This window comes from Blautia sp. Sow4_E7 (genome assembly GCF_052116245.1).
GTDB lineage: Bacteria > Bacillota > Clostridia > Lachnospirales > Lachnospiraceae > Blautia_A.
In genome coordinates this window covers 1-42,893 of sequence record NZ_JBQKLL010000029.1, presented here as the reverse complement: position 1 = coordinate 42,893, position 42,893 = coordinate 1, and the positions used below count along the sequence as shown (strand labels likewise).

Sequence of the window (42,893 nt, the reverse complement as noted above, 5' to 3'; positions counted from 1 at the left end):
AGTGAAAAACTCCAATCTATCAAAAATCGCATGTGAATTATAGTGAATTACTCCAACTCGCAAAGGGCTGGGGTAATTTTATATCTGACCGCATTATTATTTGGCGGTTACGATGAATGGATATGAGGCCACCCAGCGCATCCGTACTGGCAGGAACAAGCTGGGAGAAAGTATTCCGATCATTGCAATGACGGCAAACGCTTTTGTGGATGACGTGAAGAACAGCTTTGCCGCTGGCATGAATGCACATATTTCCAAACCCATTGATATGGCTGTTTTGGAGAAGACCATGAGGCGGCTGAGAAGTGAATTGGAATAGAAATTTAATAAAAAATCCGGGCAGCAGCTGTGAGAAATAAGTTTATGGCTGCTGTCCGGAATTTTTAATTTACGCGGGCAACAAGCCAAAGTCCGTGCCTGCACGAGACCTGGGCGACTGCCGCAATAACGGGCAAAATAATACCTTTATTCCGGCATTTCATCTGCCGGGATCAAAACACATGCACAGAAATTTTCCAAAGGCTGGAAGCATCGGATGGCAAGCTCCCGGTGAAGCTTGGCACTGTAGGTTTTAAGCCGACGGCTGCCGCCGTTTACTGCCACGTCTGTATAAGCGGCCAGCAGTTTTTTCTCCCCTTTGGGGAACACCTGATAAAAAGACTGATCCAGGATCTCTTCTGATTTCAGCTCTTCCAGGGCAAGCATTTCTTTATTACAACACCGGAAAACAAAGTCAATACCGGTTCCATCTTCATTAAAAATCAGCTCGATCACGCAAAAAGCAAGGGGCATATCGTTCAGGACAGAAAAACGTGTCCGGATATTGGTAGAGGTTACCTTGGAAAAATCCTGATGTAAAGACCTGTTCAGAAGCTTATGGCTGGCAGCACCACGTTTACGTCCCTCCAGACAGACACCGTCCAGCATGTGATAGGTACAGTTCTCGATATAGTCAATCTGCTGTCTTGCGACTACAGTTCCCTTATTTATGCAAAGATAATCGTAAGGCATAAGGATTTCATACAAATCCTTAACTGTGATAAAGGTCCTGATCACCCGGTCGTCTGTCATGTGAATACAAGTCTTATTATCCTGTCTGAGCAGATATTTAATATCATTTATATGGATTTTATGTTTCTTAAAAAATTTCAGGATTTTCTCATCCATATAAATATTCCTCCCGATCCGCTGTCACCTGAAAAAGAAAAGTAACTGCAATTTTTCTCTATAAAAGGACATGTCGCCTGTGGGCGACATCATGATATATGAAAGTCAGCTGCTCCGCGCCTATGGCGCTCCCACAGCTGCCGCCCGGGACTTTCATAGTAAATATACCATAACCGTATAGTTTTGTCAGTACACATGAAGAAAAAGACGGGAAATATAACGAAAATCACTTCTAAATGATCCTGATGGATGTTTTACACGGAAAATCTTTTTACCAGGTTGGCGGAAACCTCAATCTTACAGGTATGCTGTCTTGGTTCCTCAATCTGGGAAAGCAGCTCCCGGGCTGCCACCTGGCCCATATAATGTCTGGGAACGCTGATGGTGGTAAGGGCAGGATCAATGATCCGTCCCTCTGAAACATTGTCAAATCCCACCACGGCTACCTGCTCCGGTACCTTATATCCCCGCAGCCGCAGCGCCTTGATGGTTCCAATGGCGATCAGATCATTGTCTGCAAAATAGCAGTCTGCCAGTGCATCTCCACTGTCGATCACAGCCAGCATATCGGCCATAGCTCCGTCAATGGTGGGGGAAAGCTGGTGGATGATGCAGCGGGAACGGGACATTCCGTTGGCGTGGACTGCATGATAAAAGCCCTCCAGACGTTCGGAAAAGTTCCGGAGAGGGTACGCGGACTGGAGATAACCAGGCTGTTTCATTCTCCGGCTGATCAGATAATCAGTGGCAAGGTAAGCCCCCTGGCGGTTGTTGGGAACCACATAATTGCAGTCCAGGTTTTCAAAATAGGCGTCCAGAATCTCTACCGGGAAAGGCAGCTTCAGGAAAGGACGCACCATCTCTTCCCGCATTTCGGTACCAAACAGAATAATTCCCACACAGTCGGTTGTTCTTAAATCTTCCAGATAATGCTCCAGGTTATCTCTTTTTTCGTAGAATGTGATCACTTTCAGTTTGTAATTGTCTTTCTGTACCACAGATTCCATACCCTCTACCATGGCATCAAAAATAGGAGAGTAGGACATGATGGCATTGTGGGAACGGTAGCTTACCGCATAGATGCTTCCTGCTTTATTTTTCTTTAGGGAAAGCTTGGTAAAATCGTAGCCGTATTTTTCTGCTGCTTCGACTACCATGCGGCGCGTTTCTGTGCTGACGCCTGGCTTATTGTTCAGAGCCATGGAGACGGCAGTCTGGGAAAGATTCAGTTTTCCGGCCAGTTCTTTAGCTGTAATGGACATTTGCGGCACCTCCCGGAGTGATATTTGTAAAGTATAGTGATAAAGTTTTGCCTGTTTTTAGAAGTAAAATTATTTTCTGTGGAAACTGTTTATATTTTAGGGGCCAAAGTTTTTCCTGTTGTATATATTGTACTTCTTAATTGAAAAATAAACAATATATTTGCAAAAAATAAAGTGGAAATAAAGTTGAAAACACTTTATTTTTTATTGGAATAAAGCTGAAAGAGACATATACTAGAGCCATAAAGAAAAGCAAATACGATATCGAAAAAGACATTGAATTGTATGACAATTATAAACGCAATGCGGTTTCAGATGTTACAGTGGAGTCGCGCTGGGCTTCGGTTCATGGGATGAACAGAGACAGCACAGATTGCGGGAATGATTTTCAAACAGGTCCTGGGATATCGCAGAAAGCAAGAAATAAAAAGAAATTTACAGCTAAGAAAAACGCAAAAGTAAATAAATAAAATCAAGGAGGAATGCAAGCAATGGCAAACATCAAAATCGGCTACGCGCCAACCAGACGAAGCATTTTCAGTGCACCAGACGCAGTTAAGTATCGTGGACTTACTGCAGACAGATTAAGAGAGTTAGGAATTGATTTTGTAGACATCACAGATGTAAATGATGAGGGACTTCTTTATGATGAGGCAGGCCGCATCAAGATCGCAGAGAAATTCAAAAAAGAGAAAATTGACGGACTTTTCCTTCCACACTGCAACTTCGGAACTGAGTTCGAGTGCGCAAGACTTGCAAAAGAATTAAACGTACCAGTTCTTCTGTGGGGACCTCTTGATGAGAGACCAGACGAGAACGGCGTTCGTCTTCGTGATACACAGTGCGGACTTTTTGCAACAGGTAAAGTTCTCAGAAGATTCCGTGTACCATTTACATACATGACAAACTGCAGACTGAATGACCCGGTATTTGAGCGTGGCCTTCGTGATTTCATGGCTGTCTGTAATGTAGTAAAAACCTTCCGTAACATGAGAATCCTTCAGATTTCCACAAGACCATACGAATTCTGGTCAACTATGTGCAACGAAGGTGAGCTTCTTGAGAAATTCAACATCCAGCTGACACCAATCCCAATGCCAGAGCTGACAGATGAGATGAAGAAAGCAAAAGCAGAAGGAACAGAGGTTGCAAAGGTTGTAGAATACTGCCGCCAGAACATGGAAATCTGCATTAAAGATAATGAACTTGAGAATGTAGCAGCCCTGAAAGTTGCCATGAAGAACCTGATTGAGAAATACGGATGCCAGGCAGCTGCAATCCAGTGCTGGAACCAGCTGCAGAGCGAGATTGGAATTATGCCATGTGCAGCAAACGCACTTCTCAATGAAGAGGGAATTCCGGTTGTATGTGAGACCGATATTCACGGTGCAATTACCGCTCTTCTTGTTGAGGCAGCAGCACTTGATGACACAAGAAGCTTCTTCGCAGACTGGACTATCCGCCATCCTGACATTGAGAACGGCGAGCTTCTTCAGCACTGTGGACCATGGCCGATCTCTGTTGCAAGAGAGACTCCGAAGCTTACTTATCCGCTGGCATTCAGCCATCCGGGAAGCATTACAGCTGAGGCAAAACACGGCGAAGTAACTCTGGCACGTTTCGACGGCGACAACGGAGAATACTCCATGCTTCTTGGAAAGGCAAAAGGTGTTGATGGCCCGAAGGGTATGGGAACCTACCTCTGGGTTGAGGTGGAGAACATCAAACGTCTGGAAGCCAAGATCGTAGAGGGACCATACATCCATCACTGCGTAGGTATCCACAAAGACGTAGTTCCGGTACTTTACGAGGCATGCAAATACATGGGAATCACTCCTGATTTATATGATCCTATTGAAGAAGATGTGAAAGCATATTTAAGAGGTGAATGAGAATGGAAAATTTAAAGGCAAAATCCTTTGACTTAAGAAAAGATACTGTAGACATTATCGTTGCCGGAAAGGGCGGACATATCGGCGGTGATATGAGCGTGATCGATACTCTGATCAGCCTGTACTTCTGCCAGATGAACATTTCTCCGGAGAATCTGGACGACCCGGACCGTGACCGTTTCGTACTCAGCAAAGGTCATTCTGTAGAGGCTTATTACGCTGTACTTGCAGCAAAAGGCTTCCTGGATCTGGATGATATTAAGGCTCATTTTTCCAAATTCGGTTCCAAATATATCGGACATCCGAACAACAAGCTTCCTGGAATCGAGATGAACTCCGGTTCCCTTGGACATGGGCTTCCGGTTTGCGTAGGTATGGCTCTTGCTGGTAAAAAGGACAACAGAGACTACCGCGTTTACACTGTAATGGGTGACGGCGAGCTGGCAGAGGGCTCCGTATGGGAAGGCTTTATGGCTGGACATCAGTACAAGCTGGACAACCTTTGCGCAGTTGTTGACCGTAACCGCCTTCAGATTTCCGGAAACACAGAGGACGTTATGGGACATGACGACCTGAGTGAGCGTATCCGTTCCTTCGGATGGCATGTAATTGATGTAAAAGATGGAAACGACATTGACCAGTTAAATGCTGCTTTTGAAGAAGCAAAAACTGTAAAAGGCAAACCAACCGCTGTAATCGCCAACACTGTAAAAGGCTGCGGATCTTCCGTAATGGAGAATAAGGCAAACTGGCATCACAAAGTTCCGACACAGGAAGAATATGATCAGATCATCGCGGATTTTGCAGCAAGAAAGGAGGCCGCTCTTCATGAATAAGATTCCAAACAGACAGGCCATCTGTGAAGTATTGATGGATAAGGCAAAAGAAGATAAAGATATTATGGTGCTTTGCAGTGACTCCAGAGGATCTGCTTCCATGACACCATTTGCAGATAATTTCCCAGAGCAGTTCGTTGAGACCGGTATCGCAGAGCAGAACCTGGTAAGTATTTCCGCAGGTCTTGCAAAATGCGGCAAGAAGCCGTTCGCATGCTCACCGGCCTGCTTCTTATCCACAAGAAGCTACGAGCAGGCTAAGATCGACGTTGCATACTCCAATACAAATGTTACCCTGATCGGTATCAGCGGTGGTGTAAGCTACGGCGCACTTGGAATGAGCCATCATTCTGCACAGGATATCGCAGCTATGTCTGCTATCCCGAACATGAGAGTTTACCTTCCAAGCGACCGTCACCAGACAAAGCATCTGATCGAGGCACTGTTAAAAGATGAGAAACCGGCTTACATCCGTGTAGGAAGAAACCCGGTTGAGGATATTTATACAGAAGATAACTGCCCATTTGAAATGGACAAAGCAACTGTTCTGAAAGAGGGAACAGATGTAGCAATCATCGCCTGCGGCGAGATGGTACGCCCGGCTTACGAGGCTGCCAAATTACTGGAGACACAGGGCATTTCCGCAACTGTACTGGATATGTACTGCGTGAAACCTCTTGATGCTGAGGGCGTTGTAAAGGCTGCCCAGAATGCAAAGGCTGTTATCACGGTTGAAGAGCACGCTCCATTTGGAGGACTTGGCTCTATGGTAGCGCAGGTTGTTGGCGCCCAGTGCCCGAGAAAAGTGCTGAACATGGCTCTTCCGGATGCTCCGGTTATCACAGGTACCTCCCAGGAAGTATTTGATTACTATGGATTAAATGCTGAGGGTATTGCAAAGAAGGCTGTTGAAGCTCTGAAATAAAAATTAAATAAGAAACAAATTTAAGCGTGACTGACAGACTGCAAAAATGCAGAACCAGGATGCTGCTTAGAAGTGCTGTCCGATCGGGCGTGCTTCTGGGCAGTATCTGGTCAGGCTCGCTTATTTTTTTTAGAAAGTGAATTTAAGAGGATAGTAAAAATGGCAAAATATATTATTAGTATTGATCAGAGTACCCAAGGTACTAAGGCGCTTCTTTTTGATGAGACAGGAAGCATTATGCGCCGTACAGACCGCCCTCACAAGCAGATCATTAACGAAAAGGGCTGGGTTTCCCATGATCCGGAGGAAATTTACAGCAATGTTCTGGAGGTTGTGAAAGAGCTTCTGGAGGGGGTTGAGAAAGAGTGTGTAGTTGGTCTTGGTATCAGCAATCAGCGGGAAACTTCCCTTGCATGGAACAGGGTGACTGGCAAGCCTTATGGAAATGCAGTTGTATGGCAGTGTGCGCGTGCAGTTGATATCTGTGCCCGTGTGGAAAAGGCTGGCGCAGCAGAGATGATCCGCAAGAAAACCGGAATGAATCTATCCCCATATTTCCCGGCTTCCAAGATCGCATGGCTTCTGGAAAATGAAGAGGGTGCAAAAGCGGCAGCTGACCGTCATGAAATCTGCCATGGCACTATTGACAGCTGGCTGGTTTACAGGCTGACAGGGGGCAAGGAGTACAGAACCGATTATTCCAATGCTTCCAGAACACAGCTTTTCAATATTTTTGACCTGAAATGGGATGAGGAGATCTGCGGCTTATTTGGCATTGACCCGGCGAATATGGCTGAGGTTACAGATTCTGATGCCTGCTTTGGAGAAACGGATTTCGAGGGACTTCTTCCTCATAAGATCCCCATTCATGGTGTGCTGGGCGATTCCCATGGTTCTCTTTTCGGACAGGGATGTCTGCAGCCTGGTATGATCAAATCTACCTATGGAACTGGTTCTTCCATTATGATGAATATTGGGGAGAAGCCGATTCTCAGTACTCATGGAGTCGTAACTTCCCTGGCATGGAAAATTGATGGCAAGGTAAATTATGTGCTTGAGGGTAACCTGAACTATACAGGTGCGGTTATTACCTGGCTGAAGGACGATCTGCAGATTATTGCATCTCCTGGAGAGACTGGTGATCTTGCAAAGGCAGCAATCCAGAATGATGGTCTGTATCTGGTTCCGGCGTTCAGTGGACTGGGTGCTCCATACTGGGACAGCGAGGCGAGAGCTTCCGTAGTTGGCATGAGCCGTACTACCCGCAAGGCTGAGTTTGTTCGTGCTGCACTTGAGTGTATCGCTTATCAGATTACAGATGTTGTGCAGGCCATGTCTGAGGACGCTGGTGTTCCGGTGAAGGAGCTTCGCGTAGATGGCGGTCCGACCCGAAACGACTATCTGATGCAGTTCCAGAGCAATATTGCAGATGCAGGAGTTCTGGTTCCGGATTCTGAGGAGCTTTCCGCTATTGGACCGGCTTATGCAGCTGGACTGAGACTAGGCGTTTGGGACAAACACATTTTTGGAAAATTAAATCGTGTGTCCTATAAACCGGACATGGATAGAGAAGTACGGGAGAAGAAGTATACAGGATGGAAGAAGGCGGTAGCTTCCGTGATCACAAATAAATAAAAGAAAATGATCAAGGCGGACGACCGGGAGGTACGGTGTGTTTCGAACAACGTCAAAAAACGGGATTTTGTGAGCAAAATCCCGTTTTTTGACTAACTGTCCGAAACACAACGCTGCTCCCAGTCTGTGTGCTGGATGAAACTATGTGAATGTTGAAATATTTATTTAGAGGGAGAAAAAAGTGAAAGGATGGTAGCGCTAAATAAATGTGACACTAAATAAAGAAATTGGACTTGACGGTGGATGCTTTGTAATCGTAAAATTTTTGTATAGATTATAGAAAGACGGAGTGGGTTTTGGCATTTTAGTAGGGCAGAATTCACAAGTGAAAATGCAGAGCTGGAGGCTGACTGCCAGGTTTTTGTTTGAGGGCAGTAAAGGCTGTGGGCTGGCAGAAGCCAGGGACTTTGCAATAGTTTAGATTAGTTAAGAGAAGGAGAACAGGGAAATGAAATTAGGAATTGTTTACACAAGTACCACACCGGAGCTGATCGAGTGCGTGAATGAGGAGATCAGAAAGAATTTAGGAGATGCACCAGAGATCCTGAATTATCAGGATCCGTCCATTCTGGCAGAAGTAAGAGAACATGGATATGTAACGGCAGGCGCAGCAGCCCGTCTTGTAGGAATGTATATGCAGGCTGTTTCTGACGGCGCAGATGCGGTTTTGAACTGCTGCTCTTCTGTTGGCGAGGTTGCAGATGCTGCTCAGGATATTGGCCGTTATACCGGTATTCCGATTGTCCGTATTGATGAGGAGATGTGCCGTGAGGCTGCCCGTCTTGGAAAGAGAGTGGGTGTTTTGGCCACATTGCCGACTACACTGGAGCCTACTAAGAATACCGTTTCCCGTGTGGCAAGAGAGATGAACAGCCATGTAGAGCTGGTGGATGGTCTGGTAGATGCCTTTGGCGCAGACCAGGATAAATTTAAGGCACTTCTTTGCGGAAAAGCGGCTGAGATTGCAGATCAGGTAGATGTGATTCTTCTGGCACAGGGCTCAATGGCTTATGCAGAGGACGCAATCCACGAGAAAACCGGCAAACCAGTTCTTTCCAGCCCACGTTTTGGAGCACAGGCACTGGCAGCTGCATTGAAGGCTAAGGGATTATAATAATAAAGGAGAATAACAATGCTTACAGATACAACCAGATCCCCATACGCGAAGGTTCATGCCCTGGACGGAATGAACGTAAAATGGACCGGCGGTCTTTGGAAGGAACGTTTTGATACCTGTGCGAACAGCACCGTGCCTCAGCTGAAGCACATGTTTGACAGCAAAGACATCAGCCATGTGGTAGAGAATTTTAAGATTTGTGCTGGCGATGCAGATGGAGATTTTGATGGAACCGTTTTTGGGGACGGAGATTTTTATAAATGGATGGAGTCTGCCATTTATACGGCTTATCAGACCGGTAACCAGCAGTTGAAAGATGAAATCGAGGATTACATAGCCCTGATCGGAAGAGCACAGCAGCCGGATGGTTACCTTTCCACCAAACAGATCATTGGAGAGAGAAGCCAGAACGGCGTTTTCAGAATGGGCGATATCAACGATTTTGAGGTTTATAACTTTGGTCACATGTTTACCGCAGCATGTGTGCACAAGAGAATTACCGGAAAGGACAATTTCCTGGCAATTGCAGCCAGAACAGCAGATTATCTGGAGCATCTTTACGAAGAGGCAGAGCGCACCGGAGAAGTCCAGACTGCTGTTTGCCCCTCTCATTACATGGGATTGGTGGAAATGTACCGTACCACTGGGGAAGAGCGCTATCTGAGGCTGGCGAAGCAGGCCGTTGCCCTTCGTGACAGTGTAAAAGACGGCATGGACGATAACCAGGACAAGATCCCGCTGAAAAAGCATGAGAAGATCCTGGGACATGCAGTGCGGGCAAATTATCTCTATGCAGGTGTTGCGGATCTTTGCCTGGAAGAGCAGGATCCGGATTATATGGAGGTTCTCCACAAAGTATGGAGAAGCCTTGTGGATAAAAAGCTTTATATTACCGGCGGATGTGGAGCATTGTATAATGGTGCGTCCCCTTATGGATATTTCTTTGACCATCAGCTTGTACATCAGGCTTATGGTTATGAATATCAGCTCCCGAATATCACAGCTTACAATGAGACCTGCGCGTCTTTGGGCGGTGTTTTCTGGGCATACCGTATGTTCCAGCTTGAGCCGAAGGCAGAGTATTTTGATATTCTTGAGCGTATGATGCTGAATACCAATCTGGCAGCGCTTAGCCTGGATGGTAAAAGGTTTTTCTATGAAAATATGTTAAGACGTGCCAAAAAGCTTGATTATAAGCTGATCTGGCCGCTTACCAGAAGCGAATATATTCTCAGCTACTGCTGTCCGCCAAACCTGGCAAGAACCATTGCACAGTCCAGCGAGTACGCATATCTTACCTCTGATAACAGTGTATGGACTGGTATGTATGGTGCAAGTGAAGCGCAGGTGAAGCTGGAAAATGGCGGAGAGTTTACATTGGTTCAGTCCACGGATTATCCTTTTGACGGAACAATCCGTTTCACAACAAAGGATGTGAAAGTAAATGCTCCGGTTCATTTAAGACTTCGTATTCCGGGATGGGCAGCTGGCGGTTCCATTAAGGGCGCTGGTGCAGACCGTGAACTGACGAAAGAGGATGCAGGAACTTATCTGGATATTCTGGTTGAGGATCCGCAGAACATGGATGTACAGCTGGTTCTGGATATGGAGATCCGGTATACAGTTGCCAACAACATGGTAGAAGAGACGGTAGGCCAGGCTGCGATTGAGCGCGGACCGCTGGTATACTGCTGCGAGAGCGTGGATACACAGGCCGCTGATCTGGATGATATTTATCTGGATCTGAATGCGGAATTTACTCCTGTAGATTTCGAGATCCAGGGAAGAAAGATGACTGCCCTGGAGACGGAAGAGTACACCATCGACCGCTCTGAATTTGACAGAAGTGTCCTGTATCAGCCGCTGAAATATCACGGTATGAGCAGAAAGCATGTACGTCTGATCCCGTATTATGCATGGGATAACCGTGACTACGGCGAAATGAGGATCTGGTTCCCAATCGCATATACTGTATAATAAATTGAGTTATCATAACCTGCGCTATGAACGAAAAAAGGCAGTGCCGAGCAGAATCCGGAAGCGGCGGAATGGTAAATGCCGCTCAATTTCTAATTATACTTTGAACGAATAGAATGGAGAGTTATAGAAATTATGGAATGTAAAGTAATTCCTTTTCATACCGTCGAGGAGAGAAGCAAAACAGACGCCGCCAAAGCAGAAGCCCTTCTTTCCCAGGCAATGGAAGGTTTTCATAAAAAACTGGTAGTGTTGGATGACGATCCCACAGGTGTACAGACCGTTCATGATGTGTCTGTTTACACAGACTGGGAAGAAGAATCCATCCGCAAGGGCTTTGAGGAGAAAGAATCCATGTTTTTTATCCTCACCAATTCCCGCAGTTTTTCTGTGGAGGAGACTACAAAGGTACACCAGGATATTGCCGCACGTGTGGCAAAGGTGGCAGGGGAGCTGGGGCAGGATTTCATGATCATTTCCCGTGGAGATTCCACTTTAAGAGGTCATTATCCGCTGGAAACACAGCTCCTGGCGGATGGACTGGCGGACGGGAATGCAGGAGAATCAGAGAAAATGGCAGCTGACAATGGAGCTTCTGCAGGGAGCACAGCTGTTGACGGCGAGATCATCTGCCCGTTTTTTCCAGAAGGCGGCCGCTACACAATGGACAACATCCACTATGTAAAAGAGCAGGATAATCTGGTTCCAGCCGGTATGACAGAATTTGCCAAGGACAAAACCTTCGGCTACAAAACCTCAGATCTTACTGAATACGTCGAGGAAAAAACAGAAGGAAAGTACCATAAAGAGGACTCTATTACCATTTCCCTGGAAGAACTCAATGCACTGGATGTGCAGGGAATCAAGGCGAAGCTGATGTCCGCACAGAATATGGCGAAAATTATCGTCAATGCAGTATCTTATGCTGATCTGAAGGTTTTCTGTGCAGCCCTGGTGCTTGCAATGAAAGAAGGCAGGCATTACATGGCAAGAACAGCAGCAGCTTTTACCAAGGTTATGGGAAGGATTTCTGACAAGCCCCTTCTTGGAAGAGAGCAGCTGGAGGGTGACACGAAGAACGGAGGAATCGTCCTGATCGGCTCCCATGTGAAGAAGACTACAGACCAGCTAAACTGTCTGAAAGAACTGGATGGCCAGGCCGATTTTATGGAATTTCAGGTAAATGCTGTATTTGAAGAAAATGGTCTGGAGAAAGAGGTTGAAAGAACGGTGAAAGCAGCAGAGGAGAAAATCCTGTCTGGAAGAACCGTTGTAATTTATACAAGCAGACAGCTTCTTGCACCGGAGAATATGACTCCGGAGGAGAAACTGCATATTTCTGTAAAAATTTCCAATGCAGTGACCAGTATTATCGGAAAGCTTTCTGTGAAGCCGAAATTCATCATTGCAAAAGGCGGAATCACTTCATCTGACGTAGGAACCAAAGCTCTTCGCGTAAAGAAAGCCCGTGTTATGGGACAGGTGAAGAAAGGGATCCCGGTATGGATGACAGGAGAAGAAAGCAAATTCCCTGGAATGCCATACATTATTTTTCCGGGAAATGTGGGTGAAGTAAGTACGTTGAAGGAAATTGTAGAGGAATTGATCTGATTGGAGGTTTACATAATGAAAAAAGTAATTATATCTCTGGCACCTGTACAGGCAGGAACCAGTGTGGATGCAGTAAAGCTTGCAGAGGATGTAGAGAAAAGCGTAAAACTTGGTGCTGCTATGTGTCACCTTCACTGCCGTAAACCAGACGGAAGCCTTACACCTGACATTTCTTATATGTCTGAGTGTTTTGACGAGATTCTGAAACGGACAGATGTGGTAGTTCAGGCGTCTACAGGCGGTGTTTCGGATATGAATATCCAGGACCGCTGCAATCCGCTTGACTATCCCAAGGTAGAGAGCGCATCTCTCAATGGCGGAAGTACAAACCTTGGCGAAGCAGTTTATATTAATTCTTTTGATGATATCCGCTACTGCGCAGACGCTGTTTATAAGAGAGGAATCCTTCCGGAAACAGAAGTTTTTGATATTGGAATGTTACATAACATGGCAGTGGTAAAATCTGAGCAGCCATTTGCGGACCCAATGCTGTTTAATCTGGTATTTGGTCACAAAGGCGGCATGCAGCCTACTCCGGAGATGCTGGCAGCTTTCCGTTCCTTTGTTCCATCTGATGCACTTTGGGGCGTTACACACTTTGGACGTGATAACTGGACATTTCTGGCTGCTGCAATTGCTATGGGAGCAACGGTAGTACGTGTTGGTTTTGAAGACAGCCACTATCTGGCAGAAGGTGTAGAGGCCGAGTACAACTGGCAGGTGGTTGAGAAACTGGTAAATCTGATCCGCGCTATGGGTCTGGAGCCAGCGACTCCGGATGAGGCAAGACAGATGTTGAATCTGAGAAAACGCTAAAATACGATTTAAAAATATAAAGTGTTGGATTGTAATTATTCAGTAGATGTTATTCTGCGAAGTGTGTGACCATGAAGGTACTGAACAGTTACGATATACTAAAGAAATATATGTCAGAAAGGATGGGTTAAAACAAATGTTGGCAATCAAGAAAATATATATGGATTACGAAACAGCCCCGGTTGGTGTTTCCCATATGCCCCAGTTTGCCTGGGAGCTTGTAAGCGATAAGAAAAATGTAAAACAGAAATCCTACGAACTTCAGATTGCAAAAGACGCTGATTTTACAGATCTGATCTATAACAGCGGAAAAATAGAGTCTGAGGAATCTGCACATGTTTATGCAGAAGGTGCTTCACTGGAGAGCGGCAAACGTTATTTTGTCCGCGCAAAAGCCAGTGACGGCGAGGAAGAAACTGTCTGGAGCGATACTGCTTCCTTCGTAACTGCCCTTGCAGGGGAAAATGGAGAGTGGGAGGAAGGCGCACCTGCATGGAAAGCACCTTTTGTATCTGCTGAAACAGACGATTCCTATAAAAGCGTTTCCAAAGGAACCTATGTAAGAGGTACCTTTGAGATCAAAAAAGAAGTAAAAGAGGCCTATGCCTTCACGACAGCCCTTGGCCTGTACCAGTTCTATCTGAATGGCAGAAAAGTTGGCGAGGATGAGATGACACCAGGCTGGACTTCCTATAGAAGACACCTTCTCTATCAGACCTACGATGTAACCGGATATCTTCAGAAAGGCATCAATGGCGCCGGGGCAATGCTGGCTCCAGGCTGGTACAAAGGCGTTATGGGCCTGACAAAAGCCCGCAACAACTATGGCGACCAGACTGCTTTCACCATGGAACTTCTGATTCGCTACACCGATGGAACAACAGAATCTGTTTATACGGATCCATCCTGGAAAGGCTGCGATTCACCGGTAGTATTTGCAGAAATCTATGATGGTGAGACTTATGATGCAGCCCTTGAGATTCCGGACTGGTCAAAGGCAGAAACTACAAAAGGCGACTGGAAGCCGGTTCAGCTTGTATTCTTTGATACACAGGTTATGCGCGCGCAGTACGCTGCAAAGGTTCGTGTAATGGATCGTATTCCTGCAAAACGTATTTTCAAAACACCGGCAGGAGACAGGGTAGTTGATTTTGCCCAGAATATGGCAGGCCGCATTGAAGTAACTGCCACTGGTAAGCCGGGAGACGTGATCGAGCTTCACTGCTTCGAAGTTCTGGATAAAGATGGAAATGTATATCTGGACAATCTTCGTGCAGCCAAAGCAACAATGAAATATACTTTTGCAAGGGAAGAGACAGTTACCTGGCATCCGACCTTCACTTACATGGGATTTCAGTATGCGCTGATTGTTTCCTATCCAGGCGAGCCGAAAGCTGAGAATTTCACAGCTTGTACCCTTCATTCCAACATGGCTTCAAACGGAAGTCTGGAGTGTTCCAATCCGCTGCTGAACCAGCTGCATCACAATTTCCTGTGGGGACTGAAGAGTAATTTCCTTGATGTACCTACAGACTGCCCGCAGCGCGATGAGCGTCTGGGATGGACTGGCGATGCGCAGATCTTCTGCCGTACAGCCACTTATCTGATGAATACATATACTTTCTATAAGAAATGGCTCCATGATCTGGAGGTTGATCAGACACCAGAGGGCGGTGTACCGCATGTTGTTCCGAACATTGAGGAAGGCCGTACAGATGGAAACTGGCTTCTCCGCCAGGGACCTCACTCTGCAGCAGCCTGGGCTGATGCAGCCATCATCAATCCATGGACCATGTATCTGATGTATGGTGATAAAGATATTCTGAAAAAACAGTACAACAGTATGAAGGGATGGATTGACTTCATGCGTGCCCATGCTGTTGATTATATCTGGAACTACAAGCTGCAGTTTGGAGACTGGGTTGCTCTTGATGCAGAGGAGGGCAGCTATTTCGGTGCAACACCAAATGATCTGACCTGTACTGCCTATTATGCATACTCTACCGGACTTTTTGTCCAGATGGCGAAAGCCCTTGGAAAAGAGAATGTGGCAGCAGAGTATGAGAAGCTTTATCATAAGATCGTAAAGAAATTCCAGGAGACCTTCTTCGATGCAGAAGGAAATATGACAGCACAGACACAGACCGCACATATTGTGGCACTGTATTTCCAGCTGACTCCTGAGAAATATATCACAAAAACCGTAGAAGGTCTGAAGCGCCTTCTGGACAAAGAAAACGGACATCTGGTTACCGGATTTGTGGGAACTCCGTATTTCTGTCATGCACTAAGCCAGAACCACGCTCTGAAGGAAGCCTATGACCTGCTTCTGAAGGAAGACTTCCCATCCTGGCTGTATCAGGTGAAAAAAGGTGCCACCACGATCTGGGAGCACTGGGATGGAATGAAGGATGACGGAAGCATGTGGAGTGCAGATATGAACTCCTTCAACCATTATGCTTATGGTGCTATTGGTGAGTGGATGTACCGTGCAATGGCCGGAATTGAAGCTGATCCGGAACATCCGGGCTTTAAACATGCGATACTCTATCCGCGTATTGGTGGAAATCTGAAGTACACTGCCGGAAAATATCATAGCATTTATGGTGATGTTGGTGTAAAATGGGAAGTCCAGGGGAAACAGATTACTTTAACTGTTCAGGTTCCGGTGAATACAACAGCAGAGATCCGTCTGGATCAGGCGAAAGCTGTTCTGGAAAGCGATGGACTGACATTTACCAGGGAAGCAGACTATATGGCTGCCGAAGCGGGAAGCGGTACATACCATATCGCATTTGAACAGTAATCATAACGCAGAATGCGAAAGGGTGATGAGAATATGGAAAAGAAAAAGGAACCTTCAGGAATACAGAAAGCGTGGAGACAGCTGAGTATTCAGAATCAGATTTTTTTATCCATGTTTCTTATCACCCTTTTGGGTGTGGGCGTTTTGATGAATATTGTATACAAAACCTCTGTTGATGCTATTGAACAGAATTACAGGACATCTTATCAGTCTACGCTGAAGAATTCCAGCCGCGTTATGGATATGAATCTGAAGAACATTGTAGACGTAGGCCGAAATTTTCTGAATGATGAAGCTCTTCAGCAGATTCTGGAAAAAGGCAATGAATACGGAGGAAACAAGTTTACATCCACAGACCGTGTGAAGCTTCGTGTGATTGCAAATGAAATGGCTAGTCAGCAGGTGTGGGTGAATTATATAGTATTTACGGATCTTTATGGTCATGTGTATCAGCTGAACAATGTGAACCAGGGTACTTATGATTTCTATAATTATTATAGTGATAAGGATATTCTGGAAGAAAGCTGGGTGAAACAGGCAAAGGCCGCGCGGGGAAAGGAAATTTTTTTCCGTGAAAGTGTTTTAAAAGCAGGAACAAAGATAGGATTTTCTTATGCGAAATATATGATCAATCCCTCTGATGGACAGGGAATGGGCTATATGGTGGTCGGACTGAGCCAGAAGCTGTTGGGAAAATCCTTTGTCATGGGCAATGAAAGCTTTGATTCCAGTAATTTTATGGTTGTAGATGAGGATGATCAGCTGGTTTATTTTGTGGGAAATGAGGAAAAGGAGAGTGCAGTTATGCAATCCTATTCTAATCCTGGAGAGAACCATCTGTATCTGTTTTCTTCTGTCACCAATTCTACTACAGGCTGGCATATCGTAAACGTAGTGGAGAAAAATGAGATCAGTGAAGAGAGCAAAAATATCCGTCTGACTTCGTTTCTGGTAGCCGGTTGTGTTCTTGTAGTGGGTTTTCTCATGGCACGAATCATTTCCAGAACCATCAGCCATCCCCTGAAGCAGCTGGAAAATACCATTGCACAGGTTGGGAAGGGAGAGCGTCATATTACAGAAGAGTTTGACTACAGTGAGGTTGGCCGGATCGGACAGAAATTCAAGGAAATGGTCAATACGAACCTGGAGCTTTCCGAGCATCTTATGGCGGTGAAGCTGAATGAACGGGAAGCAGAGCTGCTTTTGCTTCAGTCCCAGATCAATCCCCATTTTCTTTATAATACACTGGATTCTCTGTACTTTGTTGCAATCATGCATGGGGATGACCAGATGGCAGAAATGGTAGAGGCACTTTCTGATAACTTTAAGCTGGCGCTGAATAATGGAAGCAAATATATTAAAGTTGCGGATTCTGTAAAATGGATGCAGGGCTATATGAAGCTTCAGAATATGCGCTATAATAATCGTTTTGAACTGTTCGTGGATATCAGCAGGGAAATTCTTCAGCGTGAAACGATTACCTTTATTTTTCAGCCATTTATTGAAAATGCCATGTATCACGGCCTGGAGCCGAAGATTGGAAAAGGAAAGATTTCCCTTCGCGGCTGGCAGGAGCAGAATAATATGATTTTCACTATTGAAGATGATGGTGTGGGAATTGACGATATGTCCAGACTGGAGAACGGTTATGGAGTGCGCAATGTAATAGAGCGTATAAAGTTGAATTACGGGGAAAAATACGGCGTAACATTTGAAAGCAGTCCAGGCAATGGAACGAAGGTAACGATTGTGGTTCCGGTAAGATAAGGGATAGGGAAATGCAGATACAAGGAGGATTTTCATGTATCGCTTAGTGGTAATTGATGATGAATATATAGTTGTGCAGGGAATTAAGGCTTTAATTTCCCGCCTGAAGCTGGATTATGAGGTAGTGGGAGCTGCTTATGATGGAATCCAGGGACTGGAAGTGATCCGGAGTGAGAAACCGGATGTAGTAATTACGGATATCCGAATTCCGGGGCTGGATGGTCTGTCTGTGATCGAGGCAGCGAAGGAAGAATGTCCGGATACATATTTTATTGTGATCAGCGGCTATTCTGAATTTGTATATGCGCAGAGGGCACTTACCCTTGGCGTAAAAGACTATATTGATAAGCCGGTTACAGCAGATAAACTGAAAAATGCCCTTACCAGAATTGAAGATGAATGGGCGAAGACCCGCCATGAAGACAATCGTAAGGCTCAGGCCAATCGTGAGAAATTCCAGGAATTGGAAAGAATTTTTGAGAGCAGTGTAAAATGTATTACAAACTGTGATGCTGCAGCATTTCGGGAAGAATGCCGGCAGGCAATCAGATGCCTGCAGGAACTTTACCCGGAGCTGCAGGATTTTCGCAGGGAATTCTACAAGCATCTCTGCGTGCTCAGCGATGTGCTGATCGAAAGTCAGAAGCAGGTGGAACGGGGGTCACTTGTCTCTTTTCAGGAGATGGCAAAATGTCAGAGCATAGAAGAAGTACAGGCCTATGGGGAAAGCGTTCTGTCTGATATCAGCAAGCATCTGACTGCAGACCAGACCGGAAGCAAACACAGAGTTATCCTGGAGCTTCTTACTTATCTGGACGAGCATTATGATCAGGATATCGGGCTGAGTGAGCTTGCAGACAGAGCCGGAATGAGCACGGCGTACTTAAGTGTTCTTTTCAAAACAGAGGTTGGTACATCTTATGTGAAATATCTGACGGACCTTCGCATTAAAAAGGCGAAGAAGCTGCTGCAGGATGGATATAAGGTTAATGAAGTCAGTGAAATGGTGGGTTATAATAATTACAGATATTTCTGCGATATCTTTAAAAAGCACGAGGGCATGACTCCCAATGAGTACAAGGGAAACGTGTGGAAAGCAGAAAGTTAAAAACAAGATGTAAAAAATGCACATATTCGAATTGCTGAATATGTGCATTCTGTATATTTGGCACAATTGAATGCCTGGACAAGTAGAATTTTTTATAAAAAACAGTCTAAAAAAACTGTACATTACCAAAAAAATTAGGCACTGGTAAAAAAACAGAACAATGGTATTATATAACCATAAGATATTTCCCGGGGATACAAAGAAACAAATTAAACGTGACCGAAAAGTAAATGGCTATCAAGAGTAACTCATAACAAAATTCAATAATTTTGAAAATTCTGGAGGAATTTATAATGAAAAAGAGAGCATTAGCTATTTTAATGGCAGCATTAACCGCAAGTACAATGTTTGCAGTTCCTACATTTGCAGCAGATTACTCAGGAGAGGATCCGCAGCTTGAGAAAAACATCAAAATCCTTACCATCTGGGCAGAAGATAATGACAATGGTATGCTGTTAAACAAAATCTGCGAAGATTATCAGAAAAATGTAAACCCGAATTTCACATGGGAATATGAGATGGTTGCTTCTGACAACCTTCAGCAGAAAATTGCTACACTGGCTGCATCCAATGATCTTCCGGATCTGTTCGCTTACGAAGCAGGTGCTCCGCTCAGCGTTCTCATCGATTCCGGAAAGGTTAAAAATATTACAGAAGCCGTTGACGAGATCGGAACAGCAGATTATTTAAACAGCGGTGCTGTTGAGCTTCTGAAAGGATTATCCGGAACAGATGATCTCTATGATCTTCCTCTTGGACTGAACGTAGAAGGCTTCTGGTACAACAAAGCTCTGTTCGAGCAGGCAGGATGCGAAGTTCCTACAACATGGGATGAGTTTGAAGAGGTTCTTCAGAAACTTTCCGATGCAGGTATCCAGCCTCTTACAACCGGCGGATCTGACAAATGGGGTGCAACCCGTCTGATCAATGCATACGCAGTAAGAACCGCAGGAAACGACATCATGACAAAAGCAGCTGACGGCGAAGTTCCTTACACAGATGAGAAACTGGTTGCAGCAGCTGATAAGCTTGCAGAGTGGGCAGAGAAAGGATACTTCGGAGAAGGTATCACAACAGTTGATATGAACACAGCAGGTTCCATGCTGATGAGTGGTAAAGCAGCTATCTTCTACAATGGTTCCTGGTTTACACAGAACCTGACAGATGATTCCCAGAACCCGGCAGGCGAGGATGGAATCGGATTCTTCAACATCCCGGTTGCAGATGAGTCCATCAGCTCCGCTACTTCTTACTCTATGAACTGTGGTAACATCCTTGCACTTGACAATGACAAATATGATGAAGCTACCGGATGGTTCCTGAAATACTTCATGGAGAACGTTGGAAACGTAGCTATGGAAGAGCAGGGAACTGTTAAAGGTTACACATATGATGTTGCAGCAGATGATATGGATAACTACACCAAGCTTGTTCTTGACGAGATCGACAAATCCACAGAAGGATTTGCATGGTGGGAAGCAAAAATGCCTAGCGAAATCTCCAAGACAGCTCAGGAAAATGTACAGCCTCTGTTAAACGGCGAAATGACTGGCGAAGAATATATGCAGTCCATCCAGGATGTATATGACATGCAGTAAGTAATAGCTTTGGCAATATAAGCTTTGAAGTGATTATTCAAATGGGAGTGTTTGCCATCAGACACTCCCGTTTTTGTTGAAAAAATTCAAAATTTTAATGGTTTTTGATACAGAAAGGAAGGAATTTTATGAACAAGGTATTAGGTAATAAGAAAGCGATATCCCTTTTCGTAGTTCCGGCACTGATTATTTACACCATTATTGTAATGGTACCGGTTGTCTGGTCATTGTACTACTCATTCTTCAGCGGCAGCCCGGGACTTCAGTGGGAATTTGCAGGTCTTGACAACTATGCAAGACTTTTTAAGGACAAGAACTTTTTGAATGCATTAACAGTAAACTGTAAATATGTATTGGTAGTAACCGTTGGTCAGGTTGGAATGGGACTTTTACTTTCCCTGATGTTTAAATTCTGGCTGAGAAGATGCAAAACCATCGTAAGAACTCTGGTTTTCTTCCCGGTAGTACTTCCTACAGTTGCAGTAGGCCAGCTGTTTGCAAAAATCTATGAGATCCAGCCAAATTATGGTCTGTTAAACTCATTGCTTGACTCTCTTGGTTTCACGAACCTTGTTCAGCCATGGATCGGCCAGTCCAGCACAGCTCTCTGGGCATTGTGCGTAATGGATATCTGGGTTGCCATGGGCTTCTATTCTGTAATTTTTTATGGTGCACTTCTTGATATCTCTGATGATATCTTGGAAGCTGCCAGAATCGACGGCTGCGGTGGATGGCAGTTATTCAAAAACATCCTTCTTCCGCTTCTTCGTCCAATGGTGATCACCAGCCTTGTATTCAGCTTCTCCGGAACTGTAAAGATGTTCGAGTCTGCTATGGCTCTTACCAAGGGTGGCCCTGGAAGTGCAACAAAATCACTTTCCATGTATATGTATGATGTTGCATTTACCTATAACAAGGTAGGTTATGCCAGTGTTATCGCTATTGTAATTTTCCTGATCTGTGTTGTGGGCTCTCTTGTTATCAATAAATTTGATGTAAAAGACTGAAAGGAGGAAATATTATGAAAAAAGTAAAAGCAGTTATTCGGGGAATTGTAATTTTCCTTCTTTGCATAATTGAGATTTACCCATTATTCTGGATGCTTACCGCATCCTTCAAGAAACAGGCTGAGTGGAGTGAAAAACCAGCTTATGCATTAAATGATGGTTTCTATTTCCAGAACTACTCTGATGCATGGACAAGAGGACATATGTCCACTTTCTTTAAGAACAGTTTGATCACTACATTAGTGGCACTTGTATTTATTGTATTTTTCTCAGTAACTGTTGGTTTTGCTGTAACAAAAATGAAATGGAAATATAGAAATGCAGTTGCACAGTATTTCCGTTTCGGTATCATGATTCCGGTAGCAATTGCTTTGATCCCGCTGTTCCAGATTTACAGCAGATCAAACATGTTAAATACCAGAACATGTCTGATCATTACGTACATAGCATTTGGTTTGTCGCTGTCCATTTATCTGGTTCAGGGATATCTTCGTTCCTTCCCGGATGACATTATGGAGGCAGCCGTTATCGATGGCTGTGGTATTTACAGGCTGATGTGGCACATTGTAACACCACTGATGAAGAACTCTATTGTAACCGTATTGGTTCTTCAGTTCTTCTTCAAATGGAACGACCTTCTGTTTTCCATGACATTCATCAGCGATTCTGCACTGAAGACTGTTCAGACAGGACTTCTGTACTTCTCTGATGAGTTCGGATCCAAGAACTGGGGCGCAATCTTCGCTTCTGTATCCATGAGTGTATTCCCGCTTCTGATCCTGTACATGGCACTGAATAAGAAACTGATGGAAGGTATGACAGCCGGAGCTGTAAAGGGTTGATATTATGGAAGATAAAAGGACAGAGCAATACAGACAGAATCTGAAAAAATTTGTAATGTCTCACACGGAGGATGTGCTTAAGAATCCGCGAAGCTTTATCCGTTATCCGTTTATTGATCCAGGCTCTATTTATGATGGAAATGTATGGGACTGGGATACCTACTGGTCCGTATATGGCTTCCTGAATCTGGCGGATTCTTATGAGGATCCGTCTGTGAAGCCGAGAATTATAGAGCATGCACAGGGAAATATCCGCAATTTCTTTGATCATCAGCTGGAGGATGGCTATATCCCTATGATGATCGAGGTGGCAGACTGGCCGGAGCCTTATCTGAACATGAGGCATAAGGAAGGCAAGATCATGAATATGCATAAGCCTTTCCTTTGCAGCCAGATGTGCCTGATCAGTGATTATACTGGCGATTACGCCTGGACCGAGGAGTTTCTTCCCGGCGTGGCGAAGTATTTTGACTGCTATGATCACTATTATTTCCACGAAAACAGCGGACTGTATGTATGGCAGGATGATATTATGATCGGTATGGACAATGATCCGGCTACCTTTGGCCGTCCGCCATTCTCCACTGCTAATATTTATCTGAACAGCTTCATGTGTGTAGAGCTGGAAGCTGGTGCCAAATTATACAGACAGTTTGGCAAAGAGGAAGAGGCAAAGAAGCTTCTTGATAAACGTGAAGCACTGATTACCGCGATCCAGCAGGAGTGCTGGGATAAGCGTGACCACTTCTTCTATTCTGTTGATGTGGACATCAAGACCAGAAAATATGACTGGTTCCATCAGGGACTTGGTGTTTTCTGGAAAACACTGCCGATCAAGGTTCGTGTATGGTCCGGTTTTATTCCTATGTATGCAGGAATTGCTACGAAAGAGCAGGCTGCAGATATGGTGAAGCATATTTTTGATCCTGATACCTTTGGCTCCGACTTTGGTCTGACCACGCTTTCAAAGGATGAAAAAATGTTTGACCTGTCTGTTACCAATAATCCGTCCAACTGGCTTGGCCCGATCTGGCTGGTTGCAAACTATGTGGTATTCCGCGGCCTTTTGAACTACGGATACCGCATGGAGGCGGAAATTATGTACAAGCGTACCATGCGCCTTCTGGGAGATGACCTGGAGAAAACAGGCAGCCTTCACGAATACTACAACCCATTTAATGGAGAGCCGGTTATGAACGGCGGCTTCATCAACTGGAATGTACTGGCACTGAATATGGCAGACGAACTGGAAGGCAAGAAGCCAATGTGCCTGCCGGAGCTGCTGGAAAAACAGGCAGAAAAGTAATCATTAGAATAAGGTTTTTCTGCTGTGAGGTAAGTAAATATAGGAAAAGGATTGCAGAATACGTGGGATTTTGCAGTCCTTTTTGTTTGCCAGATACTGTACAAAAAAATGCAGAGCGGTTATACTTAAACTATAAGCTCGTGCAGGGAGGTGCTGAGGCAATGGGGATGTATTTGAATGGAAGTGCGCCTTATTTTTTATATAGAAGTGAATTTTGTCGTCCATACTTTGTTGACAAGTCAGACATTTTAAGAGATTTAATTACATTGGCAAATCAGGGAAATTCCCATATCTGTATTACAAGGCCAAGACGGTTTGGAAAAACTGTCATGGCGAATATGATTGGTGCCTTTTTTGGAAAAAATACGGATGCAAGTGAGGTGTTTGATAAACTAAATATTAGTCAGTACAGTGAATATCGCAAAAATTTAAACCAGCATAATGTTATATATATAGATTTTAGCGTAGTCGATGATGAATGCGAGAATTATAAAAGTTATATTGGAGCGATAAAGAACAATCTTAAAATGGATATCAGAGAGACTTATTCTGACATTACATTTAGGGAAAACAATTCGGTTCGTGAAGATTTAATGCAGGTTTTTATGGAAAAAGGAAGCAGGTTTATATTTGTTTTCGATGAGTGGGATGCGGTTTTTAATATGCCCTTTGTGACAGAAGAGGATAAAAAGTCATACTTGCTTTTTCTTAAGGGCTTGCTTAAAGATAAACCCTATGTTTCTTTGGCATATATGACAGGAATCCTTCCAATAGCTAAGTATTCAAGCGGCTCGGAATTAAATATGTTTATTGAATATTCTATGGCGTCAGAACCCAAATTCGGTGATGATTTTGGATTTTCGGAAATAGAAGTGGACGCACTGTATGAAAAATATTGCTGTAAATGCGCGAAGAGCCAGGAAAAGACAGCAGTAACAAGGAATGGACTTCGTTACTGGTATGATGGCTATTATTCGAAAAACGGAGAAAAATTATACAATCCACGCTCTGTAGTTGCTTCTCTTACGAACAATAATCTTGGAAGTTACTGGACGAGTTCGGGACCCTATGATGAGATTTTCTATTATGTTCGTCATAACATTGCGGATGTTCGCAATGACCTGGCGCTTATGATTGCCGGAGAGGGAGTAAATGCAAAAATAAGGGAATATGCAGCAACATCTATGAACCTGACAACAAGAGATGAAATATTGTCTGCTATGGTTGTATATGGATTTTTAAGTTATTATCAGGGGAAAGTGTATATTCCAAATAAAGAGCTGATGGACCAGTTTAATGAGATGTTGCAGAAGGAAAATTCTTTAGGATACGTTTACAAGCTTGCGAAAAAATCAGAGGAAATGCTGCAAGCTACCTTACAGGGGAAAACGGATGTGATGGAAGAAATATTATCCTTTGCGCATAATACAGAAACTCCGATTTTATCTTATAATAGTGAAACAGAACTTTCTGCGATTATTAATTTGGTATATCTTTCAGCTCGTGATTATTATCGGGTGGAGCGAGAGGACAAAGCTGGAACTGGGTTTGTTGATTTCATATTTTATCCGGAACAGAAAGATTTGCCCGGAATTATTCTGGAACTAAAAATTGACCATACTCCTGAAGAGGCAATCGGGCAGATAAAAGAAAAACAATATGCCCTTAAATTTGTCGGCAGATTAGGAGAGGACTCCGGGAAAATGGAAAAAATCCTTGCTGTTGGAATTGGCTATAACAAAAAAGATAAGAGACATCACTGCCTGATTGAAAATATAAGGCTGGCTGGTCAGTGAGATTTGTGAAGAAAGTGTTCTGCCATAAAAGCAACTAATTGTACTAACGGGAGGATTATAGTGTGATTCAGAACCCAATTCTTCCGGGATTTTGCCCGGATCCAAGTATTATACGAGCTGGAGAAGATTATTATATTGCAAATTCAAGCTTTGAATGGTGGCCTGGTGTGAAAATCTATCATTCTAAAGATCTGAAGCATTATGAACAGCTGCCATCGCCCCTGAACCGAATGAGCCAGCTTAATATGGTTGGCGAGGGTGATTCCTGTGGTGTATGGGCACCGGATATTTCCTGGGACGGGGAATACTTCTGGCTGATTTATACGGACGTGAAAACCCGTACCGGAGGACTTTTTAATACCCATAATTATCTTGTAAAATCAAAGGACATCCGTGGCGGCTGGCTGGAACCGGTTTATCTGAACAGCTCAGGCTTTGACCCATCTGTATTTCACGATACAGATGGAAAAATGTATATTGTGAATATGATCAACAATTTTAAGGGAATTCTGGTACAGGAGTATGACCCTGAGAAGGAATGCCTGGTGGGAGAGGCGAAAAATGTCTTTCCGGGAACCGGACGAGGCTATACAGAAGGTCCACATATTTACCATATCGGAGAATATTATTATCTGCTGATGGCAGAAGGGGGAACCGGATATGAGCATATGGTAACTATGGCAAGATCCCGTTCCATCTGGGGACCATACGAGGAAGATCCAGGCAATCCGGTACTTACCTCTGATGTGGATAATCCAGAGAAACTGCAGAAATGCGGACATGCAGATCTTGTATGCACTCAAAACGGGGAGTGGTACATGGTACATCTTTGTGCAAGACCGCCGAAGGGGAGCAGACAGTGCGTGCTTGGTCGTGAGACTGCAATTCAGAAAATGGTATGGAACGAAGAGGGCTGGCTAAGGTTGGCCTGCAGTGGAAGATTTGGACAGTGGGAGACAGAGGAGCCGACAGGAATTCAGGAGTATCTTTTTCCAGGGGAAGAGGGGAAGGATTACGGCAGGGATGACTTTAATATAAAAATTGCGGATTGTGCAGGAATAGATAAAATTGCAGAGGATGCAGATACTGCTGAAATTCTTTCGAAAACAAAAGAGTATCTGAATGAGAAGAATGCTGTGGACGAAGAATGTGATAAAAAGTTAAGTATGCCAGTGAAGAAGACCTCTGCGCTTTTAGACGTGCGCTATACTTCCCTGCGCCAGCCCTATGACAGCTACACCAGCCTGACAGAACGTCCTGGCTATCTCCGTCTCTATGGACAGGAATCCCTGAATTCCTGCTATAACGTAAGCCTGGTGGCACGGCGGCAGCAGGAACGCCATGCCCAGGTGGAAACCTGTGTAGAGTTTGCTCCGACCTGCCAGGAGCAGATGGCAGGACTTGCCTATATGTATGATACTGGCAATTTCTACCTTCTGGTAAAGACCAGGGAGGAAGAGTTTGGCTCCCAGACACTCGATTTGAAAAAGCCTGCAAGGCTGCGCCTGATAAAGAGTGATCACTTTGATGTGGCGGATGTGATTCTGGCAATTTCCATCCCGGAAGATGGTCCTGTATACCTGCGCGTAATCACCACCCGGGAAGGACTTTATGTGAAATTTTTCTACTCCCTGGATGGAAGAGACTATCAGGAACTGGCAGAAGTTCCCACCAACATCCTCACCGACGAGCAGAGCGAAGGTTTCACCGGTGCGCATTTCGGAATGTACTGTCATGATATGACCGGGCTGAGAAGGTATGCGGATTTTGATTATTTTGAGATTATGAAAACTGAGTAATTAATATATTATTAGGATAATACCACATCAAAATGGTTTTCACCACAATGAGCGATAAGCTGATTTCCGTTTGGCAGATAAATGGGCAAAGTGGTTTGAAATGGAACAGAAACCTGTAAATGCAGGTGGGTATGTGTTTTGTATTTCCATTTCATTTTATAAGTGCCCTGATAAGTTGAGATTTTTCCCTTTGCGTATCCAAGACGTGGGTCTGGGATTGGCGCAAGAAACAGATTCCCTTCTTTGTCAAAACGGAAACCACAGATGTATTCGTACATCCATCCAGCAACACATCCATAAGCATAGTGATTCAAACTATTCATATCAGTTGGGCTGATGCGACCATTTTTATCAAGAGAATCCCATCGTTCCCAGATACTGGTAGCTCCAAGTTTTACTTCATGTAACCATCCGGGATAGTCTTCGCTCAGAAAAATGTCATATGCCTCTTTGCTCATTTGGCATTTGCAAAGAGCCGGAAGAAGAAAACGTGTACCAATAAAACCTGTACTTAAATGCATATTGTATTTCTGTAAAACTGCATAAAATTCTTTGCAAAGCTGCGCTTTTTGTTCAGGAAGGTGCAGCTCAAAATATAAAATCAGAGCATAAGAAGTTTGTGTATGAACTCGGTTTAATGAGCCGGAAGGGGACAGAAATTCTTGTATAAAAGCATTTCGGATCTGTTCTGCCTGTATTTTATAGTCGCTTTCTAATTTGAAAAAACCAAGTGCATGTGCAGTCTGTTGGCATAAAAGCGTAGAGTAGTAATAGTATGCGCTTGCAACAAGTCCGGTATCTGTAAGTCCTGCTAAGGAATTCTCCTCTGGAGTGTCTAACGCTAGCCAATCGGCCAGCTGACGATCGTTATCCCAGAGAAATTCTTTTCCGCCAAGCTGAACACGGAGATTTACATAATTATTCCACGCGGACATAGCCGGAAAATGGGAAGATAACATTTGTTTGTTATGTGTTCTTAAATAGATTTCCCATGGCAGAACAGTTATGGAATCTCCCCAGGCACAAAACCCGATTTTTCCTAATGGCTGGTTGGTACCTGTTGAAGTTTTTGGCTTTGGAAGAGGTGCATATAAAGGAACCAGACCGTGTAAAGCTTTTTGTTCTAATGCGAGATTTATCAGGTAATGGTTTAAAAAAGCTGCAGAATCCATATGAAAACAGGCTGTTCGAGCAAAAATACAGATATCTCCGGTCCAACCCAGACGTTCATCGCGCTGAGGGCAATCTGTAGGCACAGAAAGAAAATTACATTCTTGTGAGCGTTTTGTATTTTGGAATAATGTATCGATCTCTTTTTGGGAGGTCTGGATATTGCCGGTTGTGTGCAAGGCAGACATCAGACGAAAAGCTGTGAAATTCTGTGGGTTTGGTGGAAGAGTTCCTGCTACTTTCACATAACGGAATCCATAATAGGTAAAATGTGGCCGTATCCATTTTTGATTACAAGTACCTTTGTAGGAAAATTGAGCTTTTGCGGTTCTTAAATTATCACGATAGAATTCTCCATTTTGTAAAAGTTCACCATATTGCAGTTGGAATTCGCCGTATCCGTCAAGATAACATTCAACCCATCCGGTGATAATTTCTCCAAAATCAAGAATCAGATCACCAGAAGGTGTATAAAACATATTTTTTACAGGGTATTGTTTGGTTTTGATAATTGGAAGATCCGTGCGTGGCGTTAGGTTTGCGGGAGAAATTAATGTATCAGGAAATGAAAATTTCTCTGTAGTACAAGTTGGAGAAACTAATATTTTTAGTGCGGCAGAACTTTTGGAACATGTGGCATCAATGGATTCACCGTCATAAATGTTGTTAAGAAAAATACTGCTTCCTGAAGCTTTCCAGGATGAATCTGTATATATTTCCTGAAAAGTACCATCTGTAAATTCCAACGAAAGAATTGCGGTTAGCATTTTTTTGTCACCATAGAGATTTTCGTAACCGCCGCCGAAAGAGAATCGTCCCATATACCAGCCATTTCCCAAGAGAAAACCAATCTGATGTTCTCCTGCAGAGAGAAAATTAGTGATGTCGTAGGTTTGGTATTCATTTATGAAGTCATAAGAATGATAACCGGGTGACAGATATTCTTTGCCGATTTTATTTCCATCTAAATAAGCTTCGTAAAGGCCAAGCCCATATGCATACAATCTGGCTTTGAGGATTGGTTTATTTGTGGTGAAATTACGAAAAATAAATGGCATAGAATGATTTTTGACATGGGCAGTGAGCCATTTTGCAGGCCAGTCACCTTTTGCTCTGGCAGTTTCGAACCAGGTGGGGGCACTGAAAATATGCTGCTTATTCAAAAGTACAATTTCAACCTGCCAATAATAACGAATACAAGGCTCAGGAATGAAACTGGGCTCATAAAAAGGCTGATTCCAGGAATAAAGAGGTTGACTATCAAATACAAGAGAGGAAGCAGAAAAATTATTTTTGAAAATTTGGATTCTGGTATAGAGAATGCTATCCTGTGGCCTGAAATCATTGCATTCCCAGGAAAAATGAAGATGGGAAAAATCCCATCCAAGAGGTTGAAATATATGGTTGGTTTGAAGATTGTTGATTTTCATTGTATAAAATCTCCTTTAGAATCCTGCAAGTTTACATATACGAGTTTTGAAAAAGTGATTAAAAACAGCAATTACCCGTCCCACGCCGATCATTGCAATTACAGTACCAATGCCGATTCCTGCTAGCTGATGTGCGAAAATCAGTCCAATAAGACAGCTGCTCCCCACACTGGAAAAATCCATAATATTTTTCCCAAGTCCCATACCTTTGCCTGAAACCTCTCCAATTGTATGCGCAAGTCCGTCAGCCGGATTGGGAATGAGGCGCATGTTTACCATCATGGCAGCACCAATACCTGTGAAAATAATTGCTATGATCAGTAAAAAAAGATTCTGCCAGAGTCTGGTATAGCTCATGGTAAAAATACTGCCGAAGAAATCCAGAAGTATACTGAAAACCAGGCTGAATGGAATCTGGAGCAGGTCTGCAAAATTATAATCAGGTCGTTTTAAAAGAAATTCAATTCCTACAAGAATAGAATAAACTACAAAAGTCATAACTGCAAAATTCAATCCCCATATGGAGGAAATGGCAAAAGGCATAGATATGATAGGCGAAACTCCAAGCCCGGTTCTGGTGCTTAAGGTGATGCCAAGTGCCAGAAAAATACAGCCCAGAATATAGAATGCTATGCGGTAAAAAGTAAATGGTTTCTTCATGACGGTATCCCCTTATAATTCGTTCTTTTCAGCAGGACGGACGGAAAGATTACTGCGAATCTTGATAATGGCATTGGTGTAATAGTATTCTCGAATTGAATCAGGACCGTTAGTGATAGCATTAAAAAGAATGTCAAGGGGCTTGCTTCCCTGGTAACCAGGTTCCTGGTCGATGGTTGCAGCGATAACACCGGCTTCCAGAAGCTGCTTGGTGGCTGGTGTGCAGTCATTGGAAATTACAGTTATCTTGCGGTCGCACTCTGTAACAGCGCGGCAGGCAGCGCTTACACCGGCAGCAGAAAGATAGAGTGCATTAATTTCAGGATTTTCTTTCAGAATTTTGCGGGTGATTAAATAACTTTCCACATCGTCATAGCAGTTATTGGAAACAGTAGCCAGAATCTGTGCATCAGGATAATTATCCCGAAGATAGTTCTGGAATCCGGCATTACGCTGAGTGATACACATAATATTTTCGGAACCACTGATAATTCCCACTTTTGCCTTACCGCCGGTGATCATTCCCATAAGATTGGCGGCAACCTGTCCGCATTGATAAAAATTACTGCCCACATAGGCGATGCGTCCGGAATCCGGAATATCAGTATTACAGGTGACTACAGGGATTCCCTGTGAAGAAATTTCCAGGATTTTACGGGAGATTTCAGCTGTATTATATGCTGTAATAACAATTCCGTTATATTCATTGGCAACAAAATCGTCCAGAAGCTCCAGCTGTTTATTGATCTCATTGATCGGAGTGAAACGGATGTCTACTGTCACACCAAATTCTTCAAGCTCCAGAGCTTTCTTACGGATTCCCTTTTCTACATCAGCAAAAAACGGATTATAATTATTGGGTGAAATAAGGATAAAACCAAATTTCAGCTTCTTTCTGCGTACTGCAAGATTCTGAGCCGCTTTATTGGGAAGATAATTCAGAGCTTCCATAGCAGCCCGGACTTTCTTCTCTGTTTCAGGGCTTACTCCGCCCCGATTGTTAAGAACACGGTCTATTGTTCCCCTGGATACATTTGTGATTTCTGCAATCTGTTTGATCGTAGCCATAAAAATACCTCTATACATTATTATCGTTGATTAGAACCAAATTTGAACGCAGATAAGCATTCCCCCGCTTCAAGTGCGCGGAGTACTAAGCGGTGAGTAAGGGGGATGCTTATGTCAGTGGGAGCCTTCAGCTCCCACTGACAGGTTGCGAAGCGACTGCGTTCATGAGCAAGTAGAAAAGCGGATTGCGAATGTCCGTTTTACTCTGTAAACTCATTATAATTGGTATTTTAATACATGTCAATTAAAAAGTAAAAAAATGTGCACGAGCACGCAAAAGCACAACGCACGATAGGAAAATAAATGAAAGTGATTTAAATACGATAAAATATATTGCAATATAAACAAAACACACAAGCAAATAATGTTAAAAATGACAGTTTTATATAATTCTATTGACAGAATAGGGACAATTTGCTATCATCAAGCCATCAAGTGAACGAGCACGAAACAAAGCTGATAAAACCGCGGATAAGCTAAGCACCGTGCACGGGCAAAATAGACACGAAGAAAAATAACTCAAGCGAAAGACCATTCAAAAAACAAAGGAAATTCAGGGAGGAATTTAAAATGAAAAAAAGATTAGCAGTAGCAGCAATGGCAGCAGTTATGACAGCATCCATGATGGGAATGACATCTGTAGTAGTACAGGCAGATGATACAGTCAAGATTGTTACAATTGGTGTACAGAGCGGTGGCTCTTACTGGGGAAACATTGAGAAAGGATTTACAGAAGCCTGTGAGGAGCTTGGTTGGGAAGGTGATTACTGGACACCACAGAATGCAGGAAACGATTCAGAGATGGTTCAGCTTGCTGAGAACGCACTGACTCAGGGATATGACGCAATTTGTATGGAAATCAATGATCTTGATATGTACGGTGACGTGATCAGCCGTGCCAAAGAGGATGGCGTGAAACTGATTTCCCTTACAGATGTTGGAGAAGAGAACTGTGATGCATTCGTAGGAATCGATTCCTATGCAAGTGGATATTCACAGGGTGAAAAAATTGCAGAATTTGCAAAACAGCTGGAATACGATTCCATTAATTATGTAACCCTGATGTCAACAACAGATAATGCTTCCCAGCTGAAGAACAGACAGGGTATTGCAGACGCACTTGCAGAAAACTTTGACGGTGAGATCAATGAGATTGACATTGCAGCAACTGACAGTAATGCAGCAACTGCACAGGATAAATTAAGTGCATTCTATCTTGCAAATCCAGAATTAAATGCAGTAGCATGTGTAGACCTTTATGCAGCACTTGGGGCAGCTCAGTTCGTAGATGAGAATGGATTAGAGGGCAACTTCATTGCAACAGGGCTTGAGCTTACAGCTGATGCATTTAACCGTGTACTGGATGGTGATTTAATGGCAACCTCTTCTGTAGACTCTGTTGGTATTGGTAAAAACTTCTGCTATGTGGCACAGAAAATCTTAAATGGTGAAGATTATGATTACAGCAACCCGGCAGAGAAGATTTGGGTACTTCCAGACGAAGTAGAGAGCTACTGCGCAGAAAATGGAATTGAGTTAAACTAATAAAAAATAAGCTTCGCTTAGAACCGTTTACGGTGTTTCGCAAATGATGCCCCGCCTTACGGCGGGGTATTTTATACCAAAAATTCGGCATAAATCGAGCCAAAAAGGAGAAATTATGGAAAAAAAGAAACCTTCATTAATAAAAACCCTTTTTCAGATTAAAGAGATCAGTGTAATCCTTCCGCTGGTAGTTTTGATAGTCGTAGCAATGATCGTAAATCCCTCATTCCTCAGAATGAGCAATATCCTTGATATTTTAAGAACATCAAGTTTCAATGCAATGATCGCAGTTCCGCTTACTTTCCTGCTTGCATCTGGAAGAATGGATCTTTCCATCGCCGCAACCACCACACTTGGCGGTCTGATCGCAGCAATTGCAGAGACAAATGGTGTTCCTCTTGTATTTTCTATTCTGCTCGCCCTGTTAGTAGGAGCAACAGTTGGAGCTCTGAATAGTCTTCTGGTTGAGAAATTTGAAATGCTTGGTTTTATTGCAACCATGGCAACTTCTTATGTAGTAAAAGGTATCGCTTCTGTTATCACAAATAATAACCCGGTAAGTGGTATTTCTGATGGTTTTCAGGCAATTGCAAAGACCCGTGTTGGCGGAAGCATCTGGATCACAATTATTTATGCTCTTGTAATTGGGGTGGCAGGACAGCTGATCCTGAACAGAACCAAATATGGCCGTGCTACACTAGCTGTAGGAGGAAACCCGGAGACTGCAAATCTTGCAGGTATTGATGTTAAGAGAAGACATTCCGAGCTGTTTATTCTGGTTGGTGTTTTTGCAGCAGTAGCAGGATGTCTTCATTGTTCCAGATTTGCAAGTGCGCAGCTTACAGCCGGAAGCGGTACAGAGCTTACAATTCTTGCATCCTGTATTATTGGTGGTACAAGCCTTCGAGGAGGTACAGGTACTGTAACAGGTTCTTTGCTTGGATGTATTCTTTTTGCAACCATCACCAATGCACTTCTGGTTATGGGTGTTCCGACCACATGGCAGAACGTAGTATATGGAGCAATTCTGATTATCGCCTTGCTGATTGATATTTTCAAACGTACCAAGATGTCCAAGGCGTGATAGGAGGAAACAAATGGGTGATACAATTCTGGAAATGAAGCATGTGACCAAGAAATTTCCTGGTGTCATTGCGCTGAATGATGTTTCTATCAATGTAAAAAGAGGTGAGGTTCTGGGAATCGTAGGAGAGAACGGTGCCGGAAAATCCACTCTGATGAAGGTATTAAGCGGAAGCTATACCAATAAAGAATATGAAGGCGAAATCTGGGTAAACGGTGAGAAACAAAGCTTTGCATCTGTTTCTGATGCGAAGAAGATTGGCATCGAAATGGTATACCAGGAAGTAAACGCCATGTACGAAGCAAGTGTAGCTGAGAATATTTTTGTAGGAAACCTGCCTGGAAAAGGCTGGGTAGATTATAAAAAATTATATAAAGATACACAGGATCTTCTGGATCAGCTTGGGCTTCAGATCAGTCCGAAAACTCCGGCTGGAGCATTGAACAGCGGACAGCTGCAGCTGATGTCCATTGTACGTGCAATGGCAGCGCATCCGAAGATTATGGTTCTGGATGAGCCGACTACAGCTTTGACAGATTCAGAGGTTGATATTCTTATGAATTTCCTGGAAAATCTGAGGAAAAGCGGTGTGTCCTGTATTTACATTTCTCACAAATTGGAAGAAATTTTCCGTATCTGTGACCGCGTTACCATTATTCGTGATGGAAATGTGATCACCAGTGGAGATATCAGTGAATTTAATCAGGAAACTCTGGTTCAGGGAATGATCGGACGTAAGGTTGAAAATATGTATGTGAAGAGTGCGCATCGGATCGGTGAGCCAACTCTTGAGGTGAAACATCTTTCCGTTCCTCATCCTACTATTGATAATCGAAACATTGTAGACGATATCAGCTTTTCTGTAAGAAAAGGTGAAATCCTTGGAATTGGCGGCCTGGTTGGAGCTGGACGAAGTGAAGCGCTGGGTGCAATTTTCGGCGAGCTGGTACAGGGCGTTCATAAAGAAGTAAAGATCAATGGAAAAGAAGTGACCATCAACAGTCCGAAAGATGCCATCAAAGCAGGAATCGGTTTTGTAACGGAGGAAAGAAAGCGTACCGGATTTATTCAGACCATGAATATTCTTCACAATCTCAGTCTGATTTCCCTGTATGATCTTCCGAAGAAGCATTTTATTGACCGCAAAGTAGAAAATGAAAAAGCAAAAGCTATTTTTGACAGAATGCGGGTAAAAGCCCCTTCTATGAATACCATGGTTGTGAATCTTTCCGGTGGTAACCAGCAAAAGGTAGTACTTGGAAAATGGCTGATGAAGAATCCACAGATTCTTTTTATTGATGAGCCGACCAAAGGTATTGATGTCGGAGCCAAAGCTGAGTTCTATAAAATGATGGATGAACTGGCTACTGCAGGTGTATCTATTGTTATGGTTTCTTCCGATATGCCGGAGCTGATGTCCATGAGTGACAGAATACTTGTACTTAGCAATGGAAAAATCACCGGTGAGTTCAGTCACGAGGAAGCTGCACAGGCAACAATCATGAAAGCGGCAATTGCGAATCAGTAAAAAGAGATGAGGGAAAAACATGGAAAAACAGGTTTTTAATCCATATTTGCCCAGCTATGAGTATGTACCGGACGGAGAACCTCATGTCTTTGGCAGCAGAGTGTATGTCTATGGAAGCCATGACCGTTTCAACGGAAAGGCTTTCTGCGTAAGAAACTATGTGTGCTGGTCCGCACCGGTGGATGACCTCACTGACTGGAGGTTTGAAGGGGAAATCTACCGGAAGGATCAGGACAGATATTTACCGGATGCAAAAGAACGCAGGCTTTTTGCCCCGGATGTGCAAAAAGGATCGGATGGACGGTATTATCTGTATTACGCCTTTGATTTTTCCGGGGTAATCGGAGTAGCTGTCTGCGATACACCGGCTGGAAAATATGAGTATTATGGAAATGTTCATTATGAAGATGGAACTGTGCTTGGAACCTGGGAGGACGATTATTTTCAGTATGATCCGGGAGTTCTGGTGGATACAGATGGAAAGGTTTATCTGTACACCGGCTTCCGGCCGGAAGGAGAGATGGCGAAGCGTTTTTCCTTTGCAAGACCTACTGCTCCGGGAGGAATGGTGACAGTTCTGGATGAAGATATGGTGACGGTGAAAATAGGGCCGAATGTGTTTATTCCAGCCGGTGAGGAAGCTGTTGGAACAGATTTTGAAGGACACGGATTCTTTGAAGCGGCATCTATCCGTAAAGTAGGGGAAACATATTATCTTTTGTATTCTTCGGAAAACGGACATGAGTTGTGTTACGCCACATCTGCAAGTCCATGCGGTGGATTTCGGTACAGAGGTGTGATAATTTCAAATGGGGATATTGGAATTGATGGAAGAACTGAGCCATTAAATTACACAGGCACCAATCATGGAGGTATTGAAAAAATCGGTGATCAGTGGTATGTTTTTTACCATAGACAGACCAATGGAAATCCCTATTCCAGGCAGGGCTGCGCAGAGAGAATCCAGATGCTTGAAGATGGAAGTATTCCCCAGGTGGAGATTACTTCCTGCGGCTTAAATGGCGGTCCGCTTAAAGGCAGAGGCAGCTATAATGCAGGAATTGCATGCAATCTAATGAGCAAAAATGGAGCAGTCCCTTATGTGGCCAATACCCAGGTTTCCCAGGAACATCCCTATATCACACAGGATGGGGAAGAGGGAAAAGAACAGTATATTACCAACATGCAGGATGGTGCACAGGCTGGATACAAGTATTTTAAGATGAAAAAGTTAAGTCAGATCGGAGTGGAAACCCGGGGAAAAGGAGCAGGAAAAATTCTGGTGAAAACAGAAATGGATGGAAATCCTGTAGCTGAGGTTGCCCATACTCCGGGAAGTGACTGGACGACCTGTTATAAGGATGTACAGATTCCGGATGGAACTACCGGGCTGTGGTTTGTTTATCAGGGAGATGGTTCCATTGAATTTAAAAGTTTTGAGTTGATCTGAAGAATGTAAAAGCGGACAGAGCACGATTAAAGTGGCAGATGTCCGCTTTTAAAATATATATCCGTTAAAAGAAGTACATAGTCAGGAGGATGTTATTATGTTAAGAAAAAGACCGCTTACATTTCCAACCGATAAATCAATTCGTGTGATCGCGGACACAGACTGCAACTGTGAATGTGACGACCAGTTTTGCATTGCCCACATGCTGATGACACCAAGATTTGACATGCGTGGAATAATTGCAGAGCATTATGCGGAGCCGGATTCGGAGCAGAAAAGCTACGAGGAAATCAAACGTGTTATGAGCCTGATGGATGTGGAAGATTCCGGCATCAAGGTTCTTCATGGTGCGAAACATGCAATGGTGGATATTCACACTCCCGTAGACAGTGAGGGTGCCCGTTTTATTGTAGAAGAAGCGATGAAAGACGATCCCAGACCACTGTTTATCTGCGGACAGGCAGCCTGCACCAATATTGCCTCTGCATACCTTATGGAACCCCGGATTGCCCGGAGGGTCGTAGTGATTTGGATTGGTGGAAGACCATACCCACAGGGTGGCTTTGAGTTTAATCAGAATAATGATCTGAATGCAGTAAGAGTGCTTTTCCAGTCTGATCTGGAACTGTGGCAGGTGCCGTTCAATGTTTATACCGCAATGAAAATCAGCTTTTTTGAAATGCTGAATCATGTTTATCCATGTGGAAAAATCGGTGAATATCTGGTGAAGCATACTATGGAAGTAAGCGGCGGTATTTCGGAAAATGTGATCGGAAGCAGGGGCAGTGATATGTCAAAGGGCGCTGCAATCACCTCTTTTGGCGGAGAATTATGGTCGCTTGGAGATTCTGTGTGCGTTGGACTTATGATGAACAATACTCTGGGAAAGTTCCATATGGAAAAGGCACCAGATGAATTGGATAATCGTGGATTTTATGAATGGTCAGGACGAAAAGGAAGAGAAATACGTGTTTATGACACGATTGATAACAGATTTATAATTCAGGATATGTTTGAAAAGTTCCAGTTCTATTTTGGAAAAAACGAAATGAAATAGTGCCGGTTTTTGAAATAATAAATTTATACATTTTCTTAAGAAAATTGCATTGCAACCCCCATGTTTTCTGCGTATTATGGTAGTAGAAAGCATGGGGGTTTTTGCTCAAAAAGGTTTATATTGAAACGAACATAGCGCAGCTAAAAAAGGAGAAAGGATTACGAAAAATGAAATTAAATTATGCAAAAACAATAGAAAAATGGGGTATTTTCGAAGTGGCTGTAAGTGGTCCCAAGGAGGGAAATCCATTTTGTGATCAGTGGATTAAAGGTACTTTTTGTTGTAAAAATGAGAAGAAAACGGTAGATGGTTTTTACGATGGCGATGGTGTTTATAAAGTGAGATTTATGCCGTCTTTTACAGACGAGTATACCTTTGAAATTGAGGCTTCCTTTGATATTAAGGAGGGGGAAGAAGTGCCGGAATATAAGCCTGGAATTGCTGATGGTGGGAAGGCAGCAGAAAAATGTGCTGTCAGAAATATACTGACCGGCAGTTTCACTGTAACTTCTCCTTCTGCGGACAACCATGGTCCGGTTCGTGTTGCAGGTACTTATTATCTTGCTTATGAGGATGGAACACCCTATCACTGCATTGGAACTACCTGTTATGTATGGAATCTGCAGAACGAAGAATTACAGAAACAGACGCTGAAAACTCTGGAAGAAAATGCTTTTAACAAGATCCGTTTCTGTATTTTCCCCAAGCATTATGACTACAATCTTCATGAGCCAATTACCTATCCTTATGAGGGAACACCCTGCGACAGCTCTGTGTTAAATGAGAATAATTTCGCAGAATACAATGGCTGTGCACTTGGCAATGACTGGGACTTTACCAGATTCAATCCGGCCCATTTCCAGCATATTGAAAAGTGTATTCAGGCACTTATGAATCTGGGAATCGAGGCAGATCTGATTGTTATGCACCCATATGACAGATGGGGCTTTTCCATGATGAGAGCAGAGGATGATGACCGCTACTGGAAGTATGTGCTGGCACGTTTTTCCGCATACCGAAATGTGTGGTGGTCCCTGGCTAATGAGTATGATCTGATGCATGAGAAGACTCTTTCTGACTGGGAAAGATATGCCAGTATTATCTGCGAAAAGGATCCTTACAATCATCTCAGATCCATCCATAACTGCAAGGCGTACTATGATTATAACCTGCCCTGGGTAACTCACTGCAGTATCCAGAGAACGGAGACCTATCGTTCTTCCGAACTGGTAAATGAGTGGCGCGAGAAATATCATAAGCCTGTAATTCTGGACGAAATCTGCTATGAGGGCAACATCCAGTTTGGCTGGGGAAATATCAGCGGTGAGGAAATGACAAGAAGATTCTGGGAGGCATTCTGCCGTGGTGGATACCCGGGACACGGTGAAACCTACCTCAGTCCGGATCGTATTCTCTGGTGGTCTCATGGCGGCGTTCTTCATGGAACCTCACCGGAGCGTATCAGATTTCTTGCAAAAATCATGGAAGAAACACCCGGACTTGGCGTGGAACCTATGCCCTGCAAATGGGATGAGGTTGCCTGCCGTGCTGCCGGTTTCCCGGCAAGGAAAGATTATTTTATTTACTATTATTCTTTTATGCGACCGGGCTTCCGGGATTTTTACTTTGATGATACTACAGAGTATCAGGTGGAAATTATCGATACCTGGAAAATGACCATTACAGATGGTGGAATTCATAAAGGAAAGTTCCGAGTGAAGCTGCCGGGAAAAGAGTATATGGCAGTGCGCCTGCGGGTAGTGAAATAATAACCATATTCATACAAAAAGCTCAGTTGTGTATGCAGCTGGGCTTTTTGAGCATAAAATTCTTGAATCGTTTTTCTGAATTTGTTATGATTCATATTAGAATTTATGAGAAATAAACAGAAATATTTTTAAACAGGGGAGGAGATTTTTTGGAAGAAACAAACATCAGTCAGGAGCAAAATCCATTGGGAACGGCTCCGGTAGGTGGTTTGATCGGGAAATTTGCAATTCCGGCAATTATCAGCATGCTGGTCAGTGCTTTGTACAATATTGTGGACCAGATTTTCATTGGTCAGGGCGTTGGAATGCTGGGAAATGCGGCTACAAATGTTGCATTTCCTGTAACAACTATTGCAACGGCGTTAGCACTGCTTCTGGGAATTGGTGGTGCGTCTAACTATAACCTGGAAATGGGCGCCGGAAGAGAGAAGAAGGCAAGCTCCATAGCCGGAACAGCGCTTTCCACACTGGTGATCACAGGTGTGATTCTGGCAGTGGCAGTACTTCTGTTTTTGCGTCCGCTTCTAAGCTTATTTGGTGCAACGACAGACGTTATGCCCTATGCGGTGGATTATCTTGGGATCACAGCTGTGGGACTTCCTTTTTATGCATTATCCATTGGAGGAAATCATATTGTCCGCGCAGACAGAAGCCCCACATATTCTATGACCTGTGTTCTTACAGGTGCCATCATTAACACAATTCTGGATCCCCTTTTCATCTTTGGGTTTGGTTGGGGAATCAAGGGTGCTGCCTGGGCAACAGTGATCGGACAGGTTATTTCCGGAATTTTGGTGGTTATTTATTTTGGAAAATTTCGTAAAATGTATCTGGAGATGAGCATGTTGAAGCCTTCTTCAGAGTGCCTGAAAGCCATTGTTTCGCTCGGAATGGCGTCCTGTATTAATCAGATCGCTATGGCAATTGTTCAGATTGTACTAAACAATATTTTACGTTATTACGGCGGTTTATCTGTTTATGGAAGTGATATTCCAATCGCCTGTGTAGGAGTTATTTCAAAAGTAAACCAGGTGTTTATGGCGATTTGTATTGGAATTTCACAGGGCTGTCAGCCAATCTGGGGCTTTAATTATGGAGCAAAAAAATACGACAGGGTAAGGCTGGCATACCGTCATTCTGTGATTTCATGTACTGCGGTTGCAACTGTATTTTTCCTTTGTTTCCAGTTGTTTCCCCACCAGATTGTAAGCATTTTTGGAACCGGAAGTGACCTTTATTTCCAGTTTGCAGAACGCTATCTGAAGATTTTTATGTTTATGACATTTGCAAATGGGATTCAGCCAATGTCCTCAGGATTTTTTACATCTATTGGAAAGGCAAAGCTTGGAATCGTCATGTCCCTGACCAGGCAGGTGCTGTTTCTTTTGCCGTTGATCATTGTTTTCTCATTGATAATGGGAATTGACGGAGTTATGTATGCAGGACCGATCGCAGATGCAGCTGCATTTGCACTGGCAATATTGTTCGCAGGAAGAGAGCTTGGAGCTATGAAGGAATAAAGGTGTTTTACAATGAAAGTCCCGGATAGCAGCCATGAATGGGCCATGTTTGTATGAGCAAATTCATGGCTCATCTATAGCTGTCGTCCGGGTTGGAGCGTGTTTAAAAAATCATTTCCGTAAGCTGCACGCTCCACTTTTGGGGATATTTTACCCGATTAATTGCTCAAATTTTGCCATTTCCATGGGCTTATAATAATAATAGCCCTGTAGTTCATCGCATCCCTCAACTACCAGGAAGTCTACCATTTCTTTGGTTTTTACCCCTTCACATACAATAAACTTATTAGTCCTTTTCAGCAGATGAAAAATCTCCTGCAGCACGATTTTTCCATTCTCTGTGAGCCTATCTGAAAGGAATTTCTTGTCGATTTTTACCTCGTCAAACAGGATATCCTTTAATGTATTTAAGGAAGAATATCCAGAGCCGAAATCATCCATAGAGATTCGAATGTTTTTTTCATGGAAGAAGCGGATCATGTGATTAACCGCTTCAATATTATGAATATAAGTAGATTCCGTAATTTCAAAAACTAAATATTGAGAGGGAATTTCATATTTCTGGATTAAATGCGAAACCTTTTCTGTGAATGTGTGGATTTTTCGAAAATGAACCGGAGATACATTCAGGGACAGAGACAACAGCTTAAGCCCTTTTTTCCGTCTGTCTGTCAGCCACTGAAATGCTGTTTCATAAACATAATAATCCAGAGATTCAATCTCCCCGGTTTCTTCCAAAATAGGAAGAAAACTGTCTGGAAACCACAGGTCTCCATTTGCTCTCTTCCAACGGACAAGTACTTCTGCACTGGCAATTTTCTGCTCCCTTCCGCTGATTTTTGGTTGGAAATAAATCTGAAATTCTTTCTTCCCAAGTGCTTCCTTAAAAGAGTGAATAGTGTCTGCACGTTTCTGTTCAGCAAGAGCAATTTCTCTTGTATATTCGCACACACCGCAAAGCTTATCCTTTGCCTTTATGCGGACGATATTGGAGTGCGAAATAATTTCTTCGCCTGGAATTTTCGTGTTTTCCAGATAATAAATACCAGTGTTCAGGGAAAGATAATTAACAGGATAAGCAGACAGAACTTCTTTTGTAGTCTGCTTGTTAGACTCAATAATTTGTTTTTTAACAGCTGTATGCTCCGCTCCGGTAATGTCAATAACAGCTACAAAGATATCTGAATGATACCTGTTTACAAACAAGGTTTGTGGAAAAAGTTCCATCTTTTTCGTATATGGTAAATAACTGGTCCTCCCCAAAAAGATATGCCAGCCCAAAGGCTGGCATGGAGCTTTACCTTGATTTAGTTTTTCGACAGTGATCCGGCAGTTCTTCAGACCA

Annotated in this window: 32 protein-coding genes; 25 read left to right on the top strand and 7 right to left on the bottom strand. The window is 43.5% G+C overall.

The genetic code is table 11. The annotated features are described in order from the left end of the window. Positions 1 to 112 precede the first annotated feature (112 nt). On the top strand, positions 113 to 319 hold the full coding sequence (locus ACTQ50_RS14220) for a response regulator (RefSeq protein WP_441484740.1): 207 nt from the start codon (positions 113 to 115) through the stop codon (positions 317 to 319). Between the two features lie 146 nt (positions 320 to 465). On the opposite strand, the gene ACTQ50_RS14215 is transcribed toward ACTQ50_RS14220, so the two are convergent. After that, a complete protein-coding gene (locus tag ACTQ50_RS14215; RefSeq protein WP_441484739.1) occupies positions 466 to 1,167 on the bottom strand; it encodes a LytTR family transcriptional regulator DNA-binding domain-containing protein in 702 nt (233 codons plus the stop codon). Between the two features lie 254 nt (positions 1,168 to 1,421). Continuing rightward, complete coding sequence (locus ACTQ50_RS14210; protein ID WP_441484738.1) at positions 1,422 to 2,429, bottom strand: LacI family DNA-binding transcriptional regulator; 1,008 nt, start codon at positions 2,427 to 2,429, stop codon at positions 1,422 to 1,424. 491 nt (positions 2,430 to 2,920) lie between these two features. On the opposite strand from ACTQ50_RS14210, the gene ACTQ50_RS14205 reads away from it, so the two are divergent. The 17 genes from ACTQ50_RS14205 to ACTQ50_RS14125 all read left to right on the top strand — a co-directional run bounded on the left by ACTQ50_RS14205 (position 2,921) and on the right by ACTQ50_RS14125 (position 27,267). Further along, entirely contained in the window at positions 2,921 to 4,321 is a 1,401-nt protein-coding gene (locus ACTQ50_RS14205) for an L-fucose/L-arabinose isomerase family protein (RefSeq protein ID WP_441484737.1), read from the top strand. Between the two features lie 2 nt (positions 4,322 to 4,323). Further along, positions 4,324 to 5,157, top strand: coding sequence for a transketolase (locus tag ACTQ50_RS14200; protein WP_226821291.1), 834 nt, complete (start codon positions 4,324 to 4,326; stop codon positions 5,155 to 5,157). Continuing rightward, positions 5,150 to 6,082 (top strand): transketolase family protein, encoded by a 933-nt coding sequence (locus tag ACTQ50_RS14195; RefSeq protein ID WP_226821293.1) that lies wholly within the window; start codon positions 5,150 to 5,152, stop codon positions 6,080 to 6,082. The genes ACTQ50_RS14200 and ACTQ50_RS14195 overlap by 8 nt, the downstream gene beginning before the upstream one ends. A gap of 159 nt (positions 6,083 to 6,241) precedes the next feature. Beyond that, on the top strand, positions 6,242 to 7,717 hold the full coding sequence (locus tag ACTQ50_RS14190) for an FGGY-family carbohydrate kinase (protein ID WP_441484736.1): 1,476 nt from the start codon (positions 6,242 to 6,244) through the stop codon (positions 7,715 to 7,717). Between the two features lie 448 nt (positions 7,718 to 8,165). Beyond that, on the top strand, positions 8,166 to 8,831 hold the full coding sequence (locus ACTQ50_RS14185; RefSeq protein ID WP_226821297.1) for an aspartate/glutamate racemase family protein: 666 nt from the start codon (positions 8,166 to 8,168) through the stop codon (positions 8,829 to 8,831). Positions 8,832 to 8,849: 18 nt separating this feature from the next. Beyond that, positions 8,850 to 10,811: a glycoside hydrolase family 127 protein gene (locus tag ACTQ50_RS14180; RefSeq protein WP_441484735.1), complete on the top strand. Its 1,962-nt coding sequence runs from the start codon at positions 8,850 to 8,852 to the stop codon at positions 10,809 to 10,811. A 135-nt stretch (positions 10,812 to 10,946) separates the two neighbouring features. Next, positions 10,947 to 12,422 carry a four-carbon acid sugar kinase family protein gene (locus ACTQ50_RS14175; RefSeq protein WP_441484734.1) on the top strand — a complete coding sequence of 492 codons (1,476 nt, stop codon included), beginning with the start codon at positions 10,947 to 10,949 and terminating at the stop codon, positions 12,420 to 12,422. Between the two features lie 15 nt (positions 12,423 to 12,437). Then, positions 12,438 to 13,238: a 3-keto-5-aminohexanoate cleavage protein gene (locus ACTQ50_RS14170; RefSeq protein WP_441484733.1), complete on the top strand. Its 801-nt coding sequence runs from the start codon at positions 12,438 to 12,440 to the stop codon at positions 13,236 to 13,238. Between the two features lie 160 nt (positions 13,239 to 13,398). Beyond that, complete coding sequence (locus tag ACTQ50_RS14165; RefSeq protein WP_441484732.1) at positions 13,399 to 16,044, top strand: family 78 glycoside hydrolase catalytic domain; 2,646 nt, start codon at positions 13,399 to 13,401, stop codon at positions 16,042 to 16,044. A gap of 33 nt (positions 16,045 to 16,077) precedes the next feature. Then, positions 16,078 to 17,811, top strand: coding sequence for a sensor histidine kinase (locus tag ACTQ50_RS14160; RefSeq protein ID WP_441484731.1), 1,734 nt, complete (start codon positions 16,078 to 16,080; stop codon positions 17,809 to 17,811). 34 nt (positions 17,812 to 17,845) lie between these two features. Then, entirely contained in the window at positions 17,846 to 18,919 is a 1,074-nt protein-coding gene (locus ACTQ50_RS14155) for a response regulator transcription factor (protein ID WP_441484730.1), read from the top strand. 293 nt (positions 18,920 to 19,212) lie between these two features. Next, positions 19,213 to 20,517 (top strand): ABC transporter substrate-binding protein, encoded by a 1,305-nt coding sequence (locus tag ACTQ50_RS14150; protein WP_441484729.1) that lies wholly within the window; start codon positions 19,213 to 19,215, stop codon positions 20,515 to 20,517. 128 nt (positions 20,518 to 20,645) lie between these two features. Continuing rightward, on the top strand, positions 20,646 to 21,524 hold the full coding sequence (locus tag ACTQ50_RS14145) for a carbohydrate ABC transporter permease (RefSeq protein WP_441484728.1): 879 nt from the start codon (positions 20,646 to 20,648) through the stop codon (positions 21,522 to 21,524). A 14-nt stretch (positions 21,525 to 21,538) separates the two neighbouring features. Then, positions 21,539 to 22,366, top strand: coding sequence for a carbohydrate ABC transporter permease (locus ACTQ50_RS14140; RefSeq protein WP_441484727.1), 828 nt, complete (start codon positions 21,539 to 21,541; stop codon positions 22,364 to 22,366). Between the two features lie 4 nt (positions 22,367 to 22,370). Continuing rightward, complete coding sequence (locus tag ACTQ50_RS14135; protein WP_441484726.1) at positions 22,371 to 23,672, top strand: MGH1-like glycoside hydrolase domain-containing protein; 1,302 nt, start codon at positions 22,371 to 22,373, stop codon at positions 23,670 to 23,672. 161 nt (positions 23,673 to 23,833) lie between these two features. Beyond that, entirely contained in the window at positions 23,834 to 25,468 is a 1,635-nt protein-coding gene (locus ACTQ50_RS14130; RefSeq protein WP_441484725.1) for an AAA family ATPase, read from the top strand. Positions 25,469 to 25,530: 62 nt separating this feature from the next. Next, positions 25,531 to 27,267 (top strand): glycoside hydrolase family 43 protein, encoded by a 1,737-nt coding sequence (locus tag ACTQ50_RS14125; protein WP_441484724.1) that lies wholly within the window; start codon positions 25,531 to 25,533, stop codon positions 27,265 to 27,267. Between the two features lie 11 nt (positions 27,268 to 27,278). Here ACTQ50_RS14125 and ACTQ50_RS14120 read toward each other — a convergent pair whose 3' ends face one another. The 3 genes from ACTQ50_RS14120 to ACTQ50_RS14110 are packed head-to-tail and all read right to left on the bottom strand — an operon-like array spanning position 27,279 to position 31,595. Then, positions 27,279 to 29,867: a family 78 glycoside hydrolase catalytic domain gene (locus ACTQ50_RS14120; protein WP_441484723.1), complete on the bottom strand. Its 2,589-nt coding sequence runs from the start codon at positions 29,865 to 29,867 to the stop codon at positions 27,279 to 27,281. 15 nt (positions 29,868 to 29,882) lie between these two features. Beyond that, on the bottom strand, positions 29,883 to 30,527 hold the full coding sequence (locus ACTQ50_RS14115; protein ID WP_441484722.1) for a YczE/YyaS/YitT family protein: 645 nt from the start codon (positions 30,525 to 30,527) through the stop codon (positions 29,883 to 29,885). Positions 30,528 to 30,539: 12 nt separating this feature from the next. Then, the gene (locus ACTQ50_RS14110; protein ID WP_441484721.1) at positions 30,540 to 31,595 is read right to left on the bottom strand and encodes a LacI family DNA-binding transcriptional regulator; all 1,056 of its coding nucleotides are present in this window, start codon (positions 31,593 to 31,595) and stop codon (positions 30,540 to 30,542) included. 570 nt (positions 31,596 to 32,165) lie between these two features. Between ACTQ50_RS14110 and ACTQ50_RS14105 the strand changes: the two genes are divergently transcribed. The 7 genes from ACTQ50_RS14105 to ACTQ50_RS14075 all read left to right on the top strand — a co-directional run bounded on the left by ACTQ50_RS14105 (position 32,166) and on the right by ACTQ50_RS14075 (position 41,548). Next, positions 32,166 to 33,140, top strand: coding sequence for a sugar ABC transporter substrate-binding protein (locus tag ACTQ50_RS14105; protein ID WP_441484720.1), 975 nt, complete (start codon positions 32,166 to 32,168; stop codon positions 33,138 to 33,140). 115 nt (positions 33,141 to 33,255) lie between these two features. Further along, on the top strand, positions 33,256 to 34,224 hold the full coding sequence (locus tag ACTQ50_RS14100; protein WP_441484719.1) for an ABC transporter permease: 969 nt from the start codon (positions 33,256 to 33,258) through the stop codon (positions 34,222 to 34,224). A gap of 13 nt (positions 34,225 to 34,237) precedes the next feature. Then, on the top strand, positions 34,238 to 35,752 hold the full coding sequence (locus ACTQ50_RS14095) for a sugar ABC transporter ATP-binding protein (RefSeq protein ID WP_441484718.1): 1,515 nt from the start codon (positions 34,238 to 34,240) through the stop codon (positions 35,750 to 35,752). Positions 35,753 to 35,771: 19 nt separating this feature from the next. Beyond that, entirely contained in the window at positions 35,772 to 37,202 is a 1,431-nt protein-coding gene (locus ACTQ50_RS14090) for a family 43 glycosylhydrolase (protein WP_441484717.1), read from the top strand. A gap of 97 nt (positions 37,203 to 37,299) precedes the next feature. Further along, on the top strand, positions 37,300 to 38,259 hold the full coding sequence (locus ACTQ50_RS14085) for a nucleoside hydrolase (RefSeq protein ID WP_441484716.1): 960 nt from the start codon (positions 37,300 to 37,302) through the stop codon (positions 38,257 to 38,259). A 167-nt stretch (positions 38,260 to 38,426) separates the two neighbouring features. After that, positions 38,427 to 40,028 (top strand): DUF5605 domain-containing protein, encoded by a 1,602-nt coding sequence (locus ACTQ50_RS14080; protein WP_441484715.1) that lies wholly within the window; start codon positions 38,427 to 38,429, stop codon positions 40,026 to 40,028. 149 nt (positions 40,029 to 40,177) lie between these two features. Next, entirely contained in the window at positions 40,178 to 41,548 is a 1,371-nt protein-coding gene (locus ACTQ50_RS14075) for an MATE family efflux transporter (RefSeq protein ID WP_441484714.1), read from the top strand. A gap of 103 nt (positions 41,549 to 41,651) precedes the next feature. On the opposite strand, the gene ACTQ50_RS14070 is transcribed toward ACTQ50_RS14075, so the two are convergent. Beyond that, the gene (locus ACTQ50_RS14070; RefSeq protein WP_373131110.1) at positions 41,652 to 41,711 is read right to left on the bottom strand and encodes a DUF6783 domain-containing protein; all 60 of its coding nucleotides are present in this window, start codon (positions 41,709 to 41,711) and stop codon (positions 41,652 to 41,654) included. Beyond that, positions 41,699 to 42,893, bottom strand: a 1,195-nt coding sequence (locus ACTQ50_RS14065) for an EAL domain-containing protein (RefSeq protein ID WP_441484713.1), incomplete at its 5' end; no start/stop codon positions are given. The genes ACTQ50_RS14065 and ACTQ50_RS14070, both read right to left, overlap by 13 nt.

What these genes read in the sequence shown, in the direction of transcription:
- ACTQ50_RS14130 (WP_441484725.1), top strand. Translation starts at nt 23,834, where the DNA reads ATGGGGATGTATTTGAATGGAAGTGCGCCTTATTTTTTATATAGAAGT.
- ACTQ50_RS14140 (WP_441484727.1), top strand. Translation starts at nt 21,539, where the DNA reads ATGAAAAAAGTAAAAGCAGTTATTCGGGGAATTGTAATTTTCCTTCTT.
- ACTQ50_RS14210 (WP_441484738.1), bottom strand. Translation starts at nt 2,429, where the DNA reads ATGTCCATTACAGCTAAAGAACTGGCCGGAAAACTGAATCTTTCCCAG.
- ACTQ50_RS14180 (WP_441484735.1), top strand. Translation starts at nt 8,850, where the DNA reads ATGCTTACAGATACAACCAGATCCCCATACGCGAAGGTTCATGCCCTG.
- ACTQ50_RS14105 (WP_441484720.1), top strand. Translation starts at nt 32,166, where the DNA reads ATGAAAAAAAGATTAGCAGTAGCAGCAATGGCAGCAGTTATGACAGCA.
- ACTQ50_RS14110 (WP_441484721.1), bottom strand. Translation starts at nt 31,595, where the DNA reads ATGGCTACGATCAAACAGATTGCAGAAATCACAAATGTATCCAGGGGA.
- ACTQ50_RS14135 (WP_441484726.1), top strand. Translation starts at nt 22,371, where the DNA reads ATGGAAGATAAAAGGACAGAGCAATACAGACAGAATCTGAAAAAATTT.
- ACTQ50_RS14100 (WP_441484719.1), top strand. Translation starts at nt 33,256, where the DNA reads ATGGAAAAAAAGAAACCTTCATTAATAAAAACCCTTTTTCAGATTAAA.
- ACTQ50_RS14085 (WP_441484716.1), top strand. Translation starts at nt 37,300, where the DNA reads ATGTTAAGAAAAAGACCGCTTACATTTCCAACCGATAAATCAATTCGT.
- ACTQ50_RS14175 (WP_441484734.1), top strand. Translation starts at nt 10,947, where the DNA reads ATGGAATGTAAAGTAATTCCTTTTCATACCGTCGAGGAGAGAAGCAAA.
- ACTQ50_RS14195 (WP_226821293.1), top strand. Translation starts at nt 5,150, where the DNA reads ATGAATAAGATTCCAAACAGACAGGCCATCTGTGAAGTATTGATGGAT.
- ACTQ50_RS14095 (WP_441484718.1), top strand. Translation starts at nt 34,238, where the DNA reads ATGGGTGATACAATTCTGGAAATGAAGCATGTGACCAAGAAATTTCCT.
- ACTQ50_RS14150 (WP_441484729.1), top strand. Translation starts at nt 19,213, where the DNA reads ATGAAAAAGAGAGCATTAGCTATTTTAATGGCAGCATTAACCGCAAGT.
- ACTQ50_RS14220 (WP_441484740.1), top strand. Translation starts at nt 113, where the DNA reads ATGAATGGATATGAGGCCACCCAGCGCATCCGTACTGGCAGGAACAAG.
- ACTQ50_RS14115 (WP_441484722.1), bottom strand. Translation starts at nt 30,527, where the DNA reads ATGAAGAAACCATTTACTTTTTACCGCATAGCATTCTATATTCTGGGC.
- ACTQ50_RS14145 (WP_441484728.1), top strand. Translation starts at nt 20,646, where the DNA reads ATGAACAAGGTATTAGGTAATAAGAAAGCGATATCCCTTTTCGTAGTT.
- ACTQ50_RS14080 (WP_441484715.1), top strand. Translation starts at nt 38,427, where the DNA reads ATGAAATTAAATTATGCAAAAACAATAGAAAAATGGGGTATTTTCGAA.
- ACTQ50_RS14200 (WP_226821291.1), top strand. Translation starts at nt 4,324, where the DNA reads ATGGAAAATTTAAAGGCAAAATCCTTTGACTTAAGAAAAGATACTGTA.
- ACTQ50_RS14165 (WP_441484732.1), top strand. Translation starts at nt 13,399, where the DNA reads ATGGATTACGAAACAGCCCCGGTTGGTGTTTCCCATATGCCCCAGTTT.
- ACTQ50_RS14155 (WP_441484730.1), top strand. Translation starts at nt 17,846, where the DNA reads ATGTATCGCTTAGTGGTAATTGATGATGAATATATAGTTGTGCAGGGA.
- ACTQ50_RS14185 (WP_226821297.1), top strand. Translation starts at nt 8,166, where the DNA reads ATGAAATTAGGAATTGTTTACACAAGTACCACACCGGAGCTGATCGAG.
- ACTQ50_RS14090 (WP_441484717.1), top strand. Translation starts at nt 35,772, where the DNA reads ATGGAAAAACAGGTTTTTAATCCATATTTGCCCAGCTATGAGTATGTA.
- ACTQ50_RS14190 (WP_441484736.1), top strand. Translation starts at nt 6,242, where the DNA reads ATGGCAAAATATATTATTAGTATTGATCAGAGTACCCAAGGTACTAAG.
- ACTQ50_RS14160 (WP_441484731.1), top strand. Translation starts at nt 16,078, where the DNA reads ATGGAAAAGAAAAAGGAACCTTCAGGAATACAGAAAGCGTGGAGACAG.
- ACTQ50_RS14170 (WP_441484733.1), top strand. Translation starts at nt 12,438, where the DNA reads ATGAAAAAAGTAATTATATCTCTGGCACCTGTACAGGCAGGAACCAGT.
- ACTQ50_RS14120 (WP_441484723.1), bottom strand. Translation starts at nt 29,867, where the DNA reads ATGAAAATCAACAATCTTCAAACCAACCATATATTTCAACCTCTTGGA.
- ACTQ50_RS14215 (WP_441484739.1), bottom strand. Translation starts at nt 1,167, where the DNA reads ATGGATGAGAAAATCCTGAAATTTTTTAAGAAACATAAAATCCATATA.
- ACTQ50_RS14205 (WP_441484737.1), top strand. Translation starts at nt 2,921, where the DNA reads ATGGCAAACATCAAAATCGGCTACGCGCCAACCAGACGAAGCATTTTC.